Annotated in this window: 43 protein-coding genes and 1 pseudogene; 19 read left to right on the top strand and 25 right to left on the bottom strand. The window is 63.5% G+C overall.

Annotation, left to right across the window (positions count from 1 at the left end; translation table 11 throughout):
- Positions 1-96: 96 nt before the first annotated feature.
- Entirely contained in the window at positions 97-1,002 is a 906-nt protein-coding gene (locus tag CAP13_RS02340; RefSeq protein WP_085830053.1) for a UTP--glucose-1-phosphate uridylyltransferase, read from the bottom strand.
- A gap of 234 nt (positions 1,003-1,236) precedes the next feature.
- Between CAP13_RS02340 and CAP13_RS02335 the strand changes: the two genes are divergently transcribed.
- On the top strand, positions 1,237-1,524 hold the full coding sequence (locus tag CAP13_RS02335) for a GNAT family N-acetyltransferase (protein ID WP_085830052.1): 288 nt from the start codon (positions 1,237-1,239) through the stop codon (positions 1,522-1,524).
- A gap of 203 nt (positions 1,525-1,727) precedes the next feature.
- Here CAP13_RS02335 and CAP13_RS02330 read toward each other — a convergent pair whose 3' ends face one another.
- From CAP13_RS02330 to CAP13_RS09830, 9 genes are all read right to left on the bottom strand, one after another.
- On the bottom strand, positions 1,728-2,486 hold the full coding sequence (locus CAP13_RS02330; protein WP_085830051.1) for a gamma-glutamyl-gamma-aminobutyrate hydrolase family protein: 759 nt from the start codon (positions 2,484-2,486) through the stop codon (positions 1,728-1,730).
- Positions 2,487-2,490: 4 nt separating this feature from the next.
- The gene (locus CAP13_RS02325; RefSeq protein WP_085830050.1) at positions 2,491-3,246 is read right to left on the bottom strand and encodes an amino acid ABC transporter ATP-binding protein; all 756 of its coding nucleotides are present in this window, start codon (positions 3,244-3,246) and stop codon (positions 2,491-2,493) included.
- A 53-nt stretch (positions 3,247-3,299) separates the two neighbouring features.
- Complete coding sequence (locus CAP13_RS02320; RefSeq protein ID WP_085830049.1) at positions 3,300-4,157, bottom strand: amino acid ABC transporter permease; 858 nt, start codon at positions 4,155-4,157, stop codon at positions 3,300-3,302.
- Positions 4,154-4,813, bottom strand: a complete 660-nt coding sequence (locus CAP13_RS02315) for an amino acid ABC transporter permease (RefSeq protein WP_085830048.1) — start codon at positions 4,811-4,813, stop codon at positions 4,154-4,156. Before CAP13_RS02315 ends, CAP13_RS02320 begins: the two co-directional genes overlap by 4 nt.
- 112 nt (positions 4,814-4,925) lie before the next feature.
- Positions 4,926-5,921: a glutamate ABC transporter substrate-binding protein gene (locus CAP13_RS02310; protein ID WP_085830047.1), complete on the bottom strand. Its 996-nt coding sequence runs from the start codon at positions 5,919-5,921 to the stop codon at positions 4,926-4,928.
- 224 nt (positions 5,922-6,145) lie between these two features.
- Positions 6,146-6,523 carry a 50S ribosomal protein L7/L12 gene (rplL, locus tag CAP13_RS02305; protein ID WP_085830046.1) on the bottom strand — a complete coding sequence of 126 codons (378 nt, stop codon included), beginning with the start codon at positions 6,521-6,523 and terminating at the stop codon, positions 6,146-6,148.
- Between the two features lie 96 nt (positions 6,524-6,619).
- Positions 6,620-7,144, bottom strand: coding sequence for a 50S ribosomal protein L10 (rplJ, locus tag CAP13_RS02300; RefSeq protein WP_085830045.1), 525 nt, complete (start codon positions 7,142-7,144; stop codon positions 6,620-6,622).
- Positions 7,145-7,928: 784 nt separating this feature from the next.
- The gene (locus tag CAP13_RS09615; protein WP_143764873.1) at positions 7,929-8,339 is read right to left on the bottom strand and encodes a hypothetical protein; all 411 of its coding nucleotides are present in this window, start codon (positions 8,337-8,339) and stop codon (positions 7,929-7,931) included.
- A 913-nt stretch (positions 8,340-9,252) separates the two neighbouring features.
- Positions 9,253-9,426, bottom strand: coding sequence for a hypothetical protein (locus CAP13_RS09830; protein ID WP_179184893.1), 174 nt, complete (start codon positions 9,424-9,426; stop codon positions 9,253-9,255).
- A 111-nt stretch (positions 9,427-9,537) separates the two neighbouring features.
- Between CAP13_RS09830 and CAP13_RS02290 the strand changes: the two genes are divergently transcribed.
- Positions 9,538-10,569, top strand: a complete 1,032-nt coding sequence (locus CAP13_RS02290) for a hypothetical protein (RefSeq protein WP_085830043.1) — start codon at positions 9,538-9,540, stop codon at positions 10,567-10,569.
- A gap of 26 nt (positions 10,570-10,595) precedes the next feature.
- Positions 10,596-11,513, top strand: coding sequence for a BadF/BadG/BcrA/BcrD ATPase family protein (locus tag CAP13_RS02285; RefSeq protein WP_085830042.1), 918 nt, complete (start codon positions 10,596-10,598; stop codon positions 11,511-11,513).
- 78 nt (positions 11,514-11,591) lie between these two features.
- On the opposite strand, the gene allD is transcribed toward CAP13_RS02285, so the two are convergent.
- The 4 genes from allD to CAP13_RS02265 form a co-directional block, all read right to left on the bottom strand.
- Positions 11,592-12,644 (bottom strand): ureidoglycolate dehydrogenase, encoded by a 1,053-nt coding sequence (allD, locus tag CAP13_RS02280; RefSeq protein ID WP_085830041.1) that lies wholly within the window; start codon positions 12,642-12,644, stop codon positions 11,592-11,594.
- A gap of 63 nt (positions 12,645-12,707) precedes the next feature.
- Complete coding sequence (locus CAP13_RS02275) at positions 12,708-14,000, bottom strand: dicarboxylate/amino acid:cation symporter (RefSeq protein ID WP_245798864.1); 1,293 nt, start codon at positions 13,998-14,000, stop codon at positions 12,708-12,710.
- 14 nt (positions 14,001-14,014) lie between these two features.
- A complete protein-coding gene (locus tag CAP13_RS02270) occupies positions 14,015-14,857 on the bottom strand; it encodes an oxamate carbamoyltransferase subunit AllH family protein (RefSeq protein ID WP_085830039.1) in 843 nt (280 codons plus the stop codon).
- 3 nt (positions 14,858-14,860) lie between these two features.
- Positions 14,861-17,857 (bottom strand): bifunctional FdrA/YlbE family protein, encoded by a 2,997-nt coding sequence (locus tag CAP13_RS02265; RefSeq protein ID WP_085830038.1) that lies wholly within the window; start codon positions 17,855-17,857, stop codon positions 14,861-14,863.
- Between the two features lie 249 nt (positions 17,858-18,106).
- Here CAP13_RS02265 and allC point away from each other — a divergent pair, with 249 nt between their 5' ends.
- From allC to CAP13_RS02235, 6 genes are all read left to right on the top strand, one after another.
- Entirely contained in the window at positions 18,107-19,333 is a 1,227-nt protein-coding gene (gene allC / locus CAP13_RS02260; protein WP_085830037.1) for an allantoate deiminase, read from the top strand.
- A 30-nt stretch (positions 19,334-19,363) separates the two neighbouring features.
- A complete protein-coding gene (locus CAP13_RS02255) occupies positions 19,364-20,629 on the top strand; it encodes an MFS transporter (protein ID WP_085830036.1) in 1,266 nt (421 codons plus the stop codon).
- A 95-nt stretch (positions 20,630-20,724) separates the two neighbouring features.
- Positions 20,725-21,513 (top strand): (S)-ureidoglycine aminohydrolase, encoded by a 789-nt coding sequence (allE, locus tag CAP13_RS02250; RefSeq protein WP_085830035.1) that lies wholly within the window; start codon positions 20,725-20,727, stop codon positions 21,511-21,513.
- A 108-nt stretch (positions 21,514-21,621) separates the two neighbouring features.
- A complete protein-coding gene (locus tag CAP13_RS02245; protein WP_085830034.1) occupies positions 21,622-23,238 on the top strand; it encodes a PucR family transcriptional regulator in 1,617 nt (538 codons plus the stop codon).
- Positions 23,228-24,151, top strand: a complete 924-nt coding sequence (locus CAP13_RS02240) for an alpha/beta hydrolase (RefSeq protein WP_085830033.1) — start codon at positions 23,228-23,230, stop codon at positions 24,149-24,151. The genes CAP13_RS02245 and CAP13_RS02240 overlap by 11 nt, the downstream gene beginning before the upstream one ends.
- A gap of 91 nt (positions 24,152-24,242) precedes the next feature.
- On the top strand, positions 24,243-25,199 hold the full coding sequence (locus tag CAP13_RS02235) for a 2-hydroxyacid dehydrogenase (RefSeq protein ID WP_085830032.1): 957 nt from the start codon (positions 24,243-24,245) through the stop codon (positions 25,197-25,199).
- A gap of 320 nt (positions 25,200-25,519) precedes the next feature.
- Here the strand turns inward: CAP13_RS02235 and CAP13_RS02230 are convergent, their stop codons facing one another.
- Positions 25,520-25,759, bottom strand: a complete 240-nt coding sequence (locus CAP13_RS02230) for a glutaredoxin family protein (RefSeq protein WP_085830031.1) — start codon at positions 25,757-25,759, stop codon at positions 25,520-25,522.
- 208 nt (positions 25,760-25,967) lie between these two features.
- Here CAP13_RS02230 and CAP13_RS02225 point away from each other — a divergent pair, with 208 nt between their 5' ends.
- Positions 25,968-26,291 carry a heavy metal-binding domain-containing protein gene (locus CAP13_RS02225; protein WP_085830030.1) on the top strand — a complete coding sequence of 108 codons (324 nt, stop codon included), beginning with the start codon at positions 25,968-25,970 and terminating at the stop codon, positions 26,289-26,291.
- A gap of 766 nt (positions 26,292-27,057) precedes the next feature.
- Here the strand turns inward: CAP13_RS02225 and CAP13_RS02220 are convergent.
- Both CAP13_RS02220 and CAP13_RS02215 read right to left on the bottom strand, forming a co-directional pair.
- The gene (locus CAP13_RS02220; protein ID WP_085830709.1) at positions 27,058-27,564 is read right to left on the bottom strand and encodes a DNA-deoxyinosine glycosylase; all 507 of its coding nucleotides are present in this window, start codon (positions 27,562-27,564) and stop codon (positions 27,058-27,060) included.
- A 77-nt stretch (positions 27,565-27,641) separates the two neighbouring features.
- Positions 27,642-27,956 (bottom strand): hypothetical protein, encoded by a 315-nt coding sequence (locus CAP13_RS02215; RefSeq protein ID WP_085830029.1) that lies wholly within the window; start codon positions 27,954-27,956, stop codon positions 27,642-27,644.
- Positions 27,957-28,517: 561 nt separating this feature from the next.
- On the opposite strand from CAP13_RS02215, the pseudogene CAP13_RS02210 reads away from it, so the two are divergent.
- A pseudogene (locus tag CAP13_RS02210) lies at positions 28,518-29,057 on the top strand (nitroreductase family protein); the annotation flags it as partial.
- 267 nt (positions 29,058-29,324) lie between these two features.
- Here the strand turns inward: CAP13_RS02210 and CAP13_RS02205 are convergent.
- Entirely contained in the window at positions 29,325-29,792 is a 468-nt protein-coding gene (locus CAP13_RS02205) for a flavodoxin (protein ID WP_085830028.1), read from the bottom strand.
- 196 nt (positions 29,793-29,988) lie between these two features.
- Between CAP13_RS02205 and CAP13_RS09825 the strand changes: the two genes are divergently transcribed.
- On the top strand, positions 29,989-30,156 hold the full coding sequence (locus tag CAP13_RS09825; RefSeq protein ID WP_179184891.1) for a hypothetical protein: 168 nt from the start codon (positions 29,989-29,991) through the stop codon (positions 30,154-30,156).
- A gap of 314 nt (positions 30,157-30,470) precedes the next feature.
- Here the strand turns inward: CAP13_RS09825 and CAP13_RS02200 are convergent, their stop codons facing one another.
- Entirely contained in the window at positions 30,471-31,502 is a 1,032-nt protein-coding gene (locus CAP13_RS02200; protein WP_085830027.1) for a 3-deoxy-7-phosphoheptulonate synthase, read from the bottom strand.
- Between the two features lie 247 nt (positions 31,503-31,749).
- Between CAP13_RS02200 and CAP13_RS02195 the strand changes: the two genes are divergently transcribed.
- A complete protein-coding gene (locus CAP13_RS02195; RefSeq protein ID WP_085830026.1) occupies positions 31,750-33,249 on the top strand; it encodes an MFS transporter in 1,500 nt (499 codons plus the stop codon).
- A gap of 65 nt (positions 33,250-33,314) precedes the next feature.
- Here the strand turns inward: CAP13_RS02195 and CAP13_RS02190 are convergent, their stop codons facing one another.
- Positions 33,315-34,214: a LysR family transcriptional regulator gene (locus CAP13_RS02190; protein WP_179184890.1), complete on the bottom strand. Its 900-nt coding sequence runs from the start codon at positions 34,212-34,214 to the stop codon at positions 33,315-33,317.
- 137 nt (positions 34,215-34,351) lie between these two features.
- Between CAP13_RS02190 and CAP13_RS02185 the strand changes: the two genes are divergently transcribed.
- The 3 genes from CAP13_RS02185 (at position 34,352) to CAP13_RS02175 (ending at position 36,233) form a co-directional block, all read left to right on the top strand.
- Complete coding sequence (locus CAP13_RS02185; protein WP_085830024.1) at positions 34,352-34,591, top strand: hypothetical protein; 240 nt, start codon at positions 34,352-34,354, stop codon at positions 34,589-34,591.
- Positions 34,592-34,599: 8 nt separating this feature from the next.
- The gene (locus CAP13_RS02180) at positions 34,600-35,358 is read left to right on the top strand and encodes a carboxymuconolactone decarboxylase family protein (protein ID WP_085830023.1); all 759 of its coding nucleotides are present in this window, start codon (positions 34,600-34,602) and stop codon (positions 35,356-35,358) included.
- Positions 35,359-35,507: 149 nt separating this feature from the next.
- The gene (locus tag CAP13_RS02175; protein WP_085830022.1) at positions 35,508-36,233 is read left to right on the top strand and encodes a RibD family protein; all 726 of its coding nucleotides are present in this window, start codon (positions 35,508-35,510) and stop codon (positions 36,231-36,233) included.
- A gap of 879 nt (positions 36,234-37,112) precedes the next feature.
- Here CAP13_RS02175 and CAP13_RS02170 read toward each other — a convergent pair.
- The 3 genes from CAP13_RS02170 to CAP13_RS02160 form a co-directional block, all read right to left on the bottom strand.
- Positions 37,113-38,228: a 5-methyltetrahydropteroyltriglutamate--homocysteine S-methyltransferase gene (locus CAP13_RS02170; protein WP_085830021.1), complete on the bottom strand. Its 1,116-nt coding sequence runs from the start codon at positions 38,226-38,228 to the stop codon at positions 37,113-37,115.
- A 138-nt stretch (positions 38,229-38,366) separates the two neighbouring features.
- Complete coding sequence (locus CAP13_RS02165; RefSeq protein ID WP_085830020.1) at positions 38,367-39,293, bottom strand: LysR family transcriptional regulator; 927 nt, start codon at positions 39,291-39,293, stop codon at positions 38,367-38,369.
- A 97-nt stretch (positions 39,294-39,390) separates the two neighbouring features.
- The gene (locus tag CAP13_RS02160; protein ID WP_085830019.1) at positions 39,391-39,954 is read right to left on the bottom strand and encodes a GNAT family N-acetyltransferase; all 564 of its coding nucleotides are present in this window, start codon (positions 39,952-39,954) and stop codon (positions 39,391-39,393) included.
- A 441-nt stretch (positions 39,955-40,395) separates the two neighbouring features.
- On the opposite strand from CAP13_RS02160, the gene CAP13_RS02155 reads away from it, so the two are divergent.
- On the top strand, positions 40,396-41,043 hold the full coding sequence (locus tag CAP13_RS02155; RefSeq protein WP_085830018.1) for a helix-turn-helix domain-containing protein: 648 nt from the start codon (positions 40,396-40,398) through the stop codon (positions 41,041-41,043).
- Positions 41,044-41,077: 34 nt separating this feature from the next.
- Here the strand turns inward: CAP13_RS02155 and CAP13_RS02150 are convergent, their stop codons facing one another.
- Complete coding sequence (locus CAP13_RS02150; RefSeq protein ID WP_085830017.1) at positions 41,078-41,962, bottom strand: methionyl aminopeptidase; 885 nt, start codon at positions 41,960-41,962, stop codon at positions 41,078-41,080.
- 229 nt (positions 41,963-42,191) lie between these two features.
- On the opposite strand from CAP13_RS02150, the gene CAP13_RS02145 reads away from it, so the two are divergent.
- Both CAP13_RS02145 and CAP13_RS02140 read left to right on the top strand, forming a co-directional pair.
- A complete protein-coding gene (locus CAP13_RS02145) occupies positions 42,192-42,476 on the top strand; it encodes a CsbD family protein (protein WP_085830016.1) in 285 nt (94 codons plus the stop codon).
- Positions 42,477-42,763: 287 nt separating this feature from the next.
- Positions 42,764-43,300: a cysteine hydrolase family protein gene (locus tag CAP13_RS02140; RefSeq protein WP_085830015.1), complete on the top strand. Its 537-nt coding sequence runs from the start codon at positions 42,764-42,766 to the stop codon at positions 43,298-43,300.
- Positions 43,301-43,309: 9 nt separating this feature from the next.
- On the opposite strand, the gene CAP13_RS02135 is transcribed toward CAP13_RS02140, so the two are convergent.
- Positions 43,310-43,862, bottom strand: a 553-nt coding sequence (locus tag CAP13_RS02135; RefSeq protein WP_179184889.1) for an alpha/beta hydrolase family protein, incomplete at its 5' end; no start/stop codon positions are given.

The raw sequence follows: 43,862 nt of genomic DNA, 5'->3' as shown, positions 1-43,862 counted from the left end.
CCCGAGCCTCGCGCGCTGGCTCGAACCCACTGGACACAGGGCGCATCCGCCGACCTCACTCCGTCCAAAGCAGGCCCGCCTGATGCGCCGCAGAACCTAGCGACCGAGACCGCCGCGCTCGTCGATGGCGGCCCAGAACTCATCCGCGAACCGCGGGTCGGAGGCGGCCATCAGGGCGTTCGTGGCCATCCAGCCGGATGGCGTGCCCGTGTCGTACCCGGACAGCGGATCGACCACGACGGCGTACATGGCCTCGCGCTCGAGGCTGCGAGCCATGGCATCAGTGAGCTGGATCTCCCCGCCCTTGCCGGGCTCCTGATCGGCCAGGAGGTCCATCACGAGCGGCGAGAGAAGGTACCGGCCGACGATGTAGAGGTTGCTCGGGGCATCAGCGGGCGCGGGCTTCTCAACCAGGCCGGAGATCCGCCAGACGGCGCCCGGCTCCTCGTCGCCCACGCTCTCGAACCCGGCGAGCGATCCGGCGCGCTCACCCGCGACCACGCCGTAGCGCGAGACGTCCTCGGGAGCGCAGGGGGCGACGGCGACCACGGAGGCACCGCCGTGGGCCTGGCTCACCTCGAGCATCGCCTTGCAGATAGAGCGGCTGGGGACCACGTAGTCGCCAAGCAGCACGAGGAAGGACTCACCGGCGGTGGCGTCGGCGGCGCTCCTGATGGCGTGGCCCAAGCCGCGCGGCTCGTACTGGTAGCGGAAGTCGACCGGCATGCCACCGGCCTCGGCCACCGCGTTGGCGTACTCAGCCTTGCCGCGCTCACGCAGCAGCGCCTCGAGCGAGCGGTCGGGCTGGAAGTAAGAGAGCAGCTCGGGCTTGCCGGGGCTCGTGACGATGATGACGCCGTCGATCTCCTCGGGCTCGAGCGCCTCCTCGACCACATACTGGATGACGGGCTTGTCCAGCACCGGCAGCATCTCCTTCGGAGTGCACTTCGTGGAGGGGAGAAAGCGGGTGCCGAGACCGGCGGCGGGGATGATGGCCTTCATGGGAACGTCCTTTCGAGGGACCGCGGGCCCCTGGCGGAAACCGACTGCGCCACGGCCGACCCGTGGCGAAATGCTGCACGCTATCATAGCAAGGACGCTCCGCGCTCCCCTGTTACCCGACAGGAAATGCAGAAGGAGCCCAAATGTACACACCGCTCAGGACGGTCGAAAAGGCCGTTTGCGGCGCTGAGCGGCGATCGCGCCCCATCCGGGGTCTACCACGAGGAGGAGCTCATGCACGCTGTCGAATACTCCGACCGAGTCGAATTCATCTCCGATGAGAGCGAGGGCGCGGCAGGCGAGATCCTCGCCGAGGTGACCTTCCCCACTGTCGAGCCAGGTATCGCGGATATCAACCACACCTTCGTCGACCCCTCGCTGCGCGGTCAGGGTGTCGCCGGTGAGCTCCTCGACCGCGCCGTCGCCATCATCGAGCGGGACGGCAAGCGGGCCCGGGCGACCTGCCCCTACGCCATCCACTGGTTCGAGAAGCACCCCGAACGGGCCGATCTGCTGGCGTAGACAAACTCAAGGGGCGACGCGCTTTAAGAGCGGACTCGATGCGCGGTGTGCAGGCTGTCCATTGCGGATGGAGGGTGGCGCGCGGGCCCTCGTATATCCCGCTCAACCGCCGCCGACGGCAGCCGACACCTATGCCGCCCAAATCTATAGACGGAACCGGTGCCGTACGCCGCGAGAGACGGAGGCTAGGCGGAGCCTTGTGCCTACCGGGCCGCCCGCTCTGCAGCAGCCGCCACGAACGACCGCCAGAGTGCGGCGTCGCTCTCGACCTTCGACCAGGTGTACTCGGGATGCCACTGCACCCCAAGGGCGAACGCAGGTCCATCGAGCTCAATGGCCTCGGGCACCCCGTCGGTGGCCTCGCCAACGAGCTTGACGCCCTCCCCCAGCCGGTCGACGCAGCAGTGGTGCGCGGAGTTGACCTGGATGAGGCTGTGCTCCCCCACGATCCGCTGCAGGAGCGACCCCTCGCGCACCTCAACCGGGTGCGCCGGATCGTTCAGGATGTCCGCATGCCGCCAGAGGGCCGTGCCCGGCCGGGGGTCCCGGTTGGGGACGTCCATGTCGAGCGTCCCGCCAAGGGCGACGTTCATGATCTGCATGCCGCGGCAGGTGGCGAACAGCGGGATGCCCGCCTCGATGGCGCGGCGTATGATCGCAAGCTCGAACCGGTCGCGACGGGGGCAGAGGAACTCCGGGTGATGGTAGTCCTTGACGCCCCAGAGCTCCGGATTGACATCATGACCGCCGGGAATGGCGATACCGTCGGCCATCTCGAGGTAGCCGTCGATGGTCTCCTTGTCCTTGGTGATGCCCATCAGCATCGGAACTCCACCGACGGCGAAGATGGCGTCCACGAAGACGTCGGCGACACCGGATTCCGTGCTCATTTGCTCGGGGGCCTGTAGACTGCGCGGACGTGACTCGACTCGAGGGGTGATGAGGATAAGCGGTTTCCGCATGTACTTAGTGCCCCCTGATGGAATCGAGGAACTCGCGGGCGCGCTCGGTCTTCGGGTTCTCGAAGAACTCCTCGGGCGCGCCCTCTTCCAGAATCTGGCCGTCTGCCATGAAGACCACGCGATCGGCGACGCGGCGGGCGAAGCTCATCTCGTGCGTGACCACGATCATCGTCATGCCCTGACCGGCGAGCCGCACCATAACGTCCAAAACCTCGTTGATCATCTCGGGGTCGAGGGCCGAGGTGGGCTCGTCGAAGAGCATGGCCTTGGGGTGCATGGCGAGCGAGCGAGCGATGGCCACACGCTGCTGCTGGCCTCCTGATAGCTGGGCCGGCACCTTCTCGGCCTGGTCGGCCACACCGACGCGTTCGAGCAGCTCCATGGCCTCGCGCTCGGCATCCGCACGACTCATCCCCAGGACCTCCGTCGGGCCGATGGTGACGTTGCGCAGGATGCTCATATGGGCAAAGAGGTTGAAGCTCTGGAACACCATGCCAAGCTCGGCACGGACGGCCGCGAGCTCGGCCCCCTCCTCGGGAAGGGGCTTGCCCGAGATCAGGATCTCACCTGAATCGATGGACTCCAGCCGGTTGATCGTGCGACACAGCGTTGACTTTCCCGACCCCGAAGGTCCGATGACGACCACGACCTCGCCGGTCTTGACCGCAAGGTTGATGTCCTTGAGGACGTGGATATCGCCAAAAGACTTCTCGACGTGACGCAGCTCGATGACGGGCGCGGTGGTGTCTTGGGTGGTCATGGACGCTCCGATCAATGGAGGGGTGGGCGTGGGGGCGGGGGTCAGCAGCTACCTCAGGTTGAGTTCTGGGTCATGCGGTCGACCCGCCCTGATCCGGTCTTCTTCGAGGCGAGGACAGCAAGCTGGTTGATCGCATAGTTCAGCAGGATGTAGATGATGGCCGCCACGAAGTAGGTGGAGACGAGGGCGTCGTAGTTGGTGATGAGGACGCGGGCGTTCTGCAGCAGATCGGGGTAGCTCACCACGTAGGCGAGGGTGGTGTCCTTCACCACGACCACGAGCTGCGAGATGAGCGAGGGGATCACGAACCGGATGGCCTGCGGCACCACGATCAGCATGCGGGCCCGGAAGGGGCGCATGCCGATAGAGAGCGCGGCCTCGGTCTGCCCCCGCGGCACCGCATTCACACCGGCGCGGAGCACCTCGGCGAGGACCCCGGACGCCGCGAGCGCCACCGGCGCCGTGATCATCCAGAACGCCGGCAGCTTGATGCCGTACTGCGGAACCACGAGGAAGAAGAAGTAGATCAGCAGCAGGCTCGGCACCCCGCGGAAGAAGTCCGTCACGATGCGGCAGACAGCCGCGAGCGGGCGGATGCCGCTGATGCGACCGAGCATGAGCAGGAAGCCCAGGAAGATGGCGATCACAGCTGCCGTGAGCGAGACGCTCAGGGTGCCGAGGAAGCCCGAGAAGAGGAACGTCCACGTGGTCCCCTGCGTGAAGAACAACCAGTATTGGGGATCGAGCTGGCCGGTCGCCCAGAACTGATGCACCACGACGACGAGTAGGGCCGCAACCACCACGGCCGCGATGGCCGTGCCGATCTGGATGCGGCGCCGTGTGCGCGGACCAGGCTCCTCGTAGAGGGCGTCGCGCATGGAGAACTGCGCTGACCGTGCGTTCACGCTCATCTGAGCACCCTCACCTTCCGATCGAGGCGGCTTCCGGCGAAACCGATCGCGAGCGCCGTGAGCGCGTAGCCAAGCGCGGAGACGGCGAAGGCGAGGATGCCGCCGGCAGATCGCGTGTTGATATAGGAGACCACGCCGGTGAGCTCGGGCGTGTCCAGGGGGACCTGTGAGCCGAGGGCCGTGGTGAGCATCACCGCAATGAGCAGGTTCGTCATCGGCAGGACCGCGGAGCGCAGGGCCTGCGGGATGACGATGCGGCGCAGGATCTGCCCGAAGGACATGCCGAGGGAGCGGGCCGCCTCGATCTGGCCCACGCCGATGGTGTTGATGCCGCTCATGAAGTTCTCAGAGCCGAAGGCCGAGGCTACGAGCACCACCGTCACGATCACGCTGGGCAGGTAGTCCAGGGTGAGGTTGAGGTACGGCAGGGCGTAGACGACGATGATGAGGAGCGACACGCCGGGGATGTTGCGGAAGACCTGCACGTAGAAATCGCCGACCCACCGGAGCGGCTTGAACGGCGAGACGCGCAGCACCGTCACGAGCACGGCGAGCACCATCACGAACACGAAGCAGACGGCGGTCATACCCCAGGTTGTGATCAGCGCTGATATGTAGTTCTCACCGTAGGTGGACCAAAGCTCGGAAAACCCCATATCCCTCCCCCAAACCATCGGGGGCCATCACGCGTGGACGGCCCCCATGATCATCGCGCCGCACGGCAACACCCATGGGCGTCACCGCGCAGCGTTCTCACATCGTTTACGTTTACGCACCGATCGTGGGCGGTGTGGGGACCTCGTCGACACCGGCGCGGTCGCCGATGGTGATCTTCCACAGCTCCTCCCAGGTGCCCTCGTCCTCGATCTTCTTGAGGAAGTCGTTCACGAAGGAGACACCATCGGAGTCGAGCGGCATGCCGATGCCGTACGGATCCACCGGACCGAAGGGCTCGCCGGCGAGCTTGTACTTGCCGGGCTGCTTGATCATGGCGCCGAGCTGCATGTTGCGGTCGATGACGTAGGCGTCAACGCGCTTCTGGAGCAGGGCGTTGCGGGCCTCCTCATCGGTCTTGAACTCCTGGAGGGTGGCGTCCGGGACGAGCTCCTCCATGATCGAGGGGCCGGTGGAACCGGACTGCACGGCGACCTTCTTGCCCGAGAGGTCGTCCACGCTCGTGACGTCGGTGTTATCGGCGAGCACGAGGATGGACTGCTGGCTCTGGTAGTAGGGGCCGGCGAAGGAGATGACCTTCTTGCGGTCGTCCGTGATGGAGTAGGTTGCGAAGACGGCATCCACCTGGTCGTTCTCCAGGACGGACTCGCGCGTGTCGGAGGTGACCTGCGTGGTCTTGGCCTTGCTCTCGTCACCCAGGATGTAGCGGGTCAGCAGCTGGGAGATGCCGGCATCAAAGCCACGGAGCTTTCCGTCCTTCTCGTTGAGCAGGCTGAAGAGCGCGGAGGTCTGGACGACGCCCAGGCGGATGGAGCCGGCGTCCTTGATCTTCTGCGCCCAGGTGCTGGCGGCGATGGTGGCGTCATCGGCCGTGGAGCCGGCGGCGATCAGCTTGTCGTAGGCGGTGGCGTCGAGCTCGGCCACCTGGTCCTCGGAGCTGCTGCCCGAGGTGGCGGCGCTGCCCGTTGAGGGCGAGGTGCTGTTGGTGGTGCCGCAGGCGGCGAGGCCGAGGGCGGCGACCGTGCCCACGGCACCGAGGCCGAGCACCTGGCGGCGGTTGGGCATGAAATTGCTTGCGGAGTTCTTCATGTTGAACCCTTCCCCATAGGTGAGACAGCGTCCCACCTTCGGTTTGTGTGCTCGATAGTATACCAACGAGATACCGATTCTATACACATATGCGCAGGTCAAAAAAATTCATAATATCCCACAGGGTTAAAGGGTTATTTTCAATCGGCAGAAAGAAAAGGGTCGACCCGGACGAACCGGATCGGCCCTCATGCACCCGCGGGTGATTCGGTATGAGACCGAAGTTACTTCAGGGTGACGGCGGCGCCGGCGGCCTCGAGCTTCTCCTTGGCGGCGTCGGCGTCCTCCTTCTTCACGCCCTCGAGGACGGCCTTGGGAGCGCCCTCGACGACCTCCTTGGCCTCCTTGAGGCCAAGGCTGGTGAGCTCGCGGACAACCTTGATGACCTGGATCTTGTTGTCGCCGAAGCCCTCGAGCACGACGTCGAACTCGGTCTTCTCCTCAGCGGCGGCCTCGCCGGCGGCCGGGGCGGCCACGACGGCGGCCGGGGCGGCGGCGGAGACGCCGAAGGTCTCCTCAATCGCCTTGACGAGCTCGGAAGCCTCGAGCAGGGTCATTTCCTTCAGAGCCTCGATGATCTCATCGGTGGTGAGCTTAGCCATTTCAAATCCTTTCGGTTCCCGCGCCGGGCGGCGCGGAGATCTTTCTGTGACGCCGCGCGGGTGGCGCGGCGGGTGCGCGGCGATACCGCGCTGCTGCTAGGCAGCCTTCTGCTCGGAAACCTGCTGGATCGAGCGGGCGAGACCGCCGGAAACGCCATTGACGCACACAGCGATGTCGCGAGAGAAGCCGCTGATGAGACCAGCGATCTGGCCGAGGAGCTGATCCTTGGTGGGGAGCTCGGCGATGGCCTTGACCTCATCGGCCGTGACGGCCTTGCCCTCGGAGATACCGCCCTTGACCTTGAGGACGTCCTTCGCTGCTGCGGAAAAGTCCTTCAGGACCTTAGCGGCCTCGACGGGCTCGGTCTCATAGAACACGTAGGCGACGGGGCCGACGAGGAGCTCGTCGATCTCGGGCTGGCCCTGGTTCTTGAGGGCGATGCGCGCGAGGTTGTTCTTGTAGACCTTCATCTCGGCGCCGACCTCGCGGAGCTGATGACGCAGATCCTGCGCCTGCTTCACCGTCAGACCGTTGTAGTTGACGACGAACACGCCAGCGTTAGCCTCGATGTGGGACTCGATCTCGGTGACCTTGTCGATCTTGTACTGCTTTACTGCCATAGGTACACCTCCTTCTTCGCTTTCCCGGGCACGACCCGCGCAGATGACGCGGACGTCTCGAAAAAAGAAACCCCCGCGCTGCAAGAGCGACGGGGGCGAGAAGTCAGTTGACTTATCGACCACCTCGGCTGGCGGGAACCCCATTATGCCGTGGGGCGAGACCCCTTGGCACCAGCTGTCTCTGGCAGCGAATCGTGCGTTGAACGTTGAGAGTATGCCAGAGGGCGGGGCGAGGCGTCAAGGCGGTAGTGGCCACGACATCAAACCCGCTCGATCCCCCACCGGACGAGCACAAATCCCACCCGCAACGCCGTGCCCATCGCGGATTTCAGAGCGACTGGTCAAAACAGTCAACTTCTTGGGCAACGCTCCGCAGTGAACTTATAAAACCCGCAGGATCCGATCTTCTTTTGCGGCTCGCCTCTACCCCGACTCGAACTCACTGCATTGTTTCCGCAGGATCGTTTTGTTTTGCATCGCCGAGCATGTAGATATTTGCCCAAGAAGTTGATCGTTTTGACCACTGTCTCGAATATCCGTTCCATATTGTTACCAGAGGCAATGCGTTCGTCTATGCAGCCCAAGTCTTTTTGAAGTTAAGGCTTGAGCCCTGCACGGGAGGGCGACATCTGAATCCACGTTAGAAGCAAAGGTATGCGTATCATCCAAGGTGCCACGAGCGCTTTGCACCGCGACCGCGCAGAGCTTCGCACCCTATCCCAACCAACGCTCGCCTCAACCAACTCCCCGTCACACTCGAAGGGAGCATCATGCAGCTTGCACTCTATTCACCTGCAAACTGTCGAATGGACGGAAGAAGCCGGTGATGGAGGAGGCGACGCTGCATCTCATAGTCTTTACGGCGACAGCGAAGGCGAACTCCGAGTGCACGCGCAATATCGTGGACAAGCGCATCAAGGTGGCGCTCGTCAGCAAGGTCCTCATACCAGACATTGAGTATCGTCATGCCAGCTCCCACAAGACGGTTCTGCCTTCGGTCATCCCGCCCCGATGCCTCAATAGAGTGATAAGCTCGGCCTTTGTATTCCAGCCCTACTCCTAAACCAGGGAAAGCAGCATCGACAAGCTTCGGACCGTCGGATGTCATGACGCGGTAATTGAGGCGCGCCCCTTCGAACCCCGCGCCACCAATGCGCTGCGGTGTGAATAGCAACAGCGCCATGATGGTCTCCATGGGCGAATGCGCTCCATCTAGCATGAGATCAAGGGCTCTACGAGCACAACGCACGCCTCTTGCATTGGATGACCGATCGAGAAACCGTTTAATTCGCGTGACGGATGTCATCGGGACGTTCGTATTAGTAAAGCCATCCCATGAATGGTCGAGCACGTATGTGCCACACAGCTCATAGCCGATACATGCAAGATCGAGCTCGTCTATGGTCCTATGTGACGCCAGTTCAAGAAAAAGGAGCTCGGGCCCCACCACGTGCGCGTCGTTTGACAGGCGAACGATAGAGCGGGGCGAGAGATCACGCTCGCATGTGTACAGCACAATGTCTGAGCGACGGCGATGGCATTGGGACACGGATCCAACGAGCAGGTGATACGGCTTGTCCGTAACGCCGAGTCGCACCATCTCATCTTCCAGTATCGCGGCGGGCAGGACGGAGCACCGGTCCAGTTTGGCCGTCCTCGGGCGCTCAAGCAGATCGGGCAGCAGCCGACCGCTGGCGCGAAACACCTCAAGGGCGCTTATGTCACATACGCAGAATCCCATGGAGACACAATATCGTATTGACCCTGCAACCACTCCCCAGATTCAACTAGGGGGTTAATGAATTTGCAAGACGTCTTTGCATCGAATCTTGAGTCAGTTCTCACGACTGAACAGAACGTTGGCCAAAACCATCAACTTCTTGGGCATTTGCGTGATTTCAAAACGAAGAAACCGCAGGAAAAGATCGACGGGTTCTCCACTCGACGAGACCAGTCGGCCCCGGAGCCATCATTTCCGCAGGAAACCACTGGATGATCGTATCCGTCGCTGCCCAATTTGCCCAAGAAGTTGATGGTTTTGACCACAATCGCGTTCAAACACTGCGCAACAGGCACTGGGCGCCGTCGATCTCCGTGCCAAATCGAGCCTAGCTTTGCAGGTCGAACCTCACGGCGATCCGCTGCTCGCCGCCAAAGGTGCTGGTGAAGAGCGTCAGTGCGTAGTTGCCCGTGAGCATCTCGGTGCTCGCATCGGCAGGCAGGGCCTCACGCACGACGGCGACGTAGGTGAACACGTTGCCGTCGACATCGGTGAGCGTCACCTCATCACCCTCCTTGAGCTCATCGAGCTCACGGCGATCTCACGTACCCTGTGGCGTCGTATGCGAACCGCGGCGCATCTGTCACACTGAGGAACAGACGAAGGGAGACCGATGCACGCCGAAGCGGATGAAGCCGACAACACGGGCGCGGCGAACGAGGCCGCACATGCCGCAGGGTCCGGTACGGCAGATCAAACTGCACAGGCTCCTACTCAGATAGACGCAGACTTCCTTCGCGGCTCAAGCAGTGCGGGCCCGGCCGAGGCATCTGAGCACGGCACCCCTGGCTCACCGTTCCCCGCCGCCCCTGATCCGACCATCACCCGATCTCCCGCGCGGCGAATCGGCCTCGTCGATGTGAACACACCAGGCGAACGATACGCCACGCGCTTCCTGCTCAATGACTTTGCCGAGGCGCTCCTCGCTTATGACCGCGTCTCCGACATCAGCGTGCAGGTCGATGAGCCTCCCACGTTCTACGAGGTCATCATCCCTTCGCGTTCATTTGAGACGGATGATGTAAGTCCGGAGACGGTCTCCGTGGAGCCTGCGGATACATCTGGAGCTGAGCCCCGGCAGGAAGAGCGCAACAGTACGGGGAAATCACCCATCTGGCGCATCCCCATGCCGTGCACGCATAGTTTCAGCAACCTCGACACTCTGGTCATCGGTTTCGGATCGCATGGGAAAATCGGCGCGGGAACGAGATTTGCAGGGCTCAGCACCGCTGGACTGCCCCCCGAACGAGGGACGCGCGTCTACGCCATCGGCACCACCGATGAGGGTAAGCCGAGCGACCTCATTCCGGCCCTCACCGAGCTGCACAAGTGGTGCCATGACGTCGGGGCGATCTGGTGCGGCGGGGTTACCGTGACCGGAGGCGACCTGATTTTGCTAGCTGCTCATGCACCACGCATGGGTTGCTTGCGTCGGAACTGCTCAGAGGCCATCGATCGGCTGATCGGTGCAGTACGCGGCGGGTACAACGTGCTGGAGGCAGCCCTGGTCTACGGGGCACCGGGCGCACAGGTGCTCGCCGCGCGGAGAGGCCTGATAGAAGCCGCCCAGCCCCTCCCGGCCACACTCCGCAGTCTCCTGATCGGGTGGAGCATGCGGCGCTCCAAACACAAACCCGCGCCCTGAGCCCCTGAGCTGCGAAAGGACCCGCTATGTTCCATCTCGGCATCGACGGCGGCGGCACGAAGACCGCCTGTACCCTGTTCCGTTTTGAGGGAAGCTCCCCCGTCCCCCTCGACTCAATCACCCTCCCCACCTGCCACTACGCGCAGGTGGGCCTCGAGGGCATGAAGAGTGTCCTCGCCGAGGCGCTCACGTGGGCACAAAACGTAGCGGGCGACGAACCCCTAGGCATCGCCTTCGGCATCTGCGGCTACGGCGAGGGTGCGGAATCAACCCGTGCCATCGACCGAATCTGCGCCGAGATCGCGGGCGACTCACCCTTCATCGTCGTGAACGATGTGGAGGTGGCCTGGGCAGCGGGCCTAGGCCTCGCTGCCGGCATCGTCCTTATCGCGGGCACGGGTTCTATCGCCTACGGCGTCTGCGCCGGGCGCTCAATGCGGTGCGGCGGCTGGGACTACCTCCTCGGCGACGAGGGCAGCGGCGGATGGCTCGGCAAGGAGGCACTCTACGCCTACGCCCGGCAGGCGGATGGGCGCGCGACACGCGGCCCTCTCTTTGATCTCGTCAACGAGGAACTAGGCTTCACAGACCCCTTCGAACTCATCGCGTTCGCGAACACACACTTCTCCGAACGCGGTGCCATATCCGCGCTCGCCCCGCTCGTCACCGCAGCGGCCACCGCGGGGGACCCAAGTGCCCAGGAAATCCTCAAGCGCGCCGCCGAAGAGGAGGCGGGCCTCATCACGACCATCGCTTGCAGCATCTTCCCCGATGACGGCAGCAAGATCCCCGTCTCCTATGTGGGCGGTACCTTCAAGGCGGGAGCGTTCATCTTGGACCCGCTGAGGCAGGCGCTCCCCGCGCGGTTCCGCATCACCCCGCCGCTCTGGAGCCCCGAAGCAGGCGCGGCCCTGCTGCTCGAGCGGTCGATACGGGAGCTATGAGGTCGCAGAAGCGATAAAGAAGCGCCCTCCCAGCTAGAGGCCGGAAGGGCGCGTTCATCTGTGTTGAGAATCGTCGACTTACTCGGCGAAGCGGTTCTTGTGGTCCCAGCTGTTGATGTAGAGCTTGTCGCTCGTCAGGTAGTCGTAGATGCTGTCCACGATCTCGATGCCGCCGGCGGCGTCGCAGGCCGCCTTGCGGATGAGGGCGCGCTCGCCGGGGTAGTAGACCTTGTCGGCATTGGGCCCGGGCTTCACAGCGGAGAGCTCGTCGAGCACCTCGGACATGTGCTGCTTGAACGCATCGAGGCCCGCGAAGCGCGCCGGGTCGATCACGATGTGCAGGTGGCCGAGGTCGCGACCCTCGGAGAGGTCGTGGTACATGGAGGACACGTTCTTGCCCGCGGGCACGCCGAGCAGCACGCCGGAGAGGATATCGACCATCATCATGAGGCCGTAGCCCTTGGGCCCGGCGATGGCAACGAGGGCGTTCACCATATGCGGATCGGTGACGGGGCGGCCGTCGACATCGACGGCCCAGGTGTCGGGGATGGAGCGGCCGGCGCTCTTGGCGTCGAGGATCTTGCCCCAGGCCTGCACGGTGGTGGCCATGTCAAAGTTCACGAAGCGGTCGTCAGCCGTGGGCGCGCCGAACGCGATGGGGTTCGTGCCGTAGAAGGGCTCGGCGCCGCCGTACGGGATCACCATCGGGTCGGACTGGCACATCGTGAGCAGGCAGAGGTCGTTCTTGGCGGCCATCTCGGTGTAGTAGCCGAGCGCGCCGGTGTGCGAGACGCGACGCACGCCCACGACGCCGATGCCGTTCTCCTTCGCCATCTGCATGGCGTACTCCAGGCCCTTGATGGCGAAGGGGTAGCCGCAGCCGTTGTCGCCGTCGAGCATGCCCGAGCAGGGGCCGGTCTGCTCCCAGGTCCACTGCGGATCGTGGGTGATGCCGCCCTTGGCGATGCGCTCGGTGTAGTACTCGACGCGCACCTCGCCGTGGCTGTGAAGACCGCGCTCGGAAGACCAGGTGAGCACCTCGGCCGTCTGCTCGGCGTGCTCCTCGGAGAGGCCGGCGGCCACGAACTTGTTCTTCATAAGGGTCTTGAGTTCTTCGCGTGCAACGAGCATGTCCTTTGTCCTTTCGAGACGGGAATTAGTTGTAACCGCGGCCGACGGATGCCGGCCCGGGGTTTACTGAGTTACGGGCGGTTCTGATGCCACGTCAGGCTCGTCGGTCGGCTCGACGTATTCCTTGCGGCCAAAGAAGATATCGCGGTCGATGCCGTTGGGCTCATGCTTGGCGACGAGCATGCCGCAGAACACGTCGGAGATGACGTTCGGGGGCGTTCCGATACCAGCCGTGATGTACTCGAGACCGCCGACGATGGCGATCGCATCCATAGGCAGACCGAGGGCCGGGAACAGCATGGTGAGCGAGATGAGCGTTCCGCCGGGGGCCGCAGCGTTGGCAAATGAGAGCAGCCAGCTGATGACCGCGCAGTGAATGAGCGCGGGACCGGTAAACTCGATGCCGTAGAGCTGGGCCACAAACATCGCGGTGACCGCAAGCTGCAACGCCTTGCCGTTGCTGTTGAGCGGCATGCCAAGTGGGAGCACCAGATCGCAGATGTCACGACGCAGGCCGATCTTCTTCTTGGCATCCTCCATCTCAACAGGAAGCGTCATCGCCGACGAGATGGTGGCCGCCGCCATGACAACCATGGGGACGGTCTTGCGGAACAGCTTCCCAATCGGAAGCCTGCAGTAGATGGCGACGAAGACGTACCACAGAACGCAGAAGACCATCGAGGTGCCGAAGAGCACGAGGATGAACTTGCCCACCGAGATCAGCACGTCAATCCCAAGCGCGCCAACGCTCGCTGAGACGTAGGCGAAGACGCCGATGGGTGCGACGTTCATGACCGCGCGGATGATGATGAGCAGCAGCTCGTTCATCTCCTCGATCAAGGAGTACACGTGCGACGTCTCATGATGCTCGCGGTAGACGCTGCACGCCACGCCGAAGAAGATGGAGAACACGATACAGGGGACCATGGCGCCCGAAGCCATGGAGGACACGATGTTCTTGGAGAAGAAGCTCGTCAGCGTGTCTTTGAGCGACAGCGTGGCCACCTCGAGATCACTGGAGGCATGCGCAACCAGCGAAGCGCCGTCTGCTGTGATCCCAGGTTTAAAGATCTCGGCTGTGAGCACTCCGAACGCCGCAGCCAGGAGCGAGGTGAGGAAGAAGAGCGCGATGGCCTTGATGCCGATGCTTCCGAGCTCCCTCGGGGTGAGAGAGCCCACCGCTGCGATAATCTGCCCCATGACAAAGGGAACCATGCACATCTGAACCAGCGAGAAGAAGATCTCGCCCACGAAGCCGATCTCCCCCATAACGCTACCGCCCACCAGGCCGGCGATAACGCCGAGGACGAGGGCGAGTGCGATGGCAACCGTCGCATTGTACCTGAACCGTTTCATCCCTTCATCTCCTTTCATTCCGAACTAGCCAACGTAGACGCCGGAACGAAGGCGCGGGCCCGCGCGCGGCGAAATCCAACAGCACAACCGAACAAGGCATCCCAGCCAGAGGTGTGGCCGATGCCGACCATGACTTGCACGCATCGGTCGAAATCAACAAGCCGGCGCTCCCGCACGGCCTGAGTGAGATCAATCCAGACCGGATTCACCCACCCTGCGGCGAGGGCTTCAATATACGCGAGACTCACATCGGTTGTCCTGCCGCGAGATGCCCGGACGATATGGGCTGCGAGATCGTCATCGCTTCCGCATGCCTTCAACGCAAGAGCGTATCCAAGGAGGAAATCATCGCCCGAGGGGGTGAGCCCAGGCCCGCGACCGATGAGCGTGTCAAGGGCGCGGGTGCCCTCCTCCCCTCGCCAATCTGCGCAAGCGAGCACGGTGACTGCGGCAGTCGCGGTGGCGTCGCCGGCAAGTCCGCTCTTTTCCGCCACACCCTGCCCGCTGAGCTGGATGAAGATCCAGTTGGCATCCTCTACCTCGATCTGCGGGCAGGCGCAGTCCACAACCGCGGCGGCGTTGAGATCGAGCTCAACCACCCCATCCAGGGTGTAGATGCGCAGGATGCCCTCCTGCACGGCGGCCACATAGCCGGCCTTCAGGCGGGGAAGCAACCGGGCGAGCTCTCCCGCATCGAGCGTGAACCCGATGCAGGAGAAAGGCTCCCCCGCCGCGCCCACGTGCACGATCCGCCCGCTGAACTCAATGTTGAAGCTCGTGGCGAACACGCTGTGCACGTGCCCCATGGCATGCCCTTCCCGCAGGAAGCTCACAGAGGGGGCGCGGGCGGGGATCATATGCTACTCGATTCCTATGCTGGCGCAGAGGGCCTCGAGTGCTGCCTCGAAGCAGCCGAGCGGGGCGCGAACCGTGCCGGCGCCGATCTGCCCGACGCCTGCGCGCTTGTGGGCAATACCGGTGTTGATCAGCGGCGTGATGCCGGTCGCCACCACGCGGCGGATGTCGATGCCCTGGCAGGTGCCCTTGAAGTCCCAGGTGGGGATCGTCCAGGCGGGGTTGTGGGCGACGCAGATGCGTTCCATCTCATTCGAGGTCGCGAGCGCGTCCCCAAAGCCGCCGGCGCCCACGAACCGGGTCACACCCGGGGCGGCGATCATCGCCATGGCCCCCACGCCCACGGTCTCCGTGATGGCCGAGTCGCCGATGTCGGGGTTCGCGTCCTCAGGGCCGTAGCCGGTGAAGTACAGGCCGTTCGGCGTGTTCACCGGGGCGCAGAACCACTCGTCGCCGAGCGCCGAGATGCGCACGCCGAAGTTCTCGCCGTTGCGGCACATGGTGGTGACGATCGATCCCTCGCGCACCTTGCGCACGTAGTCGACGATCGACTTGCCCATAGCCATCATGATGTTCAGGAAGAACTGGTCGGTGTCGGCCAGGAACTGCATGACCTCCTGCTTCTCGGCGGCGTCCCAGTCAAGTGCGGTGATGAGCGGCGCCACCTCCTTCAGGAAGCAGAGCGAGGCGGCGATGTTGCGCTGGTGGAACTCGTCACCCATGGTGATGGCGCGGGCCACGAGCACGTTGAGGTTGATGCCGCCCTCTTTCTCGGCCAGCGCGGCCGCGAGCACCGGGCCGAGCACGTCGCGCATCCAACGCAGGCGCTGGACGACCTCCTCGGAGTAGGCACCGAAGCGCAGCACCTTGCCGATGCCCTCATTCATGGTGCAGTAGCCGACGGTGCCGTCCACGCGGTTCTCGACCACCACGAGCGGCATGCTCTGGGTGGTGATGCCGCCCATCGGGCCCACCGCGTGCACGTGATGGCACGGAATGAAGGTGACCTCGCCGCTCTCCAGGAGGGCGCGGGCGTCGGCCTCGTTGTCGGCCCACTCCTCGAAGAGCACTGCGCCCACGCAGGAGCCCTGCATCGGATCGGTCATGTGACCGTACTCGATGGGCGGGCCGGCATGCAGGATCACCTTGCCGTTGATCTCGGGGATGAGCTCGCGGGCCGGCTTCACGTCAACCAGGAAAGGCTGCGAGGCACGGAAACGCTCGATCACGCGATCGTTCGCCTCGTCGAGGCCCTCGATGCGGGACAGCTCGGTCAGCAGGTGGATCATGCGCTTGTTGCCGCCGGCGAGCGGCTTCCAGCTGTACTGGACGCTCTGGGCCCCGTAGGCGCGCAACGGCTCGTTGAAGCTCTCGAGACCGACGTTGATCACGCGCGGCTTGGTGGTGAGGAGCTCCATCACGGCTTCGCTCGGAGCGGGGACGGGCACGCCCGTGGGCTCGAACGGCACGGTCTCGCGATCGGCCTCGGTGAAATCGATGCCCTTGTAGGCGAGGGCGGCGCGCACGGCGGCGGCGTTGCTCTCCTCCATGACGGCCCCGGCCTCGCGCAGTAGGGCGACGGAGCGGTGGTAGTCCTGGGGGTCATGCTCGGTGCCCACGACGGTTCCCACGAAACGCAAGTCGCGGCCATCGGCCTTCGCCGTGGCGATGCACTCGGAGATCACCGGGGCGAGCTCGGCGGCCATATCCGGATGGCAGCCGTAACCGAGCACGCAGTCGAAGACGATGACGCCCGTGGTGGGCTTCGCCGCGTACTCGCGCATCATGCGGACGCGCACCTCGGGGTCGATCATCGGATGCGGGCGGCCCTGCGTGTAGATGTCGTCGCCGAGGTCGATGACGTCGTAGCCGTCATGACGGAGCATGTAGCCGTCTTCCTTGATGATGTGGCCGAGGTCGAGCGCTTCGGTGATCATCATGGCCGCCTCACCGGCGAGGGTGCCGCCGGAGTACAGGCCGATCACGGTCTTGTCGGACGAGAGCGGTTCGGTGACCTCGAGGTCGAGGGGCATGAGGTAGTTCTTCTTGACGGCCTCGCCGCGGGCAAGGTCGACGGCGATGCGCGCGCACTCCTCAAGGGTGTGCGCGAGGTGCACGTGGCCCTGGTGCGCCTCGGGCTTCTCGCCGATGAAGATCGCCACGACCGGCTTCGAGCAGCGGGCGAGGAGGTCGACGACCTCATCGCGGACCGCAGGCGCGGGCGGCTTGGAGATGACGCAGATCACATCCGTGGGGTCGTGGTGCTCGAGGGCGGCGATGGCGTCCTTCACGGTCACAGCGCCCACGGCCTCGTTGAGATCGCGCCCGCCGGTTCCGATGGCGTGCACGCATCCCCCGCCCAGGCGGTCGATCATGCAGGTGACCTCCTGGATGCCCGTGCCGGATGCGCCCACGATGCCGATGTTTCCCGGGTTGATCACGTTTGTGAACGCGACGGGAACCGAGGAGATGACGCCGGTGCCGCAGTCGGGACCCATGAAGAGCAGGCCCTTCTCATGCGCCTTTTTCTTCAGGCGGACCTCATCCTCGAGCGGCACGTTGTCGGTGAAGGAGAAGACGTTGAGCCCGAGATCGAGGGCGCGCTCGAGCTCGGGAGCCGCGTACTCGCCGGGGATGGAGAAGAGCGCCATATTCGCATCGGGAAGGAGCGAGACGGCCTCCTCCCAGCTCTCAGCGGTACCGGCGCCCTCGTCGGCCCCCTTCTTGACCGACAGATCGGCCAGGAACGACTCGGCCTCGGCGAGCACCGTCTCGACGACACCCTCCTCCTCAGCCTCGACGACGATCACCATATCACTGGGGTTCGCGGCGGCCGCCTCGGGTGTGAGCAGACCCGCGGCGTTGTAGATATCCTTGTTCGCCTCGGTGCCCATCATGATCTGGCTGCGCACGACGCCCGGCGTCGCGTTGATCTGGTTTGTGAGCAGCATCAGGTTGATGGAGTCCTGATATGAGTTCTGCTTCACCACGGTGTAGAGCATCACTCAACCCCTTCCTTCGCATTCAATCGGTTCGCCGCCCCAAGCGGGATGGCTGCGTGCAGACTTGCATACGCTGACAGTTAAGCACGGCGGATATGGCACCGCATGGACCGGTTGAGATAGCGTTTTAGGGGTTTCTTTATCCGCGTCGGACATTGCCCCCCTGTTTCCCCCTCCGTACTCTGTCAAGTAATGGCAAAGAGCCGCACGGCCTTTGGCCGTCCTGTCGAAAAGAGAGGGAGTCAGAAGATGAGTGTTACCGCCGAGGAGGTCGCGGCAACCCGAGATTGGCTCGGGCAATACGGCCCCGATGAACGAGGCGGCATGACCCGCCTGCTCTTCACCCGCGAGTGGCTGGACGCCCAGCTCGCCCTCAAGCAGAGGTTCGAGGACCTCGGCATGAGCGCCGCCTTCGATGAGGTCGGCAACCTGATCGCCACCTACCCCGGTACCGACGGCACCGGTGAGGTCATCGCCACGGGCAGCCACGTCGACACCGTGGTCCAGGGCGGCAAGCTCGATGGCGCACTCGGCATCTTCGGCGGCTACCTCGCCGTCAAGGATCTCATCGAGACCTACGGCGCGCCCCGCAAGTCCCTGCGCATCATCTCCATGGCCGAGGAGGAGGGCAGCCGCTTCCCCTTCGTGTTCTGGGGCAGCAAAAACCTCGTGGGCACCGTCCCGGCAAGCGACCTCAAGGGCGTCGCCGACGCCGAGGGCGTCCCCTTCACCGAGGCCCTGACCGAATCCGGGTTCGGCCTGCGCACCTCCGCCAAAAGCGGTCTCGATGACGTCAAAGCCTTCGTGGAGCTCCACATCGAGCAGGGCAACACCCTCGAGATGGAGGGCAAGACCGTGGGTGTCGTCAACGCCATCGCCGGTCAGCGCCGCTACAACATCACCCTCTCCGGCCAGGCGAACCACGCCGGCACCACCCGCATGTGCTACCGCCACGACGTGATCCAGGTCTTCGCGGAGATCGTCGCGGGTTCCATCGCCAAGGCGAACGTCGAGGGCGATCCGCTGGTGCTCACCTTCGGCCACATCGAGGTGACCCCCAACACGGTCAACGTCGTGCCCGGGCACGCCATGTTCACCATGGACTGCCGCCACACCGACAAGGAGACGCTCGTGCGCTTCTCCGAGGAGATCGAGGCCGACATGGCCCGCATCGCCGCAGAGCACGGCGTCGGGATCGAGATCGACCGCTGGATGGATGAGGATCCGGTTCCCATGGATACGGAGCTCGTCTCCCTCATCGAGGAGACCTGCGCCGAGCGAGGCGCCAACTACCGCGTCATGCACTCCGGCGCCGGCCATGACTCCCAGGTCATCGCCCCTCATGTCCCCACAGGCATGCTCTTCGTCCCGAGCATCGGCGGCGTGAGCCACAACCCTGCTGAGGACACCGATCCTCAGGAGCTCGCTGAGGGCATCGACGCCCTCGCCGCGGTCCTGCACAAGCTCGCGTATTAGCACTGATCACGAACTGAAAGGGGTCCTTCAATGGCCGACATGTATGGAAAGAACTACTGGAAGCGCATCATATTCACCTTCTGCCTCGGATGGGTCGTCATCTGGGTCTACCGCTCGATGCTCTCGCCTGTGTACAGCGAGATCCAGGGCACGATCGGCGAGCAGACGAATGCCGCCATGGGTCTGATCTCGAGCTGCTACTTCTTTGGCTACACGGCGCTCCAGATCCCATCTGGCTGGCTCGTCGACCACTTCGGCCAGAAACGCGTCCTCATCCCCGGCTTCATCGTCTTCGCCGCGGGCGCCTTCCTGATCGCAACCGCCTCGAGCCTCTCCACCATCTACCTTGGTAGCGTGCTCGCCGGCGTGGGCTGCGGTGTGTACTACGGCGCCGCCTTCTCCCTCACCACCCAGCATGTCCCCGCCGACAAGAAGGGCGTGGGCACCGCTATCGTGAACTCGGGCTCCGCGCTCGGTATGATCCTCGGTATGACGGGCTCGAGCTTCATCGTCAAGCAGCTGCACCTCCCCTGGCAGACCATGGTGTTCATCTCCGCTGGCCTGATCACCTTCATGGTCATCTGGTACGCCATCGCGCTCAAGGACAACATGGCCGAGAAGCGGGCCCTGCGTGAGGGCGGCCAGGCCGCGGCGGCTGCCGCCAGCAAGGCGGACACTGTGGTCGAGACCGCTCCCACCGTCAAGCCCCGCCTCTTCAGCCTCCGCTTCATCGCCTGCTACGTCCTGTACTTCTGCACCTGCTATGCGTACTACATGATCGTGACCTGGCTCCCCTCCTTCCTTGAGACGGAGCGCGGCATCACCGGCGGCCTGATCGGCCTCATCGTCTCGATGATCTCAGTCACCGCCATCCCGGGCGCCCTGCTCTTCTCCCGCATCTCGGACAAGAAGCGCGACAAGAAGAACTTCATCATCATCTTCCTCGAGATCTGCGCCTTCGTCCTCGTCGCCGTCTCCATGTTCGCCCCGAACGCTGGCATCCTCGCGGCCATCCTGCTGCTCTACGGCCTGCTCGGTAAGCTCGCCGTTGACCCGGTCCTCATCTCCTACATGTCTGACCAGGCTGATCCGAAGTCCGTTGCCACCACCCTCGGTGTCTTCAACTTCTTCGGCATGGCGTCTTCAGTTGTCGCGCCTGCGCTCACCGGCGCTATCATTGATGCGACCGGCTCTGGCGAGCTCGGCTTCTACGTCGGGGCGGCTCTGCTCGCGGTCGGCACGGTCCTCTTCGTGCTCACCAACGCCAAGAGCAAGGCTGCGGTCGCTGCTGCGTAAGGCTGCGAAAGCTCACTACTCTCCGCCGCCGCGCACCTTCCCGGGGACGCGGCGGCATTCTGCACGATAACCCCCACGAACGAAAGGAATCGCACATGGGTTACCTGAACAACGTTACTGGATACCGCGACGACCTGCTTCAGAACCGCTCGGTGGTGAAGCGCAACTGGGCTGTCATCGAGCCCGACGGCTGCGTGAAGAACACCATCCCCGGCTTTGAGAACTGCGACATCACCATCCTCGGCTCGCCGAAGCTCGGCGGCAGCTTTGCCGACTACCTGATCACCATCCACGAGGGCGGCAAGAACACCCAGGGCTGGGGTCGCGCCGGCGAGGAGCTCTTCCTCTACATTTTCAACGGCACCGTGAAGGTCTCCGACGGCGCCGATGAGCAGACCGTCACCGACGGCGGCTACATCTACGTGCCCGAGGGCAAGCGGATCTTCTTCGAGAACGTCGGGGAGGGCGATGCCCGCGGCTTCATGTACAAGCGCCTCTACGAGCCGCTCGAGGGGCACGAGGCCCACACCGTCATCGGCAACATCAACGATGTCGAGTGGGTTGACTACGAGGGCATGTCCGATGTCCGCGTGAAGGACTTCCTGCCCTCCGCCACCAACCTCGGCTTCGATATGAACATGCACATCCTCTCCTTCAAGCCCGGCTCCTGCCATGGCTACATCGAGACGCATTTCCAGGAGCACGGGGCCTACATCTACTCCGGCGAGGGTATGTACGTCCTCGAGGACCAGTGGCTGCCCGTCAAGAAAGGCGACTACCTCTACATGGGCGCCTACTGCCCGCAGGCGGCCTACGGCATCGGCCGCGACGAGGAGTTCGCCTACATCTACTCCAAGGACTGCAACCGCGACGTCACGCTGTAAGCGCACGTCATCGTAGGCAGAGGCCGCCTTGTCGCTCGCGCGCAGGGCGGCCTCTGCCGTTCCACGGCAGCGCAACCAGATGCGTCCGCCGTTCTCAGGGAGGTCAGTATGAACGTATCCGAGGTGCTCCAGCTCCCCTCGTTTGAAGGGGCGCACATCGTCGCCGGTGCGGCCGGCAGCGGGCGACAGGTGACCTCGGCCATGGTGCTCGAGGCGACGGATATCGAGTCCTGGGGCCGCGAAGGGCAGATGCTCATCACGAGCTTCTACGCGCTCGACGTGCTCTCAGACGAGGACCTCGTTTCCTTCTTCAGCGAGGTCGCCCGGATAGGGATCAGCGCCATCGTCTTCAAGCCTGAGCGGCTCCTCGCCGACCCGCCCGCGCGCATGGTGGAGCTCTGTGATCAGCATCAGATCCCACTGATCCTGATCGGGAAGAACACGAGCTACGAGTCCCTGCTCCTCGATGTCCTCGGCCACGTCCTCGATTCGAACCTGACGCTGCTGAACCGGTTTTTCGAAGTGCACCGCCAGACCATGGCCTTCGCCCTCGAGCGCCCGAGCGTCCTGCAGATCCTCCTCCGCCTCAGGAGCATCATCCATGCGAACCTCACCTTCCTGGACGCCACCAAGGGCCGCCGGATCTCCACCGACCCTGGCCTCGGCGAGTACGCCATCTCAAAGCTCACGACGATGAAGCCTGGCCGCTACCGCTCGAACCAGTACTTCGACGCGGTGCTCACCTGCGGCGACGCGACGCGCTGGGCGACGGCGGCGCGGATCCCCAGCTCGGACGACCACGATTACTACCTCGTGATCCATGCGGTGAGCAGTGACCTCACCGCCATCGACATCATGGCGACCGAGAACGTGATCAGCCTGCTGCAGATGGAGGTCCTGAAGCAGAACGCCGTGAAACGCAAGGTCTTCTTCCGGCACAACAACCTCGCGCACGACCTGTTGCTCGGCCAGGTCAAGGGCGAGTCCGAGGTGGCGCTCGCAACCGAGGAGCTCGGCATCGGCGAGCACCCGCTCTACGAGATCCTGCAGGTGCGGATCGAGAGCGGGCGCGCCCTCCGTGACCGTTACGAGGAGATTCTGCGCACGGTGCGCCAGCGCATCGCGATGATCTGCCGTGACTTCGCCTACTTCGAGGCGAACGACCGCATCACGTTCATCCACAATTTCCGGACCGAGGAGGGGCGCTTCAAGACGCAGGTCATCAGCGACATCCTGTCGGAGCTCGGCTCCCTGCCGAACGCCACCGACCTGAACCACCTCGCCGCCATCAGCTCGATCGGCGGCCGCGATGAGTTGGCGCGTCTGAACAGCGAGGTCTTGGATATCGTGCGCTTCTTCGACGGCGACCGCTACCCGCGCGCCGTCATGAGCTACGACGACCTCGGCATCTACAAGATCTTCATGCAAGTGCACGACATGGGGCATCTCGCCAGCTTCGTCGACCCGCGTGTCGAGCGCCTGCGCAATGAGTCGGCGGACCTCTTCCGCACGGCGCTCACGCTCTGCGAGGAGAACCTCAACTACCACGAGAGCGCCCGCGTCCTCTTCGTGCACCCCAAGACCGTGCGCTACCGCGCGGGGCGCATCGCCGAGCTCTTCGGGCTCGATCTGCACAACCCCGACGACCGCCTGCAGATCGCGCTCGCCGGGCGCATCTACCGGCTCATCGGCTCCCCGGAATCGGAGGCCCGCCATGGTGCCTGAGAACGTCACACTGCTCGATGGGGCCCTCGGTGCCACCGTGCATCCTGCCGCCGAGGACGTCGCTGCATCGGGGATCGCGATCATCTACCTGCACGGGGGCGGATTCCTCTACGGTGAGCGCGACGACCTGCCGGAAGCGTATATCCGCCAGATCACGGGTACCGGCCATGCGCTTGTGGCTCTCGATTACCCGCTCGCACCCGAGTGCCCCCTCCCCCGGATCGTTGATGTTGCCGAGGCTGCGGTGGGCGAGGTTGCCGACAGGCTGTTTCCGGTGCTCGGCTGCAGCCGGTACGCGCTCTTTGGCCGGTCCGCCGGCGGGTACCTTGCGCTCATGGTCGCCGCGCGGCTCGCGCGCCGTGGTGCGATGAGGCCGTTTGCCATCTGGGACTTCTACGGGTACTACGACCTGCGCGAGTCCTTTGTCGCCTCGGTGTCCCCGCACTATGCGGCGATGCCCCCGGTCTCACGGGAGCTGGCGGACCGACTGGCCGGTGCCCCTGGATCTTCGCCTGCTGAGGGGCCGTATGTGACCGCCGGGCCCAAGGCGACCCGCTTCGGCCTCTACGTGCATGCACGGCAGACGGGCCGCTGGCCGGAGCTGCTCGGCGTGGATCTGGACGACCTGGACGCGCTCTCACTTACGGCCGTAGACATCGCCGCGCTCCCTCCCCTCTTCATCACCGCGAGCACCGGCGATGAAGACGTGCCACTCGGCGTGTCCAAGCGCCTCGCCCGCACCGCACCACGCGCTCGTATGCATCAGGTCTACTATCTGGAGCATGACTTCGACCGCGATACGACTAACCCGGCAGGCGTTAGGGCGTATGCAGCGGCCTTGGCGTTCCTCGACGAAATTGTCCATGACGACGAGTCCGCTCCCCCACCGCGTCCGCATGATTCGCCTGCGTAGGGGAGCCGTTGAGGCCAACCCGGACCGACAGGTATCCTGCAAGTGACCGTCGACATGCAACCGCACGCACCGCAACTGATTGGAGAGCATCATGCACATCGCGCTACTCGAACCCCTCGGCATCAGCGCTGAGCGAGTCCAAGAGCTCGCACGCCCCCTCATGGAGGCAGGACACAGCTTCACGTCCTTCGATACGAAGACCACCGACCCGGCCGAGCTCACCCGGCGGGCTGCCGGTGCCGAGGTCGTCATGATCGCGAACAACCCGCTGCCGGCTGAGGTCATCCGCGCGCTTCCCGACCTCAAGATGATCGCCGTCGCCTTCACGGGCATCGACCATGTGGCACTCGATGTCTGCCGTGAGCGTGGAATCACGGTCTGCAACTGCGCCGGCTACTCCGATGTCGCCGTGGCCGAGCTCACCGTGGGCCTTGCCATCGACGTTCTGCGCCAGGTGGCCGCCGGCGATGCCGCGGTGCGCGGCTGCGGGACGAACGCCGGCCTCACGGGTCGTGAGATCGCCGGGAAGACGGTGGGCATCGTGGGCACGGGCCATATCGGCACGCGGGCGGGGCGGCTCTTCAGCGCCTTTGGCGCGCGGGTGCTCGGTTACGCCCGCCACGAGAACCCGGAGGCCACGGCTGCCGGCATCGAGCACGTCGACCTCGAAACGCTGCTGCACGAGAGCGACATCGTCTCGCTGCACCTTCCCCTGAATGACGCGACGCGCAAGAGCTTCGATGCTGATAAGATCGCTCAGATGAAGCCCGATGCTGTCTTCATCAACTGCGCGCGTGGGGCGATCGTCGGCAACGATGCGCTCGCCCAGGCCCTCACCGAAGGGCGAATCGCCGGGGCCGGCATCGATGTCTTCGACGCCGAGCCGCCCATCGATGCGGACTACGCCCTGTTGAAGGCCCCGAACACCATCTTCACACCGCACGTCGCTTTCCTTACCGAGGAGGCCATGGCGCGGCGCGCCGTGATCGAGTTCGGGAATGTCTCTGCCTGGGCCGCCGGCACACCGGAGAACGTCTGCCCGCTGTAGAAGCGGGACGGGTCGACGGACATCACGCATGGACGTCGGCCCGCTGCCCTTTTTCGGCGCTGCTAAAGCCTTGGAGTCCGGTGCGCCGATCTCCTCAGCCCTACGTTGCGCATGAGCTTCGGCACACTGATCTCCTTGACACCGGTGCTTGTTAACCAGCGCTGCTTCATCATGGATCCTCCGCTGCCAGCGTAGCCTTTGGGGCCTCTGAGCTGGCGCCATTCCACATGCGGACACGGAATATGTTCTCAGACAAAGCCGCCCCCGCCCGGATGCCCGGACGGGGGCGCATTCAGGTTGCAAACTTGGGAAACAGCGTCTTACGCGACGTTCTCCTTCAAGTAGGTGATGATGTCGTCAGACTCATAGAGCGGCTTGCCGTCGATGAAGAGGCAGGGTACCTGCACCTTGCCGCCGACGCGCTCAAGCTCAGCTCGGGCGCTGTCATCAGATGAGATGTTGCACAGCGGGAGCTCGACGCTGTTCTGCTCCATGAAGTTCAGGACCTTGCGGCAGAACGGACAGGTGGGACGGTAGTAGAGCTCGTATGACGTTGCCATGGTGGCCTCCTTGGTATCAGGTCCGCGCGTGCGCGGTCGGTCGCCGAAAATATACCCACGCATACCGAGCGCTTACGAAGGTCCAAGCATCGCCCTTTATACTTTGAAGAAACCACGGGGCGGTGCCTGCGGCCTGAAGAAGCGGCCTAAACAGGCAGCTTCAGCATGGTGTCATGATGGTGCCCCCTGAGACCCGAAGGGAGCGCTCATGATCGTGACCACAACTCACAGCGTAGACGGACGCCAGATCACCTCATATAAGGGGATTGTATTTGGCGAGGTCATCAGCGGTGTCGACATGTTCAAGGACTTCGCGGCGGGAATCTGCAACCTTGTCGGTGGGCGCAGCAAGAGCTACGAGAACGAGCTGCTCGCCGCCCGTAACAACGCGATCGATGAGATGTGCCAGCGTGCCGCGGCGCTCGGCGCCCATGCGGTGGTGGGCGTTGATGTGGATTACGAGACGCTGGGCAACGGCGGCATGCTCATGGTAACCGCGAGCGGAACGGCCGTGACCTTGAGCAACATGTAAAGACGCTTCCACGTTCGAGCTGCGCCCCAGAACTGGACTCATAAACCCTGACTCATACCATGTGTTCAGGCTCTGGGGTGCAGCGTTCCGTGGTCGGCTCTTGTCTCCTCCGTGGCTAGCTCTGCCAGCTCTTGCCTCCTCCGTGGCCGATTCTGGCTTCTTCCGTGACCACACCGTGGCCGCGCTCAGCCGCGAGCGCGCTCCACTCGGCGCATTCTCGCACCATTTCTAAGGGCAGCCCTCGCTCGCTTCTTATCCTCCACGCACCCACGACGAAATATTATATTTTTCTAATATTTTATATAGAATATTAAATATTTAGGTTCTTATATTTTCCGACTCGGATCTGACTAGTAGAAAATGTCAGATCTGCGTCATTCTCGCCCTGACGCTTGTACCTCAGCGCCTCTTCACGGCATAGATCGATTACATTTACATGAAAAAGTAACTTATATAAAGCTTCATAGATGCGAGCTTGAACAGAAATTGCCATCGGAAGTCAAGAAACGCCGTGTATAGACTCAGATCTGACATTTTCTACTAAGCGAGCCGCAGCGGCTGAATTTCACGCTGCCGCATGCTCAAATCTCGAGCCGTCTAAGGTGCATACTGCCTGAAAAATGGAAGGCCGCCCACGTCACCTACTGCCAACCGTTCGGCATCAGCACCCGAGACCAGCTGCGACCCCGCACGCCGGCACATGCCCGAGCGCTGTGCACCCCCGTGTATCCCATAGCGCAAGGCCGCACCCATACCACGTACTTTTTTACCGCAGATAGGCACTCAAGTAAGAGCCCCAGCGTTCAATCAAGCGTTCGAGCGACCAGGCCGCATTCGCCGGACTTGTCGACGGCAGGATCTGGGCTTTGATCCCGGTTTTCGCCTGAAGATGCCTGGCATACAAACGGCCCGATGTTCCGCCGTTGCAGATCACGGCCTCAATCGGCGCTGCCGTCGTGATGCGCTCCACAGACGCGGGAACGACGTTCTTGATGCTGGCGTCGCTTGAGCCTTTGATATCACAGCTCTCGATCACGTCCCATAATGCGATACCGTGCTCAAGCAGGAGGCGGCGTTTGGCATCATTATTCTCTGGGACGGGAGCATCCAAGCAGGTGGCGATCACACGCCAGAACCGGTTTTGCGGGTTGGCGTAGTAGAAGCCGTCAGCCCGGGATATCACGCTCGGAAACGAGCCGAGCACAAGGATCCGCGACCCCGCGTTGTACAGCGGGTCAAACCCATGCGCGATATGTCGGTAACCTTCGTCCATATTCGTACTGTACCGCATCCGTCCATGGGAAAACGATCTTGCCCCACCTGCTTGCGGGTTCCCGCGTGCCCGCCCACTTACTTGCCCGTGAACTTCCAAAGGAGGTAGACCGTGCCGAAGCAGAGGGCGGCCATCACGAGCAAGGTAAAGATGCACCCTGCCAGGCGAAACCCACCCCGACGCGACTGCGGGACGGGATCGTACGGGTTCGGGTGCGACGAAGCGCCGTTGGACACCAGGGATGGGGAGCCCGCAAAGGGCACCGGCCTGTCGGCGATCGCACCATGCCCCGCCATCGCAGGCGCGACGGTGGGAACCGAGGAAGCGGGGACGACGCGCCATGCGGATGCGCTCTTATTGGCAGCTGGTATATGCTCTAAAATCTTGCTCATGCTCAAGCCCCTTTCGGTCCGTCTCGTTCTCACACTGACATCTTCCCAAGTCAGAGGTGGCGCTGCCATCGATCTGGCTTACAGATGGGTGACGATGCCGTAAGGTTTGGGGCAGCGGGGCAACGGTGAGCTCTTTCAAGATTGACAGGGGTCCTCCGGCGGTAGAAAGACTTCCCCAACACCATCTGACCGGATTGCGAACTTGAGAGCATTCCTTCGCATCCCTTCTTTCGGAGGCAAATTTGACTTAGATTGCACGCGCACCCACCCCTGCCCCACTCGATCAGCTGGAGACTGCGATGACACCCGCCGCCCAGTACCGGTCAATAAAGGGTGTGGACACACCAACCTCCGCAGCTTCCTTCGATAAAATCCCACGTATTGTCCAATGATCGGTTTTTTGATGTTCTAAAAATTTTTTCTCCTTATCGAGAAATCTTTCCATCTGGTGGGTATGAGGGGATCGTCGGGCGCAAAAAGCGCCACCCCACATGAGGAGGTTTCCATGAGCTATCAGGACATCATCAACACCCGCCGCAGCGTGTACGCTTTGAACGACAGCTCCCCATCTCTGAGGATGCGGCTGTTAAGATCATCGAGGACGCCATCGTTGCCAGCCCGTCTGCGTTCAACATGCAGAGCGCCCAGGCCATCATCCTGCTGGGCGATCAGCACAAGGCCCTGTGGAACGATATCGTCACGGGCGAGCTCAAGAAGATCGTCCCTGCGGACGCGTTCGAGCCCACGCAGCAGAAGATGGATATGTTCGCCGCCGCCCATGGCACGGTCCTCTACTTCGAAGACGAGAACATCGTCAAGCAGATGAAGGAGCAGTTCCCGACCTACGCCGCCGCATTTGACGGATTCTCCGCGCACGGCCAGGGCATCGCGCAGGCGAACGCCTGGAACGCGCTGGCCGAGGCAAAGATCGGTGCCAGCCTGCAGCACTACAACCCCGTCATCGACGACGCGGTGCGCGAGCGCTGGAACGTCCCCGCCTCTTGGCGTCTCGTGGCCCAGCTCGTATTTGGCGGCATCGCCGCTCCTGCCGGCCCGCAGGAGCGCAAGCCCGCAAGCGAGCGCATCCGCATCGAGCGCTAACCAACGTCTGAGGCGCGCGCAGTTACCAGTTTGAGCAGGTCAATTACCGTAGCAATACCACGGCGTCCACAGCGCGCGCCATGCGATCGCGAAGGCCCCTCTCCTGCAGCGTAGGAGAGGGGCCTTCGTGAATAGATTTGCTTGTCGTGAAGCTGCAGGGCTCTTAAGGTCCCTCCTCCGCACCGCGGGGGAGGGATTTTCTATATCTGAGCTTGTTTGACTGAGCTTGTTTGGCGTGCGAATACGCGCCGCCCAGCCTGCCTGACGCTACGACAGCGCCGATGCCCAACGGCGCGCAGCAGCGGTGCCATGGACCACGCGTCCGTTCTCCCAGGTGGCCTCAGGTGCAAACGGTTCAAGATCCTGCAGCGTCGCGCCCAGCCCGGAACCGCCCGAGGTCGCCCACAGGATGACACGCTTGCCGGCGAGGTCCGCATCCCGGACCCACGCCGAGATGATCTTCGGCGCGGTGTACCACCAGATGGGAAAGCCGATCAACACCGTGTCATATGCGTTGAGATCACCGGGCGCCTCTCCGAGTTCAGGCAGGTCGGCCCCCTCCGCATGCTCGCGCGAGCTCCTGCTGTTCGCATTGGTCCAATCAAGGTCCGCCGCCGTATAGGCGTGTGCCGGCGCGATCTCCTGCAGGTCGGCGCCGATCTCCTCTGCAATCGCCTGCGCGGCCTCCGCCGTGGTGCCGGTTGCCGAGAAGTACGCAACGAGTGTCGCTCCCATACCATGCCCCTTTCGATGTTGTTCGTACTTACAATTTAAGGAACATTATGTCACTTGTAAAGAGAATAGCCGACAGATTGTAGTCTTATTCACATTCGAAATCAGGCACAGATCCGGGCGCATTGATTTGACATTGCATTTGGATCAGAAGCACTAGATCCTGGTCCAACGGCCCCTTATCTTCGTCCCCATTCGGATGGCGGATATTGAAAACTTCCAGAAGTGCGGCAGTAAAACGAAATCTCGTGAGTATCCCTTGCTTTTCCGCAGCGTTTCCGCAGGATTTCTGCGCGTGAAAACCCGTTTACTTGGCACGCCCTCATTCACTGCCGCACTTCCGGAAGTTTTCATCAGCATGTCTTGAAATCAATACAATATATCTAGGAATCAAGTTAGAATATTCGATTTTTTGATATATCAAACCCATTGAGTCATAGCGCAAGGGAAACCGCGTGGTCAAAGCAACGAGGGAGGGTGCGTGTCGAACGTTGATGTCGGGACTGCGTCTACATTGGTGGCACGTGCGGCCTCCCTCGATCCGCCATGGCGCCAGCCTGGGTGATTGGACGCCCAACATACATAGGATGCAGAAGATTCCCCCTGGTAGCCAACCTAGGGGGCTGGGGCACCGGAAGCACGCGCAGGACGCCCCTCCAACGACCCCAACGGCCCAAACCCCTACAGGCGCTCAGCCATCTCGAGCACCATGCGCTCGGTCTTCTCCCAGCCCAGGCAGGCGTCGGTGATCGACTTGCCAAACACACCGCCGTCCACCGGCTGGCTCCCGTCCTCCAGATAGGACTCGACCATGAACCCGCGCACGAGCCGGGCGATCGCATCGCTCCGATTGCAGGAGTCAACCACCTCGTGGCAGATTCGCTGCTGCTCAAGCGGGCGTTTCCCCGAGTTATCGTGGTTGCAGTCGATGATGGCAGCCGGGTTCGAGAACTCGATCTCCGTGTAGACCGCCGCCAGACGCTCCAGGTTCTCGTAGTGGTAATTGGGGTAGTTCGTGCCATCCGGCCCGATGAACCCGCGCAGCACCGCATGGGCGAGCGGGTTCCCCGTGGTCTCGACCTCCCAGTTCCGGAAGATGAAGGTCTGCTTCGCCTGCGCGGCCAAAATGGAGTTGAGCATCACCGCCATGGAGCCGCCCGTAGGGTTCTTCATGCCAACCGGGCAGGGCGCACCCGAGGCCACGAGCCGGTGCTCCTGGTTCTCAACCGAGCGCGCACCGACGGCGATGTAACTCAGCAGGTCAATCAGGTACTGGTAATTGCTCGGATAAAGCATCTCATCCGCCGTGAACATGCCGGTCTCCTCCACCACGCGCAGATGCATGCGGCGGATTGCCTTGACCCCCTCGAGCAGGTCGGGCGCGGCCTCGGGATTAGGATTGTGCAGCAGGCCCTTGTAGCCGGTGCCCTTGGTGCGCGGCTTGTTGGTGTAGACACGCGGGATCACGATGAAGCGGTCGCGGACCCGCTCGGCGAGAGCGGCGAGGCGCTCCATGTAGGTGAGGACCGAATCCTCGCGGTCCGCCGAGCACGGCCCAATGATGAGCAGGCGCCGGGACGGATCCTCGTCCGTGAGCACCGCGGCAACCTCAGCATCAAAGATCTTCTTGCGGGCGACGGAATCCGCCGAAAGCGGCATCTCCTCGCGAATCTGCTTTGGAATAGGGAGCAGGCGTTTGAATGTCATGGACATGGCGGTCCTCCGGAATATGCGAGGGTTCAATGGCCGCCATTATCACCCGAAGGGAGCGGGCCGAGCAAGCTCACGCGCCCGCGGACGCGCGTTCGTGAATTCCATCCACCATTTCCGCGCCCGCTGTCGGGCCGCATATATATGGGGTATCTTTAATCACCTACCACATCATCATAGATGCCGTGACTCACGCCCTCCGCAGGCCCCTCGCAGAGCCCGCTGACTCCGTCCGCGCGGCGGAGGGAGCATGCACGTGAACGAGGCCGTATACGAACCAGATTCCATCCCACGCAGCGGCGACGGCCAGGAGCGGCGGCGCTGGCTCATCCTGATCAACGTCGTCATCATGACGCTCATGGTCACCATCGACGGCAGCATCGTCGGCGTGGCGCTGCCTGTCATGGCCGATCAGATGGGTGTCGGCATGGGCGATGTCGAGTGGGTGAACACCTCCTACCTGCTTATAACCTGCGCTGCGATCCTCATCTGCGGGCGCTTGGGCGATATCCACGGCAAGGTGCGGATCTTCATGATCGGCGTCGCCGTCTTCACCGCGGGATCGCTCCTCTGCGGCATCTCCCCCTCGCTCCCCGTTCTTGTCGCCGCCCGCGCCCTGCAGGGTCTCGGCGGTGCTGCGGCGTTCTCCAACAACCAGGGCATCATCACCGAAACCTTCCCGAGCAACGAGCGCGGCCACGCACTCGGCTGGATCGCCACCGCCGCCTCGGCAGGCGCGCTTGTGGGGCCGGCGCTCGGAGGCCTCATCCTGTCCGTCACGGACTGGGGCGGGATCTTCCTCGTCAACGTCCCCATCGGCGCGCTCATGTTCCTCATGGGCTTGAAGATCCTGCCGAATCGCCGGCCCAAGCATCCCGGCTCCCTCGACATCCCCGGCAGCATCCTGCTCTTCTGCTCGCTCGTCCTCATCGTCGGCGCCCTGACCGAGCTGCAGCAGTCCTCCACGCCCTTCGTCTGGGCGCAGCTCGGCCTCGGAGGTGTCCTGTTCGCTGCCTTCATCGTCGTCGAACTCCACGTGAGCGACCCGGTCTTCCCCCTCAGCGTCCTCAAGAACCCCGGCCTCATCCTGAATATGCTGACGCTTTTCGCGCTCTTCTTCGTCATCGGCGGCCACAGCATCCTCATGCCGTTCTACCTGCAAGATGCCCGGGCGATGTCACCGGGCACCGCCGCGCTCTACATGACCGTGGCGCCCATCGTGACCGGCATCGTGGGGCCGGTTGCCGGAGCGCTCTCTGATCGCATCGGGTCCTATATCCCCACCTGCATCGGGCTCGGCTTCGTCGTGGTCGGCGAGTTGCTCTTCAACATGTGGTCGGGCACGAGCACGGGCCTGCAGCTCGTCATCTCGCTCATCGTCTACGCAATCGGCAGCGGTCTGTTCAACGCGCCGAACAACTCCCTTGTGATGGGCTCCGCACGTCCCGAGGATCTGGGGCTCATCGGCGGGTTCGCCGCGTTCGCTCGCAACTTCGGCCAGGTGGCCGGTCTCACGTTCTGCACCTCAGCGCTCTACGGCAGCATGAGCGCCGAGCTCGGCTACCAGGTCACCGACTACGTGGAGGATGCGCCCGAGGTCTTCCTTTCCGCCATGTCGTTCGTGTTTTTGGCACTCGCGGCGGTGGTCTTCGCTGGGTTCATCGGGACCCTCGTCCGCTTCGCGCAGATGCGCCGCACCCTCGCCAAGGCGAATGGGGAACTTTCAAGACGCGACAACGCGGACGCATGATGAAGCTGGTCTAAGCGGCCTCGCGCTGTGCCGGCACCGACTAGCGCCCTTTCGCGCGCATCCGCCTAGTGCTGATCGCCAGCGCCGCCAAACGCCTCCCGCGCCCGCTCGAGAAGGGCCTCGCAGGCGCGCGTCCGCAGCTGAAAGGGCTTCCACACGAGATACGCGGGCATATCGAGAGGAACGTCGAGCGGGCGGGCCGTGAGACCGTCCTCCGCTGACACGTCCCCGAGCCCCGCAAGCGATACCGCATAGCCGAGCCCCATCTTGACCAGGCGCGTCGCGTTGTAACTCAGGTTGTAGGTGGCCACCACGTTCAGGGAGCCGCCCTCCGCGCGAGAACGCATGCCGCCGAGGATCCCGCTCTCAGCAGAGCTCCAGGGCGCGATGAGCGGAAGGCCCTCGAGGTCCGCGGGGGTGAACCGTTCCTGCTTCGCCAACGGGTCATCGCTCGGCAGGACCACCACGGCCTGCTCCTGTGAGGGTAGCTCGAGCGAATCAAGCCGATGGCAGGCTCCCAGGCGCAGCACGAGTCCGAAGTCGAGCAGGCCGCGCTCGATGCGCTCGGCCACATCATCCGCGTCTGCCGAGATGATACGGTAGGTCACCTGCGGATGATCGGCCTTGAGATCCCCCATCACCTGCGCTAAGAGCTCCATCGCGCGGGTCTCCGCGCACCCGATGCGGACCTCGCCCGCCACCGCGCCCCGGCTCATCATGATCTCGGACTCCGTCGTGCGCGCCAGGTCCACGATCTCGGCGGCTCGACGGCGCAGCAGCATGCCGTCTGCGGTCAGGGTGACGCCCGCGCGGGAGCGCTCGAACAAGGTGGTGCCGAGGCCCCGTTCCAGATCTATGAGCTGGCGCGAGAGCGTGGGCTGGGAGACGTGCAGCTCCTCCGCCGCGGCCGATATGCTGCCGGCACGTGCCACGGCAAGGAAGTACTCCAGGACACGCAGCTCCATCGCCCCTCCCCTCATCCTATTCAAGGCGTTCCCCGCCACCGGATATCTATTCATATATCGCATAGATACCTATCGATATAAGCATTATACATGGAAGCAAATCCATCCCAGGATGAAGGGGACGAAGGAGGTGGCAGATGTCGGAGCCGCTCGATGCCTATCTTGAACAGGCGGAGTGCCCGCAGCCGTTGCGGAGCAGCCTGGATCGCCTCGCCCGGTCGGGGCGCGCAGCGGAGGCCCTCCCCCAGCTTGCCGCCTTCCGTCTCACCCTCCTTGCCGACCTGCGGGCCGCCGACCAGAGGCTCACCTGCCTCGACCAGGCCATACGGGCCATCCAAGCATCTGCAGGCCGCAAGGGGCACCCCTCCGATCGTTAGGAGTAGACATGGCAGTAAAACAGACCGCCGGACGTACCCAACTGGGCGAGTTCGCCCCCAAATTCGCCGCGCTGAACGATGACGTCCTTTTTGGGGAGGTCTGGAGCCGCGAGGACAAGCTCTCCCTGCGCGATCGCAGCCTTGTGACCGTGACCGCGCTCATGGCGCAGGGGATCACAGACAACTCGATCCGCTTCCACCTCGAGACCGCCCGCAAGAACGGCATCACCCGCACGGAAATCGCCGAGATCATCATTCACGCCGCGTTCTACGCCGGCTGGCCGAAAGCCTGGGCCGTCTTCGCCCTGGCCAAGGAGGTCTGGGCCGATGACGCTGCTTCCGCCGAGGACGAGTTCGCCGCTTTCAAGGCTGCGAGCATCTTCCCCATCGGCGAGCCCAACGACGCCTACGCGCAGTACTTCAGCGGCAGGAGCTGGCTCGCACCGGTGAGCACCGAGCAGGTGCCGGTGTCCAACGTCACCTTTGAGCCCGGCTGCCGCAACGACTGGCATATCCACCACGCGACCTCCGGCGGTGGGCAGCAGCTCATCTGCGTCGCCGGCCGTGGTTGGTATCAGGAGTGGGGCAAGCCGGCCCAGCTCCTCACCCCCGGTGATGTGGTGAACATCCCCGCCGAGGTCAAGCATTGGCACGGGGCGGCAGCGGATAGCTGGTTCAGTCACCTGGCGTTTTCCGTGCCTGGTGAGAACACGAGCAACGAGTGGCTCGAGCCGGTGGATCCGGAGGAGTACGCCAAGCTCGGGTAAGCGGAGCTGGCCTACGCACGTGCGGAAGGACACCCCCCCCCGGCGGCCGAACCACGCGACGTCGCGAAGCCGGTCCGCCCTGAACAGGACAAGCGAGCGCACGGGGGCGACATCGCGAGGTGCCGCCCCTCAACAGGAAAGGACATCTTATGTCGAAACCGTTTGTCTTCTGCCACATGGAGACGTCGCTCGATGGCAAGATCATGGGACCGTGGATGAGTTCGGAGACCGCCGCCGCGAGCGGGGGCTGCTTCTACGAGATTGCCTTCGGTGAAACCCCCCACTACCAACACCAGGGTTGGCTGTCGGGCCGGGTGACCACAGATGACAACTTCACCGACTACCGCACGCCCGAGCTTGATGAGAACGCAGCTCCGGTTCCTGCCGGCGATTTCGTGGCCGACCCGGACGCCGCCATGCACTACGTGAGCATCGACCCCTCGGGTCGCCTCGGTTGGGACAGCGCGACCCTCACGTACCGGACCACCCAGGCGCATGTGGTCGAAGTTCTCTCTGAGCGCGCGAGCAACGCGTACAAGGCCTTCCTGCGCGGGCTCGGCATCTCGTACATTATCTGCGGGGAGACGGAGATTGACTTCTCGCTCATGCTGGAGAAGCTGCGCGGGTTCTTCGGGATCGAGAGTCTGATGCTCGGCGGCGGTGGGGTTTTGAACTGGTCCTTCATCCAGCAGGGTCTCTGCGACGAGCTGAGTATCGTGCTGTGCCCGGCCGCCAATGGCAGCACGACCACACCCGCCCTCTTCGCGCAGAAAGACGACCTCTCCACCATCGACCCCGTCGGCTTCAAGCTCATAGATGTCGAGCGCCTACGCGGCGACGCCCTCTGGCTCAGGTACGCAGTCAAGAACGGTTAAGGCTCGAGAAAACCCGGTTTGGTGTGGGTTTCGGCGTGCGCGAGATTTTTCTCGTCGGTTTGGTGTGGGTTTTGACTGACCCGCCAACTAGATAGGCATCTTGAGCCGATAAATCACCTGGTCAGAGGGTTACAGGATCTCCGTCTACTTTGGAGCACTGAGAAAACCCACACCAAACCGACGAGAATTCCCGCACCATCGGGCAAACCCACACCAAACCGCCTGGAATAAAGCTGTGCAACATAGGACAAAGCCATACGGAATGAGACGAGGTCGCACAGTATAAGGGTTCATCGTGGTTCGGAACAGGCTGCGTACCGCACGTTTGCTCGAGCCGTGCCAGCATCTGCCAGATTACAGCTCTAGACCACTGCCCGAGCGACTTTCAAGCAGTGTGGTACGCCTCCCACGGACAGACCTCGCGGATTTGGTACAGGTTCGGCGGGACACGTGTAAAACCTCCTCAGTTTGGTACAGGTTTTATCGTCGCGGCCATGTACACCAGCGATCGGCAGCACTAAAGGTGCAGGTCGTTGGCTCGACGAAAAGCGGTCTACTTTGGCCTGCGATGAAAACCTGTACCAAACCGAGGAGATCTGAACCGCACGAATCAAAACCTGTACCAAAGCCGCGAGGTTTCACCTGGCAGACCGGGATGCACGGCCGTATGTCCCGGCCACCCTGCCAACATACAGGCCCATCGCCACCTGAAAGGCAGAATGGACAAGCTCCAACGCTCCTGGCCGCGCAGGATGAACCCAACAGAGCTCACCCTGGCAGACCGGGCGGAGCAACGCATCTGGCCGCGCGCGATGAGCGAGCGCTGATGAAAGCCTCTTCGGGCCAAGCGCCGACTCCCCCGGTCACGCGAGCGGCACCCTAGCCCCAAACTTCCTCAGCGACCCGTTTCACCAGCGCGAGCTTTGCCCACTGCTCGTCTTCGGTCAGCTTGTTCCCGATCTCGCAGGAGGCGAACCCGCACTGCGGGGACAGGCAAAGGCGGTCTTTTGGCACATAGGCCGCCGCCTCCTCGATCCGGGCGCGCAACGCCGCCTCGTCCTCCAGCTCAGGGTGTTTGGTCGTCACGAGGCCGAGCACCACCTGCTTGGGTGTGGGCACCTCGGCCAGACAGGCAAACCCGCCGGAGCGCTCATCGTCGAACTCAAGGTAGAACGCGTCGACGTTCTCCTGTGCGAAGAGGTAGGGCGCGATGCGATCATAAGGACCGCTGCTCGCGTAGGTGGAGTGGTAGTTGCCGCGGCACACATGCGTGGTGATCGCGAGGTCGGCCGGCTTCCCCTCAAGCGCAAGGTTGTTGACGCGCAGGTAGCGCTCGGCCTCCTCCTCAAATGAGGCGCCGTCGCCCATCTTGCTTGCCCAGTAGCCCTCATCCACGATCATGCCCCAGGTGCAGTCGTCGAACTGGATGGTCCGGCAGCCGGCGTCGTAGAGGTCGCGGATGACGGTGCGGTATGCGGCGGCGAGGTCCTCGATCAGCTCGTCGTCATCAGGGTAGATGGCGCGGGTCTTGACACCGTTGTTCTCGCGAAACAGCTCGGCCAGGGTCTGGGCGGGCGCCGGGATGGTCTGCTTGGCGACCGTGCTCTCATCCTCAAGCGCCTTCACGAACTGGAAATGCTCCACAAACGGGTGGTTCTCGCCGCTGATCTTGCCGGAGGGCTCGGCGGAACCGTGCGTGGTCTCCTCGCCATGGAAGAAGTATCCGTGATCGAGCTCGATGTGCTCGATCCCGTTGAGCCCCCACATGAAATCGAGGTGCCAGTAGCTGCGGCGGAACTCGCCGTCGGTGATCACGGGGTAACCGGCCGCCTGCTGCTTGGCAACCAGATCCCGGATGCACGCGTCCTCGACCTCCTTGAGGGCCGCATCATCGATGGCGCCGGCGGCGTGGCGGGCGCGGGCGTCGGCAAGCGCCGCAGGGCGCAGGAAGCTGCCGACGTAGTCGTAACGAAACGGCGCGGTGGGTACTGCCATGGAAGGCTCCTCTCAATATAGGGCGCGAGCCCTGTGGTGCTCATGGGAGGTATCCTAGGGCGCACCGCACGCGGACGCTAATACCCGTTGCCGATACGAGGCCATAGAGGGAGACTATAGACGCAGGTCAAGTTGCCTTTATCGCACTCTACCGGATCTGCGTGCCGCCTCTGCGGTGCGCTTGAGCTCCTCGATGTAGAGCGCACCGTAGGTGCCCGGCGTCACCCGCGTATGCGTGATGTAGCCGATCTCCATCGCGTCGTCTAGCTCAAGAGGCACGGCCACGATGTTCGGACCGTACAGGTCGCTGTCGATGATGCCGCTGCTGATGGTGTAGCCATCGAGGCCGACCATCAGGTTGAACAAGGTCGCGCGGTCGCGCACGAGGATGTCCTTCGCACTGGCCCGCGTGCTCGCGAGTTCCTCGGCAAAGTAGAAAGCGTTGTGCTCCCCCTGCTCATAGGACAGGCGCGGGAAGGGTTCGAGGTCGGCCAGGCTCACGCTCGATCGGGTGGCAAGCGGGCTTCCCGTTCCCACGAAGACATGGGGTGTCGCCGTGAAGAGCCGTGTGAAGCGCAGGGCGTTGTCCTCGAGCGTGCGTTCGATCACCGCGCGGTTGAAGTCGTTCAGATAGAGGACGCCCACCTCACTCCTCAAGGCGGCGACGTCCTCGATGATCTCGTAGGTCTGGGTCTCGCGGATACGGAAGTCGTATGCGCGGCCGCCATGCGCCTTGATGAGGGCTACGAACGCCTCGACCGCGAAGGAGTAGTGCTGGCAGGAGACGCAGAACTGATGCCGCACCGGGGCCGTGCCGAGGTAGCGCTCCTCGATGAGGTCGGTCTGCTCGATCACCTGGCGTGCGTACCCCAAGAACTCCTCGCCGTCGGTGGTGACGGCCACACCCGTGCTCGTCCGCCGGAACAGGGTGATCCCGAGCTCGGCCTCAAGCTCGTGCACCGCCGCCGAGAGACTCGGCTGCGAGATGAAGAGCGTCTTCGCGGCGCGGCTGATGGACCCCTCGCGGGCCACGGCGAGCACGTATTTCAACTGGACGAAGGTCATGGGTCTCCTCTCATTCGAACACCCGCGTCGGGACGTGCGGATGCGCCTGCCGGACCGTCCGCGCCCTCATCTGCCAAGGTCGCGGCCGAGCGTGCGATCAAGCGGCACGCCACCGCGGCGGAACCGGATCTGGCTCGTGCTCGCCGATGATGCGCTCCATCCACACCATGTCGTACCACCGGCCGAACTTCGAACCGCACTTCTTGAAGGTCCCCACGAGCCGATACCCCAGATGCTCGTGAAACTCGGCGCTGTTGCGGGTCAGATGCTCGTCGGCAACCTCGGGGACGGCGATACACGCGTACATGTTCTTGATGCCCATCGCGGCGAGCTCTCGCTCGAGTGCCTCATGCAAGGCCCGCCCAATGCCCTCATGCGCATGGCCCTCCGCAACGTAGATCGAGGTCTCGATTGACCAATCGTAGGCGGCGCGGCTGCCGAACGGCCCCGCATAGGCGTAGCCGACCGGACCGTCCGCACCCTCGGCCACCAGGTACGGATAGCGTTTGAGCGTGTCAGCCATGCGCTGCGCGAACTCATCGACCGTGGGCGGCTCGTTCTCGAACGTGATAGCCGTGTGCTCGACATACGGCGCGTAGATTGCCGCCAATGCCGCAGCATCAGAGACGATTGCCTGGCGGATGCTGATGCGCTGCTCCATGGACTCACCCTCTCACCTGTTCGTGCCTGCCGACCTCGCCCACAAGCCCGGTGCGCTGGCCACGGGAGAATCCAGGGTGCGAGGTTGACTCCATGAGGATACGCCTTAGGACGAGCGACCGCTCCAAGGTGGAGGTCAGATGGTGATGGCTCTTCGGCCGGACACGATTCCCTCGCGATTCCCATTGCTCATGTGAACAAGGCCGCAGCCTAGCGAGCCCCTTTCCATGACGGCTGCTTCCACCTGCGCAAACAGGGGCGCCTTCACGGTTTATCGACATACGCGGCCGACTCTACGGCCCGTAGGTAGCCCGTGTGTCCCCCGGCCTGCATAATGGCCACTGCAGCGGGACAGGCAACAGCTGAGCCGAACCGAACGTCCCGCCCCCACCGCATGAACCCGCCCCTACGACCAGAGAAACCAACCGGAAACGGAGCACCCATGAACACCTACCTCACCGCAGAGACCATTCGCGGCCTGCGCGAGCAACGCGGACTCACCCAACGCGCCCTCGCCGAGCGCGTGGGCGTGACCGACAAAGCCGTGTCCAAATGGGAGTCGGGCCGCGGCCTCCCCGATATCAGCCTGGTGGAATCACTCGCCGAGGCCCTCGGCATCTCCGTCGCCGAGCTCTTGACCGGCGATGTGCGCGAGAACGCCAACCGCGCGGGCAACATGACGCGCATGCGCTTCTACGTCTGCCCGATCTGCGGAAACGTCGTCACCGCACTCGGAGAGGGCTCCTTCTCCTGTTGCGGCAGCACGCTGCTTCCCCAAGAGGCCGAGGAGCCCGATGAAGCGCATGCCATCGCGGTCGAATCAGTTGAGGACGACTGGCATATCAGCATCGACCACCCCATGGCCAAGGACCACTTCATCAGCTTCATCGCCTACGTAACGACCGGCGGCATCGAGCTGCACAAGCTCTATCCCGAGCAGCCGGCCGAGGCGCGCATCCGCCGCGGGCAGAGCGGGCAGATCTACGCTTACTGCAACCGCCACGGGCTCTTCCGCATCCCCACGCCAAAGCGGGAGCGCCGGGGCGCACCCGGTGTGCTCCCCCATTACGGCCGGGTTGAGAGCCGCTGACGGAGGTGCTGAGCCGCGGAGAAGCGATCGCGTTCTAGCGGCTCAGCACCTCGTAGCCGTCCTCGGTGACCACGAGCTGCACCTCCCACTGCGCTGAATCTGACCCGTCCTTCGTACGGACCGTCCATCCGTTGGGATCGTTCATATCGATCTCATGGCGCCCGGCGTTCACCATCGGCTCGATCGTGAAGCAGAACCCTGGGACGAGCACCGTGCCCGTACCCGGCTCGCCCACGAACCCCACGAAGGGGTCCTCATGGAACTCGAGCCCGATCCCGTGGCCGCCGAACTCGCGCACCACGGAGAAGCCCGCGACCTCCACATGCTCCTGAACCGCATGCGCCACGTCTCCAAGGTGTCCCCAGGGCCGCACGGCGGCGAGCCCGCGCTCCACCGATTCGCGCGTCACATCAACCAGGCGCTGCCGCTCCGACGTGACCTCACCGACCGTGAACATCCGCGATGAGTCGGAGTAATAGCCATCGAGAATCGTCGAGCAATCCACGTTCACGATGTCCCCTTCGGCGAGCACCTCGTCCTCAGCCGGGATCCCGTGGCAGATCACGCCGTTCACCGAGGTGCAGCAGCTCTTCGGGAATCCCTCGTAGTTGAGGGGCGCCGGGATCGCGCCCTGGGCCACCGTGTACTCGTGCACCCATCGGTCGATATCCGCCGTGGTCACACCGGGTGCGATGCGGGCGGCCACCTCGTCGAGGGCGCCCATGTTCACCGCGGCGCTCCGGCGGATACCCTCGATATCGTCAGGCGTCTTCAGGAGGTCCCGTGGCAGGACCTCCTCTCCCTCCTCCCACAGCCCCTGCAGGCGCTCATCGAATGCGAGATGGCATTTCTTGTATTTCTTGCCGCTTCCGCACCAGCAGGTGTCGTTGCGTCCGAGGTCAGGTCCGTTATCGTACATGCGCTTCATCCTTTCGTTCCCTGCCATTATCCCGCCGCCGTGCGCGCCGCATACCCTGGTCGTGAAAACGCATAACTGCCGCCAGACCCAAGTCACAGGGCGTCTGAACCCCAGCAAAGCGCTTAACGAAACGATTTGGCTTTTTTCGAAAAGAACGTATAGCGAAACGCCGGAATGGAGAAAAAAGAGGAAAGGACGCTGTGGTCCTAACGAACCAGGGAGGTTTGCAATGGTTGACAACGGTGCACTCGATAAGGTAGCTGGCAAGGCCAAGGAGGTCGCTGGCGACGTCACAGGCGATGAGAAGGTCAAGGCTGAGGGCCTCGTCGACCAGCTCGTCGGAAAGGCGAAGGAGGTCGCCTCTGACGCCAAGGAGGCTGCCGAGAACCTGGCCGATAATGCCGGCGACATCAAAGACGCCGCTGCTGAGAAGGTCGGGGATCTTGTTGACGGTGCCAAGGGTGCCGCCAAGGAGGCCGTCGACCGCGTGAAGGACGCTGTCGACGGCGAGTAGACCCCTCTACCGATCTGAGGCAATCACGGGCCGCGTGCAGAGCATGCGGCCTTTTTTGCTTTCGCCGTATGCTGGAATCATCAGCGTTCGGATGACTTCGGTGCATTGGCAAACGGACGCCTTCATATCCTCATCTTATGTAAGGGTGTTTATTAAGTTGGCATCTGTCTCCTTTGGATAGAGATTTCCGTGCTACGTTGAAACCAACGGCCCATCCGCTCTCTATCAACCCTGCGGTGTTCACACCGAAACCATCCCGTTCTATCTCGCCAACGAAGGGGTCCCCCATGGCAAACCGCTATCTGATCGTGGTCGATATGCAGAACGATTTCCTCACCGGATCGCTTGGGACGCCGGAGGCCGCCGCCATCGTCGATGCCGTCGCCGAGCGTGCTGCTACATTTGAGGGAACGGTCGCATTCACCCTCGATACCCACGATACCGACTACGCTGACACGCAGGAGGGCAGGAACCTCCCCGTCCCCCACTGCCTGCGCGGCACCGAGGGCTGGCAGCTCGCCCCGCAGCTCCAGGAGGTTCGTGAGCGCCGCAGAGCCTCGGTCTTCGAGAAGCCGACCTTTGGGTCGACCACCCTTGCCACCTGGCTGGCCGCCGAGCATGTCGCGCATCCCATCGACTCCATCGAGCTCTGCGGCGTCTGCACCGATATCTGCGTGGTCAGCAACGCCCTGCTCATCAAGGCCGCCCTCCCCGAGGTGCCCCTGAGCGTGGACGCGCGGCTCTGTGCCGGTGTGACGCCCGCATCGCATGACGCCGCACTGGCCACCATGGCAAGCTGCCAGGTTGAGGTGCTCGGCCGGTAACTGAGCCCTTTACGCGATTCCCTGCCGGGCCAGGAAGGACAAAGCCAGCCCGAGCCACGGGCGCACAGCCTCCATGAGCTCCCCGTTTCCTGCCTCAACCTGGGGCGCGGCGGTTGAGAGCCCGTGCCCACCCCGATCGAACACATGGAGCTCGTGAACCACGCCCTCCTCGGCCAGGCGACAGGCGAACGGGTAGAGCTGGGCTGCGGGCGCAGTCGCATCATCGGCGGCGGCCCACATGAACACCGGGGGCATCGCGGAGCCCACCTGCGCTGTCGGGCACGCCTCGGTAAGACGCTCATCCGTCGCCTCGCCACCGATCACCATCGAGAGAAAGTCGTTCAACAGGTCGCGCCCGGTCTTTCCCCCGGTCTTCGGAACCCTGAGGTCGATACGCGGATCGCGGGTCTGTATGTCGCGGATGAAGGCGAGGTCGATCACGGGGTAGCAGAGGACCGCCGCATCGGGGCGGATCTGCTCGGGGCGCGCTTGGGCAAGGGCCGCGAAGGGCCCAGTCTTCCATCCCGCGGCGAGGGAGGCCGTAATGAAGCCGCCCGCCGAG

Origin of the sequence: Collinsella vaginalis, from assembly GCF_900176655.1 — a bacterium.
Classification (GTDB): Bacteria; Actinomycetota; Coriobacteriia; order Coriobacteriales; family Coriobacteriaceae; genus Collinsella; species Collinsella vaginalis.
This window is presented reverse-complemented; position numbering and strand designations above follow the sequence as displayed.

Bases quoted from the DNA above. Each gene is read 5' to 3' on its own strand.
- CAP13_RS02340 (WP_085830053.1), bottom strand. From the start codon at position 1,002: ATGAAGGCCATCATCCCCGCCGCCGGTCTCGGCACCCGCTTTCTCCCC.
- CAP13_RS02335 (WP_085830052.1), top strand. From the start codon at position 1,237: ATGCACGCTGTCGAATACTCCGACCGAGTCGAATTCATCTCCGATGAG.
- CAP13_RS02330 (WP_085830051.1), bottom strand. From the start codon at position 2,486: ATGCGGAAACCGCTTATCCTCATCACCCCTCGAGTCGAGTCACGTCCG.
- CAP13_RS02325 (WP_085830050.1), bottom strand. From the start codon at position 3,246: ATGACCACCCAAGACACCACCGCGCCCGTCATCGAGCTGCGTCACGTC.
- CAP13_RS02320 (WP_085830049.1), bottom strand. From the start codon at position 4,157: ATGAGCGTGAACGCACGGTCAGCGCAGTTCTCCATGCGCGACGCCCTC.
- CAP13_RS02315 (WP_085830048.1), bottom strand. From the start codon at position 4,813: ATGGGGTTTTCCGAGCTTTGGTCCACCTACGGTGAGAACTACATATCA.
- CAP13_RS02310 (WP_085830047.1), bottom strand. From the start codon at position 5,921: ATGAAGAACTCCGCAAGCAATTTCATGCCCAACCGCCGCCAGGTGCTC.
- rplL (WP_085830046.1), bottom strand. From the start codon at position 6,523: ATGGCTAAGCTCACCACCGATGAGATCATCGAGGCTCTGAAGGAAATG.
- rplJ (WP_085830045.1), bottom strand. From the start codon at position 7,144: ATGGCAGTAAAGCAGTACAAGATCGACAAGGTCACCGAGATCGAGTCC.
- CAP13_RS09615 (WP_143764873.1), bottom strand. From the start codon at position 8,339: ATGGAGACCATCATGGCGCTGTTGCTATTCACACCGCAGCGCATTGGT.
- CAP13_RS02290 (WP_085830043.1), top strand. From the start codon at position 9,538: ATGCACGCCGAAGCGGATGAAGCCGACAACACGGGCGCGGCGAACGAG.
- CAP13_RS02285 (WP_085830042.1), top strand. From the start codon at position 10,596: ATGTTCCATCTCGGCATCGACGGCGGCGGCACGAAGACCGCCTGTACC.
- allD (WP_085830041.1), bottom strand. From the start codon at position 12,644: ATGCTCGTTGCACGCGAAGAACTCAAGACCCTTATGAAGAACAAGTTC.
- CAP13_RS02275 (WP_245798864.1), bottom strand. From the start codon at position 14,000: ATGAAACGGTTCAGGTACAATGCGACGGTTGCCATCGCACTCGCCCTC.
- CAP13_RS02270 (WP_085830039.1), bottom strand. From the start codon at position 14,857: ATGATCCCCGCCCGCGCCCCCTCTGTGAGCTTCCTGCGGGAAGGGCAT.
- CAP13_RS02265 (WP_085830038.1), bottom strand. From the start codon at position 17,857: ATGCTCTACACCGTGGTGAAGCAGAACTCATATCAGGACTCCATCAAC.
- allC (WP_085830037.1), top strand. From the start codon at position 18,107: ATGAGTGTTACCGCCGAGGAGGTCGCGGCAACCCGAGATTGGCTCGGG.
- CAP13_RS02255 (WP_085830036.1), top strand. From the start codon at position 19,364: ATGGCCGACATGTATGGAAAGAACTACTGGAAGCGCATCATATTCACC.
- allE (WP_085830035.1), top strand. From the start codon at position 20,725: ATGGGTTACCTGAACAACGTTACTGGATACCGCGACGACCTGCTTCAG.
- CAP13_RS02245 (WP_085830034.1), top strand. From the start codon at position 21,622: ATGAACGTATCCGAGGTGCTCCAGCTCCCCTCGTTTGAAGGGGCGCAC.
- CAP13_RS02240 (WP_085830033.1), top strand. From the start codon at position 23,228: ATGGTGCCTGAGAACGTCACACTGCTCGATGGGGCCCTCGGTGCCACC.
- CAP13_RS02235 (WP_085830032.1), top strand. From the start codon at position 24,243: ATGCACATCGCGCTACTCGAACCCCTCGGCATCAGCGCTGAGCGAGTC.
- CAP13_RS02230 (WP_085830031.1), bottom strand. From the start codon at position 25,759: ATGGCAACGTCATACGAGCTCTACTACCGTCCCACCTGTCCGTTCTGC.
- CAP13_RS02225 (WP_085830030.1), top strand. From the start codon at position 25,968: ATGATCGTGACCACAACTCACAGCGTAGACGGACGCCAGATCACCTCA.
- CAP13_RS02220 (WP_085830709.1), bottom strand. From the start codon at position 27,564: ATGGACGAAGGTTACCGACATATCGCGCATGGGTTTGACCCGCTGTAC.
- CAP13_RS02215 (WP_085830029.1), bottom strand. From the start codon at position 27,956: ATGAGCAAGATTTTAGAGCATATACCAGCTGCCAATAAGAGCGCATCC.
- CAP13_RS02205 (WP_085830028.1), bottom strand. From the start codon at position 29,792: ATGGGAGCGACACTCGTTGCGTACTTCTCGGCAACCGGCACCACGGCG.
- CAP13_RS09825 (WP_179184891.1), top strand. From the start codon at position 29,989: ATGGCGGATATTGAAAACTTCCAGAAGTGCGGCAGTAAAACGAAATCT.
- CAP13_RS02200 (WP_085830027.1), bottom strand. From the start codon at position 31,502: ATGTCCATGACATTCAAACGCCTGCTCCCTATTCCAAAGCAGATTCGC.
- CAP13_RS02195 (WP_085830026.1), top strand. From the start codon at position 31,750: ATGCACGTGAACGAGGCCGTATACGAACCAGATTCCATCCCACGCAGC.
- CAP13_RS02190 (WP_179184890.1), bottom strand. From the start codon at position 34,214: ATGGAGCTGCGTGTCCTGGAGTACTTCCTTGCCGTGGCACGTGCCGGC.
- CAP13_RS02185 (WP_085830024.1), top strand. From the start codon at position 34,352: ATGTCGGAGCCGCTCGATGCCTATCTTGAACAGGCGGAGTGCCCGCAG.
- CAP13_RS02180 (WP_085830023.1), top strand. From the start codon at position 34,600: ATGGCAGTAAAACAGACCGCCGGACGTACCCAACTGGGCGAGTTCGCC.
- CAP13_RS02175 (WP_085830022.1), top strand. From the start codon at position 35,508: ATGTCGAAACCGTTTGTCTTCTGCCACATGGAGACGTCGCTCGATGGC.
- CAP13_RS02170 (WP_085830021.1), bottom strand. From the start codon at position 38,228: ATGGCAGTACCCACCGCGCCGTTTCGTTACGACTACGTCGGCAGCTTC.
- CAP13_RS02165 (WP_085830020.1), bottom strand. From the start codon at position 39,293: ATGACCTTCGTCCAGTTGAAATACGTGCTCGCCGTGGCCCGCGAGGGG.
- CAP13_RS02160 (WP_085830019.1), bottom strand. From the start codon at position 39,954: ATGGAGCAGCGCATCAGCATCCGCCAGGCAATCGTCTCTGATGCTGCG.
- CAP13_RS02155 (WP_085830018.1), top strand. From the start codon at position 40,396: ATGAACACCTACCTCACCGCAGAGACCATTCGCGGCCTGCGCGAGCAA.
- CAP13_RS02150 (WP_085830017.1), bottom strand. From the start codon at position 41,962: ATGTACGATAACGGACCTGACCTCGGACGCAACGACACCTGCTGGTGC.
- CAP13_RS02145 (WP_085830016.1), top strand. From the start codon at position 42,192: ATGGTTGACAACGGTGCACTCGATAAGGTAGCTGGCAAGGCCAAGGAG.
- CAP13_RS02140 (WP_085830015.1), top strand. From the start codon at position 42,764: ATGGCAAACCGCTATCTGATCGTGGTCGATATGCAGAACGATTTCCTC.